General features: G+C 61.4%; 54 protein-coding genes, 2 tRNA genes and 3 pseudogenes (1 of these 59 only partly in view). 34 read left to right on the plus strand and 25 right to left on the minus strand.

Going from position 1 to position 56571, the window contains the following annotated elements:
- Positions 1-99 (plus strand): annotated as a pseudogene (locus KBI52_RS29440) (amino acid ABC transporter ATP-binding protein); the annotation flags it as partial.
- Positions 100-162: 63 nt separating this feature from the next.
- Here KBI52_RS29440 and sseA read toward each other — a convergent pair.
- From sseA to KBI52_RS29460, 4 genes are all read right to left on the minus strand, one after another.
- Entirely contained in the window at positions 163-1017 is an 855-nt protein-coding gene (gene sseA, locus KBI52_RS29445) for a 3-mercaptopyruvate sulfurtransferase (RefSeq protein ID WP_210812563.1), read from the minus strand.
- 24 nt (positions 1018-1041) lie between these two features.
- Positions 1042-1764, minus strand: coding sequence for an alanyl-tRNA editing protein (locus KBI52_RS29450; protein ID WP_210812638.1), 723 nt, complete (start codon positions 1762-1764; stop codon positions 1042-1044).
- Between the two features lie 98 nt (positions 1765-1862).
- Entirely contained in the window at positions 1863-3341 is a 1479-nt protein-coding gene (locus KBI52_RS29455) for a deoxyribodipyrimidine photo-lyase (RefSeq protein WP_210812564.1), read from the minus strand.
- A gap of 88 nt (positions 3342-3429) precedes the next feature.
- Positions 3430-3504, minus strand: a tRNA-Asn gene (locus KBI52_RS29460).
- A gap of 212 nt (positions 3505-3716) precedes the next feature.
- Here KBI52_RS29460 and KBI52_RS29465 point away from each other — a divergent pair.
- The 5 genes from KBI52_RS29465 to KBI52_RS29485 all read left to right on the plus strand — a co-directional run bounded on the left by KBI52_RS29465 (position 3717) and on the right by KBI52_RS29485 (position 9642).
- A tRNA-Cys gene (locus KBI52_RS29465) sits at positions 3717-3790 on the plus strand.
- A gap of 22 nt (positions 3791-3812) precedes the next feature.
- The gene (locus KBI52_RS29470; RefSeq protein WP_210812565.1) at positions 3813-4475 is read left to right on the plus strand and encodes a protein-L-isoaspartate O-methyltransferase; all 663 of its coding nucleotides are present in this window, start codon (positions 3813-3815) and stop codon (positions 4473-4475) included.
- A 133-nt stretch (positions 4476-4608) separates the two neighbouring features.
- On the plus strand, positions 4609-6078 hold the full coding sequence (locus tag KBI52_RS29475; RefSeq protein ID WP_210812566.1) for a TolC family outer membrane protein: 1470 nt from the start codon (positions 4609-4611) through the stop codon (positions 6076-6078).
- Between the two features lie 156 nt (positions 6079-6234).
- Complete coding sequence (locus KBI52_RS29480; RefSeq protein ID WP_210812567.1) at positions 6235-6792, plus strand: DUF2497 domain-containing protein; 558 nt, start codon at positions 6235-6237, stop codon at positions 6790-6792.
- Between the two features lie 141 nt (positions 6793-6933).
- Positions 6934-9642 carry a valine--tRNA ligase gene (locus KBI52_RS29485; protein ID WP_210812568.1) on the plus strand — a complete coding sequence of 903 codons (2709 nt, stop codon included), beginning with the start codon at positions 6934-6936 and terminating at the stop codon, positions 9640-9642.
- 197 nt (positions 9643-9839) lie between these two features.
- On the opposite strand, the gene KBI52_RS29490 is transcribed toward KBI52_RS29485, so the two are convergent.
- The gene (locus tag KBI52_RS29490) at positions 9840-11186 is read right to left on the minus strand and encodes an Nramp family divalent metal transporter (protein ID WP_173950360.1); all 1347 of its coding nucleotides are present in this window, start codon (positions 11184-11186) and stop codon (positions 9840-9842) included.
- A 228-nt stretch (positions 11187-11414) separates the two neighbouring features.
- On the opposite strand from KBI52_RS29490, the gene KBI52_RS29495 reads away from it, so the two are divergent.
- The 5 genes from KBI52_RS29495 to KBI52_RS29515 all read left to right on the plus strand — a co-directional run bounded on the left by KBI52_RS29495 (position 11415) and on the right by KBI52_RS29515 (position 16199).
- Positions 11415-13391: an acetyl/propionyl/methylcrotonyl-CoA carboxylase subunit alpha gene (locus KBI52_RS29495; RefSeq protein WP_173950361.1), complete on the plus strand. Its 1977-nt coding sequence runs from the start codon at positions 11415-11417 to the stop codon at positions 13389-13391.
- Positions 13392-13444: 53 nt separating this feature from the next.
- A complete protein-coding gene (locus tag KBI52_RS29500; protein WP_210812569.1) occupies positions 13445-13882 on the plus strand; it encodes a DUF1489 family protein in 438 nt (145 codons plus the stop codon).
- Positions 13883-14250: 368 nt separating this feature from the next.
- Positions 14251-14607, plus strand: coding sequence for a hypothetical protein (locus KBI52_RS29505; RefSeq protein ID WP_173950363.1), 357 nt, complete (start codon positions 14251-14253; stop codon positions 14605-14607).
- A gap of 93 nt (positions 14608-14700) precedes the next feature.
- On the plus strand, positions 14701-15408 hold the full coding sequence (locus KBI52_RS29510) for a glutathione S-transferase N-terminal domain-containing protein (RefSeq protein WP_210812570.1): 708 nt from the start codon (positions 14701-14703) through the stop codon (positions 15406-15408).
- A gap of 83 nt (positions 15409-15491) precedes the next feature.
- Positions 15492-16199 (plus strand): DnaJ domain-containing protein, encoded by a 708-nt coding sequence (locus tag KBI52_RS29515; protein ID WP_173950365.1) that lies wholly within the window; start codon positions 15492-15494, stop codon positions 16197-16199.
- A gap of 79 nt (positions 16200-16278) precedes the next feature.
- On the opposite strand, the gene KBI52_RS29520 is transcribed toward KBI52_RS29515, so the two are convergent.
- Positions 16279-17865 (minus strand): SPOR domain-containing protein, encoded by a 1587-nt coding sequence (locus KBI52_RS29520; protein ID WP_173950366.1) that lies wholly within the window; start codon positions 17863-17865, stop codon positions 16279-16281.
- Between the two features lie 255 nt (positions 17866-18120).
- Here KBI52_RS29520 and KBI52_RS29525 point away from each other — a divergent pair, with 255 nt between their 5' ends.
- The 4 genes from KBI52_RS29525 (at position 18121) to KBI52_RS29540 (ending at position 21868) form a co-directional block, all read left to right on the plus strand.
- The gene (locus KBI52_RS29525) at positions 18121-18456 is read left to right on the plus strand and encodes a phasin family protein (RefSeq protein ID WP_173950367.1); all 336 of its coding nucleotides are present in this window, start codon (positions 18121-18123) and stop codon (positions 18454-18456) included.
- A gap of 276 nt (positions 18457-18732) precedes the next feature.
- Positions 18733-19125 carry an ATP-dependent Clp protease adapter ClpS gene (gene clpS, locus KBI52_RS29530; RefSeq protein WP_247654722.1) on the plus strand — a complete coding sequence of 131 codons (393 nt, stop codon included), beginning with the start codon at positions 18733-18735 and terminating at the stop codon, positions 19123-19125.
- 29 nt (positions 19126-19154) lie between these two features.
- Positions 19155-21620, plus strand: coding sequence for an ATP-dependent Clp protease ATP-binding subunit ClpA (gene clpA / locus KBI52_RS29535; protein WP_173950368.1), 2466 nt, complete (start codon positions 19155-19157; stop codon positions 21618-21620).
- Complete coding sequence (locus KBI52_RS29540; RefSeq protein ID WP_173950369.1) at positions 21617-21868, plus strand: hypothetical protein; 252 nt, start codon at positions 21617-21619, stop codon at positions 21866-21868. The genes clpA and KBI52_RS29540 overlap by 4 nt, the downstream gene beginning before the upstream one ends.
- A gap of 72 nt (positions 21869-21940) precedes the next feature.
- Here the strand turns inward: KBI52_RS29540 and KBI52_RS29545 are convergent, their stop codons facing one another.
- The gene (locus KBI52_RS29545) at positions 21941-23902 is read right to left on the minus strand and encodes a PAS domain-containing sensor histidine kinase (protein WP_210812571.1); all 1962 of its coding nucleotides are present in this window, start codon (positions 23900-23902) and stop codon (positions 21941-21943) included.
- 268 nt (positions 23903-24170) lie between these two features.
- Between KBI52_RS29545 and KBI52_RS29550 the strand changes: the two genes are divergently transcribed.
- Positions 24171-24743 carry an NADPH-dependent FMN reductase gene (locus KBI52_RS29550; protein WP_173950371.1) on the plus strand — a complete coding sequence of 191 codons (573 nt, stop codon included), beginning with the start codon at positions 24171-24173 and terminating at the stop codon, positions 24741-24743.
- An 8-nt stretch (positions 24744-24751) separates the two neighbouring features.
- Here the strand turns inward: KBI52_RS29550 and KBI52_RS29555 are convergent, their stop codons facing one another.
- The 3 genes from KBI52_RS29555 to KBI52_RS29565 form a co-directional block, all read right to left on the minus strand.
- Positions 24752-25927: a GNAT family N-acetyltransferase gene (locus KBI52_RS29555; RefSeq protein ID WP_210812572.1), complete on the minus strand. Its 1176-nt coding sequence runs from the start codon at positions 25925-25927 to the stop codon at positions 24752-24754.
- A 76-nt stretch (positions 25928-26003) separates the two neighbouring features.
- On the minus strand, positions 26004-26756 hold the full coding sequence (locus KBI52_RS29560) for a glycerophosphodiester phosphodiesterase family protein (RefSeq protein ID WP_210812573.1): 753 nt from the start codon (positions 26754-26756) through the stop codon (positions 26004-26006).
- The gene (locus tag KBI52_RS29565; protein ID WP_210812574.1) at positions 26753-27223 is read right to left on the minus strand and encodes a RidA family protein; all 471 of its coding nucleotides are present in this window, start codon (positions 27221-27223) and stop codon (positions 26753-26755) included. The genes KBI52_RS29560 and KBI52_RS29565 overlap by 4 nt, the downstream gene beginning before the upstream one ends.
- 125 nt (positions 27224-27348) lie before the next feature.
- On the opposite strand from KBI52_RS29565, the gene KBI52_RS29570 reads away from it, so the two are divergent.
- Positions 27349-28188 carry a cell envelope integrity EipB family protein gene (locus KBI52_RS29570; protein WP_210812575.1) on the plus strand — a complete coding sequence of 280 codons (840 nt, stop codon included), beginning with the start codon at positions 27349-27351 and terminating at the stop codon, positions 28186-28188.
- A 147-nt stretch (positions 28189-28335) separates the two neighbouring features.
- On the opposite strand, the gene KBI52_RS29575 is transcribed toward KBI52_RS29570, so the two are convergent.
- Both KBI52_RS29575 and KBI52_RS29580 read right to left on the minus strand, forming a co-directional pair.
- Positions 28336-29604: a DNA polymerase IV gene (locus KBI52_RS29575; RefSeq protein ID WP_210812576.1), complete on the minus strand. Its 1269-nt coding sequence runs from the start codon at positions 29602-29604 to the stop codon at positions 28336-28338.
- Between the two features lie 12 nt (positions 29605-29616).
- Positions 29617-29907, minus strand: a complete 291-nt coding sequence (locus tag KBI52_RS29580) for a DUF3572 domain-containing protein (RefSeq protein WP_173950377.1) — start codon at positions 29905-29907, stop codon at positions 29617-29619.
- A 100-nt stretch (positions 29908-30007) separates the two neighbouring features.
- Between KBI52_RS29580 and KBI52_RS29585 the strand changes: the two genes are divergently transcribed.
- On the plus strand, positions 30008-30391 hold the full coding sequence (locus KBI52_RS29585) for a response regulator (protein WP_173950378.1): 384 nt from the start codon (positions 30008-30010) through the stop codon (positions 30389-30391).
- A gap of 592 nt (positions 30392-30983) precedes the next feature.
- Positions 30984-32825, plus strand: coding sequence for an adenine deaminase (locus KBI52_RS29590; protein ID WP_210812577.1), 1842 nt, complete (start codon positions 30984-30986; stop codon positions 32823-32825).
- Positions 32826-32904: 79 nt separating this feature from the next.
- Here the strand turns inward: KBI52_RS29590 and KBI52_RS29595 are convergent, their stop codons facing one another.
- From KBI52_RS29595 to KBI52_RS29605, 3 genes are all read right to left on the minus strand, one after another.
- Positions 32905-34026 (minus strand): FUSC family protein, encoded by a 1122-nt coding sequence (locus KBI52_RS29595; protein WP_210812578.1) that lies wholly within the window; start codon positions 34024-34026, stop codon positions 32905-32907.
- 67 nt (positions 34027-34093) lie between these two features.
- Positions 34094-34276 (minus strand): hypothetical protein, encoded by a 183-nt coding sequence (locus KBI52_RS29600; RefSeq protein ID WP_173950381.1) that lies wholly within the window; start codon positions 34274-34276, stop codon positions 34094-34096.
- 69 nt (positions 34277-34345) lie between these two features.
- Entirely contained in the window at positions 34346-34720 is a 375-nt protein-coding gene (locus KBI52_RS29605; RefSeq protein WP_210812579.1) for an SPW repeat protein, read from the minus strand.
- Between the two features lie 138 nt (positions 34721-34858).
- Between KBI52_RS29605 and KBI52_RS29610 the strand changes: the two genes are divergently transcribed.
- The 15 genes from KBI52_RS29610 (at position 34859) to KBI52_RS29675 (ending at position 46802) form a co-directional block, all read left to right on the plus strand.
- On the plus strand, positions 34859-35122 hold the full coding sequence (locus KBI52_RS29610) for a hypothetical protein (protein WP_173950383.1): 264 nt from the start codon (positions 34859-34861) through the stop codon (positions 35120-35122).
- 126 nt (positions 35123-35248) lie between these two features.
- Complete coding sequence (locus tag KBI52_RS29615; protein ID WP_210812580.1) at positions 35249-35884, plus strand: SGNH/GDSL hydrolase family protein; 636 nt, start codon at positions 35249-35251, stop codon at positions 35882-35884.
- A 452-nt stretch (positions 35885-36336) separates the two neighbouring features.
- A complete protein-coding gene (locus KBI52_RS34315; RefSeq protein ID WP_315974850.1) occupies positions 36337-36984 on the plus strand; it encodes a hypothetical protein in 648 nt (215 codons plus the stop codon).
- Between the two features lie 239 nt (positions 36985-37223).
- On the plus strand, positions 37224-38315 hold the full coding sequence (locus tag KBI52_RS29625) for an ABC transporter ATP-binding protein (protein ID WP_210812581.1): 1092 nt from the start codon (positions 37224-37226) through the stop codon (positions 38313-38315).
- The gene (locus KBI52_RS29630) at positions 38308-39441 is read left to right on the plus strand and encodes an extracellular solute-binding protein (RefSeq protein WP_210812582.1); all 1134 of its coding nucleotides are present in this window, start codon (positions 38308-38310) and stop codon (positions 39439-39441) included. The genes KBI52_RS29625 and KBI52_RS29630 overlap by 8 nt, the downstream gene beginning before the upstream one ends.
- Before the next feature lie 90 nt (positions 39442-39531).
- The gene (locus KBI52_RS29635; RefSeq protein WP_210812583.1) at positions 39532-40365 is read left to right on the plus strand and encodes an ABC transporter permease; all 834 of its coding nucleotides are present in this window, start codon (positions 39532-39534) and stop codon (positions 40363-40365) included.
- A complete protein-coding gene (locus KBI52_RS29640) occupies positions 40362-41243 on the plus strand; it encodes an ABC transporter permease (RefSeq protein WP_210812584.1) in 882 nt (293 codons plus the stop codon). The genes KBI52_RS29635 and KBI52_RS29640 overlap by 4 nt, the downstream gene beginning before the upstream one ends.
- 14 nt (positions 41244-41257) lie before the next feature.
- A complete protein-coding gene (locus tag KBI52_RS29645) occupies positions 41258-42100 on the plus strand; it encodes an endonuclease/exonuclease/phosphatase family protein (RefSeq protein ID WP_210812585.1) in 843 nt (280 codons plus the stop codon).
- 611 nt (positions 42101-42711) lie between these two features.
- Entirely contained in the window at positions 42712-43932 is a 1221-nt protein-coding gene (locus tag KBI52_RS29650) for a site-specific integrase (protein ID WP_210812586.1), read from the plus strand.
- Positions 43929-44588, plus strand: coding sequence for a hypothetical protein (locus KBI52_RS29655; protein ID WP_210812587.1), 660 nt, complete (start codon positions 43929-43931; stop codon positions 44586-44588). The genes KBI52_RS29650 and KBI52_RS29655 overlap by 4 nt, the downstream gene beginning before the upstream one ends.
- Positions 44589-44660: 72 nt before the next feature.
- A complete protein-coding gene (locus tag KBI52_RS34320) occupies positions 44661-44867 on the plus strand; it encodes an AlpA family phage regulatory protein (protein ID WP_210812588.1) in 207 nt (68 codons plus the stop codon).
- A complete protein-coding gene (locus KBI52_RS29665; RefSeq protein ID WP_210812589.1) occupies positions 44860-45366 on the plus strand; it encodes a hypothetical protein in 507 nt (168 codons plus the stop codon). Before KBI52_RS34320 ends, KBI52_RS29665 begins: the two co-directional genes overlap by 8 nt.
- Positions 45338-45823, plus strand: a complete 486-nt coding sequence (locus KBI52_RS29670; protein ID WP_210812590.1) for a hypothetical protein — start codon at positions 45338-45340, stop codon at positions 45821-45823. The genes KBI52_RS29665 and KBI52_RS29670 overlap by 29 nt, the downstream gene beginning before the upstream one ends.
- Before the next feature lie 209 nt (positions 45824-46032).
- Positions 46033-46278: a DUF6074 family protein gene (locus KBI52_RS34325; RefSeq protein ID WP_371823227.1), complete on the plus strand. Its 246-nt coding sequence runs from the start codon at positions 46033-46035 to the stop codon at positions 46276-46278.
- The gene (locus KBI52_RS29675; RefSeq protein ID WP_210812591.1) at positions 46275-46802 is read left to right on the plus strand and encodes a GntR family transcriptional regulator; all 528 of its coding nucleotides are present in this window, start codon (positions 46275-46277) and stop codon (positions 46800-46802) included. The genes KBI52_RS34325 and KBI52_RS29675 overlap by 4 nt, the downstream gene beginning before the upstream one ends.
- A 1080-nt stretch (positions 46803-47882) precedes the next feature.
- Here the strand turns inward: KBI52_RS29675 and KBI52_RS29680 are convergent.
- From KBI52_RS29680 to rnr, 10 genes and pseudogenes are all read right to left on the minus strand, one after another.
- Positions 47883-48296: pseudogene (locus tag KBI52_RS29680) on the minus strand (transposase); the annotation flags it as partial.
- A gap of 158 nt (positions 48297-48454) precedes the next feature.
- Complete coding sequence (locus tag KBI52_RS29685) at positions 48455-49636, minus strand: hypothetical protein (protein ID WP_210812592.1); 1182 nt, start codon at positions 49634-49636, stop codon at positions 48455-48457.
- Complete coding sequence (locus KBI52_RS29690) at positions 49633-49974, minus strand: hypothetical protein (protein ID WP_210812593.1); 342 nt, start codon at positions 49972-49974, stop codon at positions 49633-49635. Before KBI52_RS29690 ends, KBI52_RS29685 begins: the two co-directional genes overlap by 4 nt.
- A gap of 267 nt (positions 49975-50241) precedes the next feature.
- Positions 50242-50937 (minus strand): annotated as a pseudogene (locus tag KBI52_RS33195) (IS3 family transposase); the annotation flags it as partial.
- Between the two features lie 92 nt (positions 50938-51029).
- Positions 51030-51689, minus strand: coding sequence for a DUF2290 domain-containing protein (locus tag KBI52_RS29700; RefSeq protein WP_210812595.1), 660 nt, complete (start codon positions 51687-51689; stop codon positions 51030-51032).
- Positions 51690-51694: 5 nt separating this feature from the next.
- Positions 51695-53812, minus strand: a complete 2118-nt coding sequence (locus KBI52_RS29705; RefSeq protein ID WP_210812596.1) for a DEAD/DEAH box helicase — start codon at positions 53810-53812, stop codon at positions 51695-51697.
- 433 nt (positions 53813-54245) lie between these two features.
- Positions 54246-54413 (minus strand): 50S ribosomal protein L33, encoded by a 168-nt coding sequence (gene rpmG / locus KBI52_RS29710; protein WP_173950390.1) that lies wholly within the window; start codon positions 54411-54413, stop codon positions 54246-54248.
- A 205-nt stretch (positions 54414-54618) separates the two neighbouring features.
- Positions 54619-55344: an NUDIX hydrolase gene (locus tag KBI52_RS29715; protein ID WP_247654724.1), complete on the minus strand. Its 726-nt coding sequence runs from the start codon at positions 55342-55344 to the stop codon at positions 54619-54621.
- Positions 55322-55804: a DUF983 domain-containing protein gene (locus KBI52_RS29720; protein WP_210812598.1), complete on the minus strand. Its 483-nt coding sequence runs from the start codon at positions 55802-55804 to the stop codon at positions 55322-55324. Before KBI52_RS29720 ends, KBI52_RS29715 begins: the two co-directional genes overlap by 23 nt.
- 15 nt (positions 55805-55819) lie before the next feature.
- A protein-coding gene (gene rnr, locus KBI52_RS29725) for a ribonuclease R (protein WP_210812599.1) crosses the window boundary here: on the minus strand, positions 55820-56571 show its final stretch. Its footprint extends 1582 nt past the window's final position; the window shows 752 of its 2334 coding nt (coding positions 1583-2334); the start codon falls outside the window, past its right edge; the stop codon is at positions 55820-55822.

The following is a 56571-nucleotide window of genomic DNA, read 5'->3' on the forward strand; positions in this document are numbered from 1 at the left end:
GATTACGGACAGATCGTCGAGATGAACACACCCGACGAGTTCTTCAGAAATCCGCAGCACGAGCGGACCAAGCTCTTCCTGTCACAGATCCTGCACTGAGCGGATCGTGCAAAACGAAAAGGCCCCGGCAATCTCCGGGGCCTTTTTTCTGCGCTGGCCGGTTCAGGCTTTCGTTCCCGGGCCCGTCGCGATCGGCAGGTCGTCCCGTGCACCCCACTCGGACCAGGAGCCGTCGTAGATGGCATCAGCGGGGCGCCCCAGGGTTTCGAAGGCAACCGAGAGAATGGCGGCCGAAACGCCTGAGCCGCAGCTCGCGATGATCGGGCGTTGCAGATCCAGGCCGGCGTTACGGACGGCCTGTTCGATGCTTGCGCTGTCCTTCAAGCGACCGTTGTCGACGATGTCGCTCCAGGGGAGGTTCGCGCTGCCCGGAATGTGTCCTGCCTTGAGACCTGGACGAGGCTCCGGCGCCTCTCCTCTGAAGCGATCCGCCGCGCGGGCATCGACGACCTGCGCCGAGCCGGACTGAATGGCGTCCTGCACTCTCGCGACATCCGCGACGGCCGAACCCGCGACGGAAGGCGTGAAGGTTTTTGGCGAGCGCGGCGCCTCCGGGCCCGTCTCGATCGCTCGTCCTTCCGCTATCCAGGCAGGGAAACCGCCATCGAGAATCGAAACATCACGGGCGCCGAAAACCTGGAACATCCAGCGGACCCGCGGGGCCGAGAAGAGACCCAGGCCGTCATAGACCACGATGGTCATGTCCTGGCTGATGCCCATGGCGCCGACAGCCTTGGCGAAGTCCTCCGGCGAAGGGAGCATGTGGGGCAGGGCAGAGCGCATGTCCTTGACCGTGTCGATGTCGAAGCGCACGGCTCCCGGAATATGGCCGGCGAGGTACTCGGACTGGGGATCGCGGTTCTGGTTCGGAAGGTACCACGAGGCGTCGACGACCACGAGATTCGGATCGTTCAGGTGCTCCTGCAGCCAGGAGGTCGAAACGAAAGGCTGGGACATGACAAAGCTCCTTGTCATACGAAATCAATCGACCAGGGACATGCGAACGCGGCGGTTCTGCTTGCCCTTCTTCTCGATGTCGGTGACCGCGACCGTACCGATCTCGCCGGTGCGGCGCACATGGGTGCCGCCGCAGGGCTGGAGGTCGATTCCTTCGATCTCGACCAGACGGACGCGGCCGGATCCACGCGGCGGCTTGACCGACATGGTCTTCACGAGTCCCGGATTGGCATCGAGTTCCTCATCCGTGATCCACCGCTCGGTGACCGGCGCGTCCCGAGCGATAAGGGCGTTCAGCTTTTCCGTGATCTCGGCCTTGTCGAGGCCGGCATCCGGGATGTCGAAGTCGAGCCGCCCGTCGCCGTCGCCGATCGCACCGCCCGTCACCGGATAGGGAAGAACCACGCTGAGCAGGTGCAGGGCCGTGTGGACGCGCATGCGCTTGAGGCGACGTGGCCAGTCGAGCTGCAGCTGGACGGTCTCACCCTCGGCAAACCGGGCGGCCGCATCCTGTCCGACGAGATGCACAACCTGCGACCGATCCGGGCCATAGACCGTGTTCGTGATCGGGAAACCGTCGCCGTTGGCGCTCACGATGGCGCCGACGTCTCCCGGCTGCCCGCCGCCTTGAGCATAGAACACCGTGCGATCGAGGATGACGCCACCCTCGGGTGTCGTCCCGAGGACCTGGGCCTCGCAGGAGGTGGCATAGGCGTCGTCGCGGTAGAGGAGCTCGGTCGCAGTCATGTTCGTCTCGGGTTTGACGGGCCGGATCGTCCCGTTCGAAAAAGCGACCGGGATGCTGACGTCAAGGAGCATGTCGGGTCAAGCTCCCTTGGCGAAGGTTACGAAGGCAGATCGGCCACACTGCGAAGGCTGCGAAACGCCTGCAAGGCTCTTTCGCGCGCCGGGCCGTGGGGGACGATCGGATCAGGGTAGGTCTCACCCCGCCTGACTCCGGCCGCATGCAGAACAGCGGGGGGCGCGTCCCAGGGCTTGTGGATGAAGCCCGAGGGCAGCTCGGCGATCTCAGGGACGAAAGAGCGGATGTAGTCGCCGCCCGGGTCGAATTTCTCGCCTTGGGCGACCGGGTTGAAAATCCGGTGAAAGGGCGCCGAATCGGGTCCCGATCCCGCAATCCATTGCCAGCTGAAGGCATTGTTGGCGGGGTCGGCGTCGACCAGGGTGTCCCAGAACCAGGCCTCGCCCCGGCGCCAGTCGGTCAGGAGGTGCTTCACCAAAAACGAGGCAGCGATCATGCGCACCCGGTTGTGCATCCAACCCGTCTGCCAGAGTTGGCGCATTCCGGCATCGACGATCGGATAGCCTGTCCGACCCTTCTGCCAAGCCCTGACGGCTTTCGCATCTTCGCTCCATGGAAAGCGGTCGAACCGGCTGCTGTGCGGCCGATCAGGCATGTGAGGGTAATAGTGAAGCATCTGGTGGCTGAAGTCGCGCCAGATGATTTCACTCAGATATTTCTCCGCATCACGTGCTAGGCTGGGCTCGCGGGCGGCTTCTGCCGTCACGCCATGCCAGATCTGCCTGGGGCTGATCTCACCGAAGCGCAGATGAGGGGAAAGACGCGACGTGCCCTGAACCGACGGGTGGTCCCGATTGTCCGCATAGCCTCTCAGGCTCTCCCGGCAGAAGCGCTCGAATCCTTCCTGACCGGCCCGTTCGCCCCGGCGCCACTCGGCACGCATGCCGTCGGCCCAGTCGGGGGATGAGGGTTCGAGGCCTAGTGCGCCGACAGGGATGGCGGCATCCAGGAGCGCTGACGGCCACGTTCCTCCGGGGATCCGCTTCGGAGGAGGCAGCGCAGCGGCAACGGGCCGGGCCATGACGGCCCTCAGATAGGGGGTGAAAACCTGAAACGGCTTTCCGGCCTGGTTGGCAATCGTCCAAGGTTCGTGCAGGAGCCGTCCGTTGAAGCTGTGGGCTCGGATGCCCAAATCGGTCAGGTGCTTCTTGATCGCCCTGTCGACGGCGATCTCGGCCGCGCTATAGCGCCGGTTCCAGAAGATCGCGGAGGCACCCGCTTCGATCGCGATTCTGCCGACAATCGAAAGCGCCGACCCTTTGAACACGAGAAGCCCGGATCCGGTCTGCTGGAGCGCATCATCAAGAGCTTCGAGAGAGCCGTGGAGCCACCATCGCGCCGCGCCGCCGAGTGGGCGCAGCCCGTCCGAGTCGTCATCCAGGACCGCGAAGCATAGAACCCGCGATCCCGTCGAGACGGCCGCAGCGAGGGCAGGGTGATCGGAAAGGCGATGATCGTCGCGAAACCAGACCAGGACGGGAGACTGTGAATCGGTGCTCATGGCAGCGGATCATAGCCAAGGTTCCATCCCGCGAAAGGCCGAGGCGAAACCGTGCGGATCGAGGTCGAATGCGGGGAGACGAGAAGGTTGGCTCCGGCGGTAGGATTCGAACCTACGACCAACGGATTAACAGTCCGCTGCGCTACCGCTGCGCCACGCCGGAATAAGCCATACCTTTCCAAGAAGCCTTATCGCTCAGCTTCTTGAGCGCCGCGGAGGTCCGTGGGACATGTCCGCCGGCGAGGTGGGAGGCATATAGCACGGGTTTCGACGGTTGCAAGCGCATTGTTGTCGAGCAAGCGTGAAAAGGGGCTGTTGCTCTTTGGGGGGATGGTTGCTATGGAGCACCCGTCGCGTTCGCGGCACGCCCCGGATGGCCTCGTGGCGGAGTGGTTACGCAGAGGACTGCAAATCCTTGCACCCCGGTTCGATTCCGGGCGAGGCCTCCAACGAATTCTGAAGGCACTATCCATGGTCGATTTCACCCAAGCGCGCCGCATGATGGTTGATGGCCAGCTGCGCACTTTCGACGTGAACGACATGCCTCTCCTCGATGCTATGGACAGCGTTCCGAGAGAGCTTTTCGTGCTCCCGGGCCGCGAGAGCCTTGCCTACATCGACCAGGACATCCTCGTGAGCAACGGCGGCGAGAGCCGCTACATGCTTTCTCCGATGATCCTGGGTCGCATGATCCAGGCTCTCGAGATCGACGCAGGCGACAATGTTCTCGATGTCGCCGGCGGCCGCGGCTACGCTTCTGCGGTCCTTCGCAGGCTGGGTGCTCGGGTGACCTTCCTTGAATCGGACGAAGCGCTTGCTACTTCCGCCAAGCAGTGCCTCGGCGCAGCCGGATGTGACGACGTTGCCGTCGCGGCCGGTGCGCTCGAACAGGGCTATGCCGCGAATGCTCCCTTCGACGCCATTCTCGTGAACGGCTCGGTCGAGGTTCGCCCGCAAGCGCTCCTCCAGCAGCTCGGCGAGGGTGGCCGTCTGGTGTGCGTCAAGGGGCGCGGGCGCGCCGCCCGGGCGACCCTCTTTGTCCGCACCGGAGACGCGATCGGTGAGCGGAGTCTCTTCGAAGCCGCCGCGCCCCTTCTGGCCCCGTTCGTTCAGCCGGCCGGTTTCACGTTCTAATTCCTTCCAGATCCTTAATTTCCCCTGTCCGGCAGTGTCGCTTTTTTGCGCCACTCCCAAGCTAAAATCGAGCCGGCCCCAACGCGTTGTTGCCGACTCCGTTCCCTTGGGTATTGTTGCGCTTTGAGTCGCAGTGGTTTCTGAAATCGGCGTCTCTTGCGGATATTCCGTTCGGGTCGCTAGGCAGGTGCGCGTGAAGAATAAGCATTCCAAGAAGACGTATCGCTGGCTCTGTGGGGTGATGACCTCGGTGTTCGTGCTGATGGGCCCGGCTGGGGTGTCAGCCGAGACCTTGGAAGGCGCTTTGTCCCGCGCTTACGGGAACAATCCGGACCTGAATGCTCAGCGTGCGAACGTCCGCGCGACGGATGAAACAGTGGCCCAGGCGAAATCCGGCTACCGACCGGTCATCAACGGAACGGCCGATGTCGGCCGCAGCTGGGCCTCGGTCGAGCAGCCCTCGTCCCGGTTTTCGCCCAATACGACGACCCAGAGCGCTCTCAACCCGCGTGGGTTCGGCGTCGAGGTTAACCAGACGATCTTCGATGGCTACCGGACCCAGAACCGGGTCCGTGCAGCGGAATCTTCGGTCCTCGGCTCCCGCGAAACCCTGAACAGCACCGAGCAGAGCACCCTGCTCGACGCCGCGACGGCCTATATGGACGTCCTGCGGGATACGGCCATTCTCGATCTGCAGCGCAACAACGTCGAAGTCATCGACGAGCAGCTGCGCCAGACCCAGGACCGCTTCAACGTCGGCGAAGTGACCCGAACCGACGTCGCCCAGGCCGAAGCCCGCCTGGCGGCCGCACGGTCCGAGGCCAGCCTGGCCGAGGCCACGCTGCGCAACAGCATTGCGGTCTACCGGCAGGTCGTGGGCGTCGAGCCCGCGCAGCTCGCGCCCGGGCGCCCCCTGGACCGGCTGACCCCGCGCACGGTCGATGCGGCTCTCAAGATCGGGCTGAACGAGCATCCTGCCATCAAGGCGCGCCAGCATGCGGTCGACGTGGCCGAACTGCAGGTCAAGATCGAGGAGGGCGCCCTTGCTCCACAGCTGGGCGTCGTCGGCGCGATCGACCAGCGCTACGACCGGCAGACGGGAGGCGATGCGTCTTTGTCGGGCTCCGTGGTCGCACGGCTCACCGTGCCGATCTATGAGGGCGGTCAGGTTTATGCCGCGACGCGTCAAGCCAAGGAAGTGGCCGGGCAGCGCCGGCTCGAGGCGGATTCGGTCCGCGATCAGGTCCGTGCCGCCGTCAGTTCCTCCTGGGGGCGGCTGGAAGCGGCCCGCGCCCAGATCGTCGCCGCGCAGGCTCAGATCGACGCTGCCGAGACGGCCCTGAGCGGCGTGCGCGAGGAGGCCCGCGTCGGCCAGCGCACGACCCTGGACGTGTTGAACGCGCAACAGGAACTGCTGAACGCCCGCGTCAACCTCATCACGGCCCAGCGCGACCGGGTGGTGGCCTCCTATAGCCTGGTCAACGCCATGGGACGCCTCAACTCACGGGCGCTCGGGCTCAAGGTCAATCATTACAGCCCGAAGATCCATTACGATCAGGTCAAGGATCTTTGGGTCGGCACAAGTACGCCCGACGGTCGTTGATAAGTTTCGGGGCCAGAACCAAAAAGTTCTGGCCCCGCTTGTTTTCTTTAAGGTTGCGTAAAATACTTCATTTGCATTCTTTCGAATGTGATTCTTGCGTATTTTGATTTGGATGCGGCAATGGGTTCTACGAGCCTGAAAGTTAACGAGCCATCGATGGAAGAAATTCTGGCTTCCATCCGGCGCATCATCTCCGACGATGAGGCGCTGCAATCCCCCGAGCCGGAGCAGCCGGCGTCCTCGCCGCTGAAGAACGTCCTCGACATTGCCGAGATGCATATGTCGCCGCTGATCGCGCCGGGCCCCAACGAGTCGGTGCTCGGCCCCTGGAGCCGCGGTGAGGCTATGCTGGACGAGCGGCCCACGGATGAGGGCTCAGAGCATTTCCACGATGGTCGCGAACCCAGGCAGCCCACCCTGGCCCTGGCCCAGATTGCGGCCTCGGAGGCTGCCACTCGGGCAGCCGCACCCATCACGCTGCCCCAGCCTGCAACCGCCGACCTTCTCCTCTCCAAGGAGGCCAGTGCCGCGGTTTCCGGTGCGTTCGACCGTCTCAGCGTTTCCGTGAAGCCAAGTCAGCCTCAGACCGTCGAGGATCTCATGAAGGAGATGCTGCGGCCCATGCTGAAGGCATGGCTCGATGACAATCTTCCTTCCATGGTCGAGCGCCTGGTGCGCGGCGAGATCGAGCGCGTAACCCGCTCCCGGAGTTAGAACCGAGCCCTGGCCTGAAAACCGGGGCAGTTTTCGGTGCGGCGGGTCCAGATTGCCGCGCCTCTGTTGACTTCGTCCCATCCGTCCGGTTTGTAGCCGTCTTGCTCGCGCGTTGTTCGCGCCCACAGGCCGGTACTCATCATGATGGACAAGACGTTCGATCCTACCTCCGTCGAAGCACGCATTTCCTCCCGTTGGGAGGAGGCTGGCGCTTTCAAGGCCGGCCGCGCGGATCGCCAGGACGCGGTACCCTACACGATCGTCATTCCGCCGCCCAACGTGACCGGCTCGCTCCACATGGGGCATGCCCTCAACAACACGATCCAGGATATCCTGTGCCGTTTCGAGCGCATGCGGGGCAAAGACGTGCTCTGGCAGCCCGGCATGGATCATGCGGGCATCGCCACGCAGATGGTCGTCGAGCGTCGACTGGCTGAGCGCCAGATCCAGCGTCGCGACCTCGGCCGTGACGAGTTCGTCAAGCGCGTCTGGGAGTGGAAGGAGGAATCCGGCGGCACTATCGTTCGCCAGCTCAAGCGCCTCGGCGCCTCCTGCGACTGGTCGCGCGAGCGCTTTACCATGGACGAGGGGCTGTCCCGCGCCGTGCTGAAGGTCTTCGTCGATCTCTATCGGCAGGGCTTGATCTACAAAGACAAGCGCCTCGTGAACTGGGATCCCAAGTTCCAGACCGCAATCTCGGACCTGGAGGTCCAGCAGGTCGAGGTGAAGGGTCATCTCTGGCACATCCGCTATGCCGTGGAGGGAATGCCGGATCGCTCCATCACGGTCGCCACCACGCGCCCGGAAACCATGCTCGGCGACGTGGCCGTTGCCGTTCATCCCGAGGACGAGCGCTACAAGGACCTCGTGGGCAAGTTCGCCGTCCTGCCGCTGGTCGGTCGGCGTATCCCGATCGTGGCTGACGAGTACTCCGACCCCGAGAAAGGCACCGGCGCGGTGAAGATCACGCCTGCGCACGATTTCAACGACTTCGAAGTGGGCAAGCGCCACAAGCTGCCGCTGATCAACATCTTCGGCACCGAGGCTCAGCTTGCCGTCGCCGGGAACGACGCTTTCCTGGAAGGCGTCGAGCGGACCGACGATCTGAACGCTGTGCTGGCTCTCGACGGTCTTGATCGCTTCGAGGCACGCAAGCGGATCGTCGCCATGCTGGAGGAGCGCGAGCTTCTGGTCCTGATCGAGCCGCATGCCCATACTGTGCCGCACGGCGACCGTTCCAATGTGGTGATCGAGCCCTACCTCACCGACCAGTGGTACGTGAACGTGAAACCTCTGGCCGACAGGGCGCTCGATGCCGTGCGCAAGGGCCAGACCAAGTTCGTGCCCGAAACCTGGGATAAGACCTATTTCCAGTGGCTCGAGAACATCGAGCCCTGGTGCGTTTCGCGTCAGCTCTGGTGGGGCCACCAGATTCCGGCCTGGTATGACGATCAGGGCAATGTCTACGTCACCATGAGCGAGGAGGAGGCGAAGGCCGAGGCACGCGCAAAGAACGGCCGCGATGTGCCGCTAAGGCGCGACGAGGACGTGCTCGACACCTGGTTCTCTTCGGCCCTGTGGCCGTTCTCGACCCTGGGCTGGCCAGACGATGCACCGGAGCTGAAGCGCTACTACCCGACGAATACCCTCGTCACCGGCTTCGACATCATTTTCTTCTGGGTCGCCCGGATGATGATGATGGGCCTGCACTTCATGGAAGAGGTTCCCTTCGACACGGTCTATATTCATGCCCTCGTCCGCGACGAGAAGGGTGCGAAAATGTCGAAGTCGAAAGGCAACGTCATCGATCCGCTGAATGTGGTGGAGCAGTACGGGGCCGATGCGCTGCGCATGACGCTCACGTCCATGGCCGCGCAGGGGCGCGACATCAAGCTGTCGGTTCAGCGGGTCGAGAACTACCGCAATTTCGCGACCAAGATCTGGAACGCGGCGCGTTTCGCCGAGATGAACGAGTGCAAACGCGTTACCGGCTTCGATCCGAAGTCCGTGAAGGAGACGCTCAACAAATGGGCGCTCAGCGAGTGCGCCAAAGCAATCAATGAGGTTGCCACGGGCATCCAGAGCTACAAGTTCAACGAAGCGGCAGGTGCGGCCTACCGCTTCGTCTGGAACGTATTCTGCGACTGGACGCTCGAACTGTCCAAACCCGTGCTCCAGGGCGCGGATTCGCCCGCCAAGGACGAGACGCGCGCCACGATCGCGTACATCCTGGACGAGATCTGCAAGCTTCTCCACCCCATCATGCCGTTCCTCACGGAGGAGCTGTGGGAGGTGAAAGGGCAGGAGGGGCCGAAGCGCGACACAATTCTGGCTTTGGCTCCCTGGTCGAACCTCGATCACCTGATCGATCCGCAGGCTGAAGCCGAGATCGGCTGGGTGGTGGACCTCGTGACGGAGATCCGCTCCGCCCGTTCGGAGACGAACGTGCCGGCCGGTGCGCAGATCCCCCTGGTCCTCGTGGCGTCGTCGGACGACGTGAGGGCTCGCGCCGGGCGCTGGGGCGACATCGTCAAGCGGCTTGCCCGGATCTCCGAGATCTCGTTCGCCGACGCGGCTCCGAAGAGCTCGATCCAACTCCTCATCCGCGGTGAGGCCGCGGCTCTGCCGCTGGAGGGCGTGATCGATCTCGATGCCGAGCGCGCGCGCCTCGCCAAGGAAATCCAGAAGCTCGACGTGGAGATCGGCAAGATCGATGCAAAGCTCGGGAATGCGGATTTCATCAAGCGCGCGCCGGAGGAGGTCGTCGAAGAACAGCGCGAGCGCCGCGACGAGGCTGTGATGCGCAAGGCCAAAATGGAAGAGGCACTGAGACGTCTCAAGGACGCTTGAGGCAGTCTCCTTTCCAAGTACCCGTCATCGCCGGCCCTGTTCCGGTGATCCCGATCGGTCAAGCGCCACGCCCACCGATCGGGATGGACGGGACGAGCCCGGCCATGAACCCAAGGCAGCTCACACCCCAAGAGAAGGCAAGGGAACCGCGATGAGCCGACGCGGAGCCATGGATTTCCTTCCGCCGCTTCTGCGCCTCACCCGGTCGCGAAATCCACCAAGAGCTTCACGTTGAGGGCCACGATGACAGCGGCGATGAAGCCCGCAATCGCGGTGAGCCACCGCGGCGTGACGAGGGCGCCCATCTTGGCCCGTGAGGCCGTCATCGTCACGAGCGGGATGACCGCGAACGGAAGCTGAAGGCTCAGGATCACCTGGCTCAGGATCAGCAGTTTCGCCGTGCCCCCCTCTCCGTATGCGATGGTAACGCCCGCCGCGGGGATGATGGCGATGCCGCGGGTGATCAGGCGGCGCATCCAGGGCGCCATCTTGAAGCTGATGAAACCCTCCATGACGATCTGTCCTGCCATGGTGGCGGTCACCGTCGAATTTAGGCCGCAGCAGAGCAGCGACAGACCGAAGAGCATCGGCGCGATCGCACTGCCGAGAATCGGCTTGAGCAGGGTATGGGCCTCGCCGAGTTCTGCGATCTCGGAGCGGCCGGTGTGATGGAAGGCAGCCGCGGCGAGGATGAGCAGAGACGCATTGATGGTCAGAGCGAACATCAGCGCGATGGTCGAGTCGAGGGTTGCGAAGCGCAGAGCCTCGCGTCGCTCGGACAGGGTGTCGCCGTAGGCGCGGGTCTGCACGATGCCTGAATGCAGGTAGAGGTTGTGCGGCATGACCGTGGCGCCCAGAATGCCGAGGGCGAGATAGAGCATGTCGGGATTGGTGACGATTTCCGTCGTTGGAGCAAATCCGGTGATGACGCCCGCCCAGTCCGGATCGGCCATGGCGATCTGGATCCCGAAGCAGATTGCGATCACGCCGAGCAGCGTGATGATGAAGGCCTCGACCCATCGGAAGCCGAGATTCTGCAGATACAGGATCAGGAATACGTCAAGCGCCGTGATGATGACGCCGATTTCGAGCGGGATTCCGAAAAGGAGATTGAGGCCGATCGCCGTGCCGATCACCTCCGCAAGATCCGTTGCACAGATGGCAAGCTCCGCCAGAACCCATAGGATCCAGGCGACCGGCCTCGGATAGGCGTCACGGCACGCCTGAGCGAGGTCACGGCCGGTCGCAACCGCCAGCCTGGCGCAAAGGGACTGCAGGATGATCGCCATGATGTTGGAGATCAGCGCCACCGACAGAAGGGCGTAGCCGTATTTCGAGCCGCCGGCGATCGAGGTCGCCCAGTTGCCTGGATCCATGTAGCCCACGGCCACCAGATAGCCTGGCCCCAGGAACGCGGCTGCGCGACGCCATACCGATCCCGGCCTCACGGCGATTGAACGGTTTACCTCCGGCAGGGAGGCAAGGTCCGACGATCGCCGCCATGCGGCCTTTTGCACGAGGGACACGGGAGCGGACTGATCCATGGCGTCTTTCTGCAGTTGCAAACCATTTGCAAGAAGAATCTAGCGTGTGTCCTCGGTTGCGGCAAGAGGAGAAATGCACAAAGTTGCATCAGGAGGTCTGTCATATCCCGAAGGGGACGCCTACCCGGTGGGCTCCGGTCGCGCTCATGCGTTTCGGGCGTGACAACGCCCGCGAGGTTTGCTCTAGGTCTTGCAAAACCAGACGGGTCAGCTGGAACAGGGATCGAAATGCTCGAAAGTGTCCTGATCGCCAATCGCGGCGAGATCGCGTGCCGCATCATTCGCACCGCCAAGCGCCTGGGGATGCGGACCATCGCGGTCTATTCGGAAGCCGATGCGGAATCGCTCTTCGTCCAGATGGCGGACGAGGCCCATCTGATCGGACCAGCCCCCGCGCGCGAGAGCTATCTCCGCATTGACAAAATCATTGACGTCGCCAAGCGCACCCGGGCCGCCTCCATCCATCCCGGATACGGATTCCTGTCCGAGAGGGCCGAATTTGCCGAGGCCTGTGCGGCGAACGGCATCGTGTTCGTCGGACCGCCAGCCTCCGCGATCAAGGCGATGGGGCTCAAGGACGCCGCCAAGGCGCTGGTCCAGCAGGCTGGCGTACCCGTCGTTCCGGGCTATCACGGCTCGAAGCAGGATCCGGATTTCCTGCGTCAGAAAGCATATGAGATCGGGTATCCGGTCCTGATCAAGGCGGTCGCCGGCGGCGGCGGCAAGGGGATGCGGCGTGTCGAGAAGGCGGCCGATTTCGACGCGGCGCTGGAGAGCGCCCAGCGTGAGGCACAGAATGCCTTCGGTGATCCACGGGTACTGGTGGAGAAGTACATCCTCTCGCCGCGCCACATCGAGATCCAGGTCTTTGCCGACGGGCATGGCAATGTGGTGCATCTTTTCGAGCGCGACTGCTCGCTCCAGCGCCGCCACCAGAAGGTGATCGAAGAGGCCCCGGCGCCCGGGATGACGTCGGAAATGCGCCAGGCCATGGGACAGGCAGCCGTCGAGGCCGCCCGGGCCGTCGGCTATGTAGGGGCCGGAACCGTGGAGTTCATCGCCGATGGTCGCGAGGGTCTGCGGCCCGACCGCTTTTATTTCATGGAGATGAACACCCGCCTTCAGGTGGAGCATCCGGTCACGGAAGCAATCACCGGGCTTGATCTCGTCGACCTGCAGTTTCGCGCCGCGTCGGGCGAGGTCCTGCCATTCTCGCAGGACGACCTCGCCATCGACGGCCATGCGGTCGAGGCGCGTCTGTATGCGGAGGATCCGGAAAAGGAATTCCTGCCCTCCACAGGAAAACTTTGGGCATTGGAGTTCCCGGACCGGGAGGGTGTCCGCATCGACACAGGGGTCGAGGCCGGTGCCGAGGTGACGCCGTACTACGATCCCATGATTGCGAAGGTCATCGCCCATGGAGCGAGCCGCCTCGAAGCCTTGGATAAGCTGGCGGAAGCGCTCGGACGAACGATCGTGGCGGGCCCGAAGACGAATGCGGCGTTCCTGAAGCGTCTCTGCGAGGCTGAGGGCTTCAGGGCAGGCCAATTCGACACCGGGTTCATCGACCGTAACCTCGACAGCCTCGGGGTCGGGCCGCAGCCCGTCGACGAAGTTGCCGTGTCGTTCGGTGCGTCGGCGCTGATCTCCCGGGAGATCGAACGGTTGCGCATGGCCGAGCTCCAGAAGAGCGACGAGCCGTCGTCGTCGTGGTCCATGCCGGATGGTTTTCAGCTTCTCGGACTTCGCAACGTCGGCGTGCCACTTCGGGTCGACGGGGAGCGCGTCGAAGCGCGCGAGGTGTTCAGCCAAGAGCATCGGGGTGCGAGCACCGTCGCATTCGGTGGGAGCGATCCCTGGGCGGTCGAGGAGATTGACCAGGAAGTGGACGCGCCGCACGGCGTCTACATCATCCGCAACGGACGCCAGACCCTGGTTCAGCCCTATGATCCCTTCGACGTCGATCTCGAGCACATGGATGAGGGTGGCACCGTCAAGGCGCCGATGCATGGCAAGCTCATCGCCGTCTTCGTGCAGCCTGGCGATCGGGTCGAGAAGGGACAGCGCCTCGCCATCGTGGAAGCGATGAAGATGGAGCATGTGCTGGTGGCGCCTTCGGATGCGGAGGTGGCGGAGATTGCCGCCGACCCGGGGGCACAGGTGGCCGAAGGGGCGCGCCTGATCGTGCTGAAGACGGAGGAATAGCCTGCGTCGCATCGTCGGATGACAAACCGACTGGTGCATGGTTGAAAAAGGACATGGCACTTCACCTGATCAAACTCTGCGTCGGTTGTGACTCGATTACGGATCTCGAAGAGTGGATCGAGGAAAACCGTGCGCTGCACCGGCGGCTCGGGCGCGAGTACGAGCAGACGCACACGACGCGGATGGTGCCCAAGCGGGTCGACGAACTGCTGGATGGCGGTTCCCTGTACTGGGTGATCAAAGGGCAGGTCGCGGCTCGTCAGCAGCTTCTGGATGTCCGACCTTTCACGGACGCGGACGGGATTGGCCGCTGCCGTCTTGTGCTGGACCAAGCGGTGATTGCCGTCGAACCGCGTCCCTTCAGACCGTTTCAGGGCTGGCGCTATCTTGTCACTACGGACGCCCCGCGTGACATCGACCTGAAAGCCGGCGACCTCGCCAGGATGCCGGAGGACATGCGGCGCGAACTCGTTGAACTCGGGCTTCTCTAACTTATGTGAATCTGTGGGGATGGTTTGATGAGGTTCCGCTCCGTCGCTGCTGTCATTCTGATCGCCACGGGCAGTCCTGCCCTTGCGAAAGAGTGCCGCATGCCCGATCCGGCGCCGGGCGTTCGCCCGGAGCTGCCTCCCAGCTGCAGGGCGCGGCTTGAAGGGCGGGAGGCGAGGGCCGAGCGGCCCGATTCCCTCAATGGAAACCAGGGGTTCGTCAATCTAGGAAACGGAACTCAGGTGCGGATCGGCGGTCGCGTTCGGACGGAAGTCATGGGCCGTCGTTAAACTTTTTTGCTGGGGATCTTCTTGGAACCGCGCTGGCTCGAACAGCATTGGCTCAGCAGTACAGTTGAGTGGAGGTTCCGATGCTGATGTGTGCATCCGAAGGCCGGCACTGGCGCTACGAAGTCTGCGAGCACGATGACGGCTACCTGGTCCAGATGCGCGACCTTGCCACCGGCGAGCTCGACGAGGAATTCTCCACCATCTTTCGCACCTTGCCCGTCGCTTTCGCCTATGCCGAGATGTCGGCCGCCTATGAGCGCTACGCGGCCTCGGAACTCGAGCAGGCGGAAGACGAGCAGATCGAGATCGATGTCGAAGCGACCGAGCGTCATTTCATCGATCTGAGCGATCGTTTGCACGATTCGGGCATCAACGGCATCGTGGTTCAGGCCTGGGAGCGGGAGAGCCAGCGCAGTCGGGCCGGCCTGCTGCACTGAATGTTGATTGGGATAAGGCCTGGCCGCGTTTGCAAGCCGGGCCGCTCCCTCTAGCATCGCTCCATCACGACTCACGCCGACGATGGAGTTCCTATGGCAGATCTTTCCTCATTTCCGATTGCGACCCGCTGGCCTGCCCAGCATTCCGACCGGATCCAGCTTTATTCCACACCGACGCCGAACGGGGTCAAGGTCTCGATCATGCTGGAGGAGACCGGCCTGCCGTACGAGCCTCACTTCATCAATATCGGGCAGAACGAAACCTGGACCCCCGAATTCCTGTCCCTGAACGCCAACGGCAAAATCCCTTCGATCATCGACCCCGACGGACCCGGTGGCCGGCCGCTTGCCCTGTTCGAGTCCGGTGCGATCCTCCTCTACCTGGCAGAGAAGACCGGCAAGTTCCTGCCGTCGGATCCGGCGAGGCGGTATGAAACGATCCAGTGGGTGTTCTTCCAGATGGCGGCTGTTGGGCCGATGTTCGGTCAGCTTGGCTTCTTCCATAAGTTCGCCGGCCGGGAGATCGAGGACAAGCGTCCGCTCGAACGGTATCGCAACGAATCGAAGCGCCTGCTCGGTGTCCTCGAAACGAGGCTCGAAGGGCGTGACTGGATCATGGGCGACGATTACACGATCGCCGATATCTCCCTGCTCGGCTGGGTCCGGAACCTGGTCGGGTTCTACGGCGCAGGGGAACTCGTGGAGTTTGACAGCCTGAAGCGCGTGCCATCCTGGCTCGAACGTGGCTTGGCTCGACCGGCCGTCCAGCGCGGCCTGGACATCCCCAAGCGGCCTGAATAGCCCTTCGCCGCAGGGCCCATTCCCTGAACGGCAATTTACATCTGTCCCATCCCGGCCCACATGTTGGGGTGGGGAAGAAAACGATGATGCTGCTTCTTGGAATATTGGCGGTCGCGCTTCTGTGGTGGCTCGCCAAGTCTTATACCCTGACCGACCCGAAGTCCTTGGCCAAGGGTCTCAAAGCCGTGGCCGGCATCGCGGCGCTCGGTGCCGCCGTGCTCCTGGGGGTCAAGGGACGCTTCGACATGGCGCTCCTCCTCGGCGGCTTCGCCGCCTGGGCTTTAGGCTGGAGCGCTCTGAATTTGCCAGGACCTTGGCGCAACTTCCAGCAGGCGCGGGGCCGTTTTTCACGAATTCGGTCAGCCATGATCGAGATGGAAATCGACCACGCCACCGGGGCCGTCGAGGGCACCATTCTGGTGGGAGCTTTTGCAGGGCGCCGGCTCTCGAGCCTCGACCCGGAGAGCCTCCGCCGTCTCTACGATGAATGCTCTGCCCACGATCCGCAGGGCGTGCCGCTCCTAGAGGCGTATTTTGATCGCCGGTTTGCCGGCTGGCGTGAAAACGCTCAGGGAGATCGTGACACGCGGACGCGCACCCAGGCGCATTCGGGCGTAATGACGAAAGAGGAAGCCTATCAGATCCTGGGCCTTCAGCCGGGTGCGAGCCTCGACGAGATCCGAAAAGCGCACCGGACGCTGATGAAGAAACTCCATCCCGACCAGGGAGGAACGGCGTACCTCGCGGCTCGCGTGAACGAGGCGAGAGAAGTGCTGAGCCGACATCGCTGATACTCCACGCGCGATCCGGTGTGTCTGGAAGCCACGACGGCGCAAAAACACGCGCCGTCGCAGTGTTCGCTAAAGTCGGTTAGCCACGTGCGGCGAAGCAGTTGACGCCGCCTTTCTTGAGCTGCTTGCAGGCGTTGGCAGCATCGTTCGACTCCGAGAACCCCGAGAACCGTGCCCGGTACAGGGTGCTCCCGTCGACCGTCACCTTCTCGGTGAAGGGGGAAGCCTTGCCCAGAACCTTGCCGAACCGGCTGCGGGCCGAGTCGAGCATGGCCTTGGCCTTGTCTTCATCGTCCGTCGCACCGAGCTGAACGACCCAGCCCGTCACGGCCTTCTTGGGCTCGGACGCCTCCGTCTTGGGAGCGTCAGCCTTGAGGGAGGCTGTCTTGGTCGCCGCGGGAATGTTCGCGGACGGGGCAGGCTCGGAGGCCTTTGCCTCGATCTTGGCCTGCAGGGCAGCCTTCTGGGAAGCCGGGATCGGCGCGGAGGTCTGAAGGGCTGCATAGGCCTGGGCATTCAGCGGCAGGGGTTCCTGACCCTTTTGCCACCGGACCGAGGAGGGCGTGGTGGTCGAGCTGGCGCCGGCAGCCGAGGCCACGACCGGCCGCAGGGTATTCAAGTCGAGCGGCTTGCGGTCGGGGCCGGCCTGAGGCGTCGAGGCCTGTGCAACAGGAGCCTGGGCGATGGCCGAGGCCACTTTGACGGGTGCCGCGATGGGTGCCGGGTCGACCGGGCGCGGAGCCGGAGCCTCTGCCACCATGGCCGGCTGATTCTCGACCACGGAAGGCGCGGTCCGGGTGCCCGCATAGGCCCGCGGCAGATGGCTCTCGATGAGACCCGCCATTCTCTGGTCGCGGGACGCGCCGGAGCGGCCACCGAGCACAACGGCCACGATGCTGCGGGTGTCGGTGTTGACCGAGGTCAGCAGATTGAAGCCGGACAGACGGGTGTAGCCGGTCTTGATCCCGTCCACGCCCTCGATCTTGCCGAGCAGCCTGTTATGGCCGCGGATGGTTCGCCTTCCATACTGGAAGGATTGGGTCTGGAAATAGGCGAAGTACCGTGGGAACCGGTCCTGAATCGCGCGGCCGAGGATCGACAGGTCACGGGCGGTCGTGATGTTCGGCGGCTCATGCGGCAGGCCGTGGGGATTGTAGAAGGCCGACGAGCTCATGCCGAGCTCCCGCGCCTTGCGGGTCATCATCTGCGCGAAAGCGTCCTCCGAACCTGCGATGTTCTCGGCCACCACAACGGAAACGTCGTTGGCCGAGAGGGTCACCATCGCCTTGATGGCATCGTCGACCTCGATGGTCGAGCCGGGGCGTAGGCCGAGCTTGGTCGGCGGCTGGCTGGCGGCATAGGCGGAGACGGTGAGGGGCGTGTCGGCGCGCATGCGCCCGCGCTCGAGCTGCTCGAACAGGAGGTAAAGGCTCATCACCTTCGTAAGGGATGCGGGAATGCGCGGTTCGTCGACATTCTCACCCTGGAGAATCTTGCCGGTCTTGGCGTCGACCACGATGGAGGCAGAGAGGGGGCTATAACCGCCGCCGGCCTGCTTGGCCTTGCGCCGTGCCGCATCCGCCGGAGAGGCGACCGCGACGGCAAATGACGCAACGATACCAACAAGAGCCCATGTCTTTCGGCGTCCCATCCAAACCGAATTCATGCTGCAACAATCCCTGTTTCGTTTGGTTCTAGGCCCTTGCGCCCGGTTCTCTCGGAGGAACCGTTGCCGGCGCAACACATACCCTGACGGTAAGAGATTGCGGTTACGGGCCCGTTAACGGAGGAAAGGAGAACAATCTGATTTTTGTGCATTGCACAATAAAACTTGACAGAATTTTGTGCGCTGCACATATTGACTTCGTTGGCTATCCACCCGCGCCAGCCGCCATTTAACGCCTTATTGCCGAGGTTCACAATGCTTCAGCCGTTTACCCACATTCAGAAATTCGGCCAGGACAACCTGGATGCCACCGTGAAGGCGCTTGGAGCCTTCTCAAGCAACAGCCAGGCCATCGCGGCCGAGACGGCGGACTTCGCTCGCAAGTCGTTCGAGCAGACCTCTTCCACGGTCGAAAAGCTCCTTGGCGTTCAGACCCTCGACAAGGCTGTCGAAATCCAAACCGCCTTCGTCAAAGGCGCCTATGACAGCCTCGTGAGCCAGACGGCCAAGATGAGCGCACTCTATTCGGCGCTCGCGGCGGAGACGATGAAGCCTTATGAGGGTCTCCTCTCCAAGGCGTCAGCCGCATAACGAGCCGATCCGAAGGTCTTCTGCCATGAAGCGCCCGGGCTTGTCCCGGGCGTTTTGCGTTGATCCTGCCATGCATTCAGGGCTTGGCCTGCCGCCCGGGCTGGTGGCGCGGGCATGGCCAAGATGTCGCTCTTTTCATCACGGCTGCGACCACCCATCTGGTTGATCTGGCAAACCGAATGGAGCGACTATACATTTGGCTGGATGCCGATGGCCCGGAACAGGACGGGCGAGAGGCCGAGGGCCAAAAACAGAAGAAGGGGCGGTCGTCCGAATATGCTGCGGTTAGCACAAGGTAGTTTGACCCTGTCGGAGACCCGTCCGGTATCCGCTGCCGGCGGGGCGCAGCCGCCTGGCGGCGATGACGGCGGTCGCTCGAACACGGCTATCATCACGAAAACCAAACCGCGCACGAAACGGCCGAACCTTTACCGCGTTCTTCTCTTGAACGACGATTACACCCCGATGGAGTTCGTGGTGCACGTGCTAGAACGGTTCTTCAACAAGAACCGCGAGGATGCGACCCGGATCATGTTGCACGTCCATCAGAACGGCGTCGGGGAGTGTGGAGTTTTTACGTACGAAGTTGCCGAGACGAAGGTGACCCAGGTGATGGATTTCGCCCGGAAACATCAGCACCCTCTGCAATGTGTCATGGAAAAGAATTAGCCGAGCCCCGTCTCACAAAGGACAAGCCGTTGCCGAGCTTTTCTCGCAGTCTTGAACAAGCCCTTCACCGCGCTCTCGCTCTCGCAGGAGAGCGCCGACATGAATACGCAACCCTCGAACACCTCCTCCTGGCCCTGATCGACGACCAGGATGCTGCGGCCGTCATGCGGGCCTGCAATGTCGATCTCGATGTTCTCCGGCGCAACCTGGTCGATTATGTCGACAGCGAACTGGCCAATCTGGTGGCCGACGGGCGTCAGGACTCTAAGCCGACCGCCGGTTTCCAGCGCGTGATCCAACGGGCCGTGATCCATGTCCAGTCGTCCGGCCGCGACGAGGTGACCGGCGCCAACGTGCTGGTCGCCATTTTCGCGGAGCGCGAGAGCCACGCCGCCTACTTCCTGCAGGAGCAGGACATGACCCGCTACGACGCGGTCAACTATATCAGCCACGGCATCGCCAAGCGCCCCGGCCTCACGGAGAGCCGATCTCCGCGCGGGTCCGAGGAGGAATCTTCGAGCGAGCGGCCGACGCAGGAGGAGGGTGACGCGCGCCAGAAGAAAAAGGGTGATGCTCTCGACGCTTACTGCGTCAATCTCAACAAGAAGGCGAAGGAAGGACGGATCGACCCGCTGATCGGCCGCGAATCCGAGGTCCAGCGGACCATCCAGGTCCTGTGCCGTCGCCAGAAGAACAATCCGCTCCTGGTGGGCGACCCCGGCGTGGGCAAGACCGCCATCGCGGAAGGCCTCGCGCGCAAGATCGTTCAGGGCGAGGTCCCGGAGGTTCTGAAGGGAGCCACCGTGTTCGCCCTCGACATGGGCACCCTCCTGGCCGGCACCCGCTATCGTGGCGATTTCGAAGAGCGCCTGAAGCAGGTCATGAAGGAGATCGAGGCTCATCCGAACGCCATCATGTTCATCGACGAGATTCATACGGTGATCGGCGCCGGCGCCACGTCCGGCGGCGCTATGGATGCCTCGAACCTCCTGAAGCCCGCGCTGGCTCAGGGCAGCCTCCGCTGCATCGGCTCGACCACCTACAAGGAGTACCGCCAGTATTTCGAGAAGGACCGGGCCCTTGTCCGCCGCTTCCAGAAGATCGACGTCAACGAGCCGTCCGTGCCCGATGCCATCGAGATCGTGAAAGGTCTGAAGCCCTATTTCGAGGATTTCCACAAGCTCAAGTACACCAACGACGCCGTGAAGGCGGCGGTGGAGCTGTCGGCCCGCTACATCAACGACCGCAAGCTGCCGGACAAGGCGATCGATGTGATCGACGAGACCGGCGCGTCCCAGATGCTCCTGCCCGAAGGTCGCCGCAAGAAGACCATCGGCATCAAGGAAATCGAGGCCACCATCGCCACCATGGCGCGGATTCCACCCAAGACCGTATCGAAGGACGACGCCGAGGTGCTCGCTCACCTGCAGGATACCCTGAAGCGGGTCGTCTACGGTCAGGACAAGGCCATCGAGGCTCTCTCCTCGGCAATCAAGCTGGCTCGGGCCGGTCTCCGCGACGCGGAGAAGCCCATCGGCTCGTACCTGTTCGCCGGACCCACGGGCGTCGGCAAGACCGAAGTCGCCAAGCAGCTGGCTGCTTCCCTCGGGGTCGAACTCCTGCGCTTCGACATGTCGGAGTACATGGAGCGCCACACTGTCAGCCGCCTCATCGGGGCGCCTCCGGGCTATGTGGGTTTCGACCAGGGTGGTCTGCTGACCGACGGCGTCGACCAGCACCCGCATTGCGTGCTCCTGCTCGACGAGATCGAGAAGGCGCACCCGGATCTGTTCAACATCCTGCTCCAGGTCATGGATCACGGAAAGCTGACGGATCACAACGGCAAGCAGGTCGATTTCCGTAACGTGATCATCATCATGACCACGAACGCAGGCGCCGCCGACATGGCCCGGCCGGCCTATGGCTTCACCCGCACCAAGCGTGAGGGTGACGATACGGAAGCGATCAACAAGCTGTTCACGCCCGAGTTCCGCAACCGCCTCGATGCCGTCATTTCTTTCGCCCACCTGCCGAAGGAAGTGGTCCAGAAGGTGGTCGAGAAGTTCGTCATGCAGCTCGATGCCCAGCTCGCCGATCGAAATGTCTCGATCGAGCTCACCGACGAGGCCCGCGATTGGCTGGTCGAGCATGGCTACGATGAGGCCATGGGTGCTCGTCCGATGGGACGCTTGATCCAGTCGACGATCAAGACACCGCTCGCGGACGAGGTTCTGTTCGGACGCCTCAAGAACGGCGGAGCCGTTCGCGTGGTGGTCAAGACGGACGAAATCGGCCTCCAGAACCTCGGCTTCGAGTATGTCGAGGGTCCGGTGAAGCCGAAGCCCGAGAAGGATGTGACCAACGCGGCCAAGAAGAAGCCCAAGGCCAAGTCGGCTTCTTCTAAGACGAAAAAGGCCGTGAAACCGAAGGGATCCGATGGTAATGGAGGCGGAGGCGTCCGCACTGTTCCGAAAGTTCCGTTGGTTAGAGCATGACGAGTGAGATTCACGAGGGACCGCTTGAGGCGTCCCGAACCTTCGACGCTCCGGCGAAGCTGTCCTGGCGCGAGAAGCGCTACCAGCGTCGGCGCCGGCGCGTCTGGTTCGAGGAAGTCCTGGGTTGGGTCCTCGTGCCTGTGATCCTGCTCGGCTGCTATTGGCTGCTGAACCTTGGCCTGAACGCGGTCGGCACATCGCCGGCTGCGATCATGGAAGGGATCGACGCAATCATCTCCAGTTTGTGAGACCGGTCATTTGGGACTTCTTCCCCAGGAAGCCGCAGCGGCCCACAGCCGGTGCGGCTTTTCCTTTGGCGCTCACGCGAAGGCGGCGTCGACCGTGCAGATGATCCCGGTCGGAGCGAACGTGATATGGGCCTCGCCGTTGAGATCCTGAGCCAGGCTCCGCTCGATCAGGCGCGTGCCGAAGCCGCGCCGCCGTGGAGCCTTCACCGGAGGGCCGCCTGTCTCGGTCCAGCTGAAGCGCAGGCGTTTCTCACCCTTCTGCTCGACCACCCATGCCACCCGCACCTCGCCCGAGGCATTGGAGAGAGCGCCATATTTCACGGCGTTGGTCGCTAGTTCCTGCAGGGCCATCGCGATGGCGAGCGCCATCCGGGGCGAGAGGCGCACATCCGGGCCCTCCACATGCAGCCGGTTCTCGCGGTCGTGGCGATAGGGGGCTAGCGCCTCCCTGGCGATCTCGACCAGTCCGGCCCCCTCCCAATTTTCGCGCGTGAGCACATCGTGGGCGCGGGAGAGCGCCAGCAGGCGAGCCTCCATGGCCGAGCGGGCCGCTTCTGTGGTTTCCGCATTGCGCAGGCTCTGAGAGGCGATGGATTGTACGGTCGCCAGGGTGTTCTTTACCCTGTGATTCAGCTCGTTGATGAGAAGCTCCCGGTGTTCCTCGGCTCTCTTTCTCTCGGTGATGTCGACGCAGACGCCGGGAAACCGGACCGGCTGCCCAGCTGCCCGGTAGCAGCGTCCCTGGGCGAAAACCCAGTGGACCTGTCCGGATCCGTCGATCGTGCGGTACTCCGCGGCCAGAGTGCGCCCCGTGTCCAACGCTTCCCGAATCAGGTCCTCGATCCGGGCGCGGTCGCTCGGATGAACGCCTTTCAGGAAGCCGGCGATGGGCGCTCCCGTCGCGGCTCGTGCGGGGTCGACCCCGTACAACGTGGCGAAACGCTCGTCCGCATAAACCAGATCGGACTGGATGTCCCAGTCCCAGGTTCCCACAACGCTCGACGCCTCGAGGGCGAGCTGAAGGCGCTCCTCGCTCTTGCGAAGGGCCGCCTCCGATCGGATGCGCTCGATGGCATCCCAGGTCCGCTCGGCGACGTCCTCGATGAGTTTGACTTCGCTCTCGCTCCAGAGGCGCGGCTCCCGGTTGTGAACGTAGAGGGCCGCGACCATGCGCCCGTGTTTGATCAGACTGACGGTGACAACGGAGGAGAACTCGAGGAAGGCGAAGGCAGCCAGGTGCTCGGGAGAATTGGTCCGCGGGTCGGCGGCAGCGTCATGCACGATCAGGGTTTCACCGCGTTTGAGGGCGCCATGAATCTCCGGACCGAATGCCGCCAGGTCGTGCGTCCCGGTCCGGTGCTCGACCGTTCCGTCCGTCCAGTTCCGCTCCGTAGTGAAGTAGCGGGCCGTCTCCTCGACCTCTCCGTAGCCGACGCGGCTCGCTTTGAGGTGCTCGCCCAGCATCGCCTGGGCAGCCGTGATGACCTCAAGCGGTTCGTTCAAACTGCGCAGGCGGTCGCTCAGGCGGACCAGAAACCCGAGCCGCCGTTCGCCGTGAACCTTCGCGGTCGTGTCGTGTACGATACAGAGAATGCCGCCGACGCCGCCGGTCTCATCGTGGATCGGGCTGTAGGAAAACGTCCACCATGTCTGCTCGGGATATCCATTGCGCTCGATGGTGATCGGCAGATCTTCGAAGTAGCTTGCCTCGCCCAGAAGGGCTCGTTCAGCGATCGGGCCGACCGTGCCCCATGCCTCCGCCCAGACATCCCGGAATGAGCGCCCAAGTGCCTCAGGCTTCGATCCGAGCATCGGAGCGTAGGCATCGTTGTAGAAGCTCGTCAGCTCATTGCCCCACGCCATGAAGGTCGGAAACTTGGAATGCAGCATCATGCTGACGGCGGTTCGCAGGGACTGCGGCCATGTCTCGATCGGTCCAACCGCTGTGGTCGACCACTCGTGGCGGCGGATGCGCTCGCCCATGGCCCCGCCGTTGGCGGGGAAGACATGTGGAGGTTTCACAAGCTCCTGCATCAGGGATGCTCGCGGATGACGCAGGCGGAACAGGTGCTCATGAATGTCTGAGAGTGCAGCGGAAAGTCGTGTGGTCCATAGTCCACATATGAACTGATGTCCTGCTTTTTCTAGAGTGGCGGTCGAGACCGGGTGACGCAACTTCGGACGTGATTGCGGGCCCAGCCGCAGTTTGACTTGCCAGATCCGGAATCTTAGCGTCTCGGGCGCGGCTCTCGGTGAGCGGCCCGACTCCCGGGCGCAGAGCCCGACGGCGAAAGAGGTCGATGTGGCGAAACTGATCGGCATTTCGGGTAGCCTGCGCGAAGCTTCGTACAATTCCGCCTTGCTGCGGAATGCCGCCAGCCTGATGCCCAAAGGCGCGGAACTGGTCGTCGAGACCATCCGAGGGATCCCGCTCTACGACGGCGATGTCGAAACGCAGGAAGGTATTCCGGCGCGGGTGACGGAGTTGAAAGAGACCATCGCGGCTGCGGACGGCCTTCTTCTCGTCACGCCCGAATACAACAACTCCATCCCCGGAGTGTTCAAGAACGCCATCGACTGGCTCTCAAGACCGGACTCGGACATCAAGCGCGTCTTCGGTGGGAAGCCGGTCGCGGTCATCGGAGCATCGCCGGGCGGGTTCGGCACGATTCTCTCTCAGGACGCGTGGCTTCCGGTCCTGCGGACGCTCAGAGCGGATTTCTGGGCCGGGGGACGTCTGATGGTGTCGCGGGCCCAAACCGTCTTCAACCAGGATGGCACCATTGCCGATCAGAAGGTCGAGGAGCAGCTGCGCAAATTCCTCGAGGGTTTCACCGCGTACGTCGCCGCAGGGCGGAACACCAGGATGCCTTGAGCCGGGTACTAATCCTCTTCACGGTGCCGGAACGGTGTAGCGGCTGCCAGTTCGCCGGCAGCCTCGGAGACGTAGAGACGCTCCTGATCAAGATAGGCTTGAACTGCCCGGCGCAGGGAGGGGTCCGCGATGTCGTGCGCCGAGGAGGTGATGACGGGCCTGTAGCCTCGGGCGAGCTTGTGGTCTCCCTGGGCTCCGGCTTCGACTCGATCCAGCCCGTGCGCAATGGCGAACTCGATGGCCTGATAGTAGCAGACCTCGAAATGCAGGAAGGGATGGTCCTCGATGCAGCCCCAGTTGCGTCCGTAGAGTCGCTTGTCGCCGACGAAGTTAATCGCCCCGGCGATGTGGCGACCGCTGCGCTTGGCCATGACGAGGAGAATGCGCTCGGCCATCCGTTCGCCGATCAGCGAGAAGAAGCGGCGGTTGAGATAGGGGCGGCCCCATTTGCGGGAACCGGTATCCATGTAGAACGCGAAGAAGGCGTCCCAGTGCGCCTCGGTGATGTCCTTGCCCAAGACCCACTCGACTGAGATGCCGTTCGCGAGGGCGTCGCGCCTCTCGCGCCGGATCGCCTTGCGCTTGCGGGAGGCAAGGGCTCCGAGAAAATCCTCGAAGCGGCCGTAACCCTCATTGAACCAGTGGAACTGCTGGTCGTCCCGTCGGAGAAACTTTTCCGATGTGAGTGCCTGGAGATCCGCTTCCTGCAGGAAGGTTGCGTGTATGGAGGATGCGCCGGTCTGATCGCGCAGGGCCCTCAAGCCGGCAATCAGAGCGGAGCGGATCTCCGCCGAGCGCGGTCCGTCCGGAACGAGCAGGCGAGGGCCTGTGACCGGCGTGAACGGAACGGCCACCTGGAGCTTCGGGTAGTACCGTCCGCCGGCCCGCGTATAGGCATCGGCCCAGGAATGGTCGAAGACGTACTCGCCCATGGAATGGGACTTGAGGTAGCAGGGAGCAGCACCAAGCAGCTTATCGGCCTCGTCCTCGATGAGCACATGAACCGGCGCCCACCCGGACCTTCCGCCGACGCAGCCGGAATCCTCCAGGGCGGACAGGAAGGCGTGGGACAAGAACGGGTTGAACGGGTCGTCGTGGCCGGAACCCGTATCGAGCGCACATGCGTCCCAGTCGGCGGCCGGGACAAGTTTCAGGCCTTGTGCGATTTTGGCTTGGAATGTCACTGGGTCGAAGGATCCCGCCGTTAGGCATCAAGAGCTAATGGCTCGGCGGGATCCTTGCAACCGTTGCGGCAGGACCTTAGGGCAGGAAGCCCTCGAAGACCATCTGGTCGGCGTGCTTTTCGGCACGGGCGCGATCCTCCGGCGTCCGTACCGTCCAGGTCATCACGGGCAGGTTGCCCAGGACTCGGCTGAGATGGGTCGAAGCACAGGGGATGTCCTTCACGCGCCATGACAGGAAGTGCGGCTGCGTGTCCGAGAAGTGCAGAAGATTGGCCATCCGGTGCTTCATCTCGGGCGTCAGGAAACTGTCAGCCTTCGAGCCATATTCCAGCTCGCCGATGAATCCGCGCGTGATGTTCGGAGCATTCGCCCGCAAATGGGCCACGATATCCGGATCGAACGACTTCACCACGAACGGGCCGCTGTAATCCGCTAGGATCTCGATGACCCGCTTGGTCAATCGCAGGTCGCCGTTGAACTTGCTCTTGATCTCAATCACCAGCGGCGTACGCCCGGCAATCGTGGCGAGATAGTCGGTCAACGCCGGGATCCTGTCTCCGCCCGTGGCGCCGACGATCTCAATTTTGCTCAGGTCGGAGAGTTTGCGCTCTGCGACGAGCCCCGTCTCACCAGTCAGGCGGTTGAGCTCGAAATCGTGGAAGACGATGGCCTCGTTGTCGGCGGTCAGCTGAACGTCGAGCTCGATGGGAAAACCACGTGCAATGGCCGCTTCAGCAGCCGAGACGGTGTTCTCGATGACGCCTTCCCCCTTGTTGTGGAGGCCGCGATGGGCGATGGGCTTCGCGACGAGCCAGCTTGGGGTGCTCATTGGACTTCAAACATCCCTTCAACTTCGACACAGGCGTCAAGCGGCAGCTCGGCGACCCCGATGGTGGAGCGGGCATGTCGGCCTGCATCGCCCAGAACCTCGACCATCAGGTCCGAGGCGCCGTTCATCACGGGAGCGAGGGCCGCAAAGGTCGGCACCGCATTGATGAAGCCGCCGAGGCGGACGCAGCGCGTGACCCTGTCGAGGTCGCCGACGGCGGCCTTGAGCTGCGCGAGCAGGTTGATCGCGCAGAGCCGCGCCGCCTCCTGGCCGATCTCAGGAGAGATCTCGGCACCGAGCTTGCCCTTGTGCGCATCGGCCAGCTTCCCGTCCACCCCGAGGCAGAGCTGCCCGGAGATGACGACCAGGTTCCCGGTCCTGACGAATGGGACATAATTCGCGACCGGCGCGGCCGGCATCGGAAGTGTAATTCCCAGTTCCTGAAGTTTCTTGTCGACTGCACTCATGGGAGCCTCGTTTTGTGACATCATCCGGACGGAGTAGTGGCGGATGAGCCGTAAGGACGCAAGCGGGAACATTGCCCTGTCCGCGCGAGGACCCTATCCTGCCTGGCATCGGATCGGGAGAAGATATGCGTTTCCTCGTTGCGGCCTGCGGCCTGTCCATCGCCTTGCTTGCTCCTGCCTCTGCCCAAACGGCAAGGCCTTCGGTCAAATTGGTTCCTCACAGGGCGGTTTATGACCTGTCCCTGTTGAGAGCCGGCGGGTCCAATGGCGTCGATCACGCGACGGGGCGGATCGCCATGGAATTCGGGGGCGATGCCTGCGAGGGCTACACCCTCAAGTACCGCCAGGTGACGATCCTCAACAGCAGCGAGTCCGGCTCCAACACGCTCGACATCCAAACCGCCACGTATGAGGCGGGCGACGGCCGATCCATGCATTTCAAGTCCAGCTCGTTCCGGCAGGGCATGATCAAGGATGGCGAGGTGGACGGCGACGCCAAACTCACGCCGCAGGGCAATCTCAATGTCGACCTGAAGCAGCCCAAGAGAAAAGCGTTCGGGGCGCCGGGCGAGACCGTGTTTCCGACCGAGCACCTGAAGCGGCTAATCGAGGCGGGACGCCGGGGGGACACCACCCTGTCCGTGAAGGTCTATGACGGTTCCAACAAGGGCGACAAGGTCTATGAGACCCTCGGACTGATCGGCCGGAAAATCGAGGCGGGCGCCGCTTCGGCCTCGCTCGAGGACGTCGCACAGGGCGAAAAGCTCGCCTCCGTCGCGCGCTGGCCCATCACCATCAGCTACTTCGAGGAAGGCAAGGCGGATCGCACGCCTGTCTACACGATCTCGTTCCAGCTTTACGAGAACGGCGTCAGCCGGGACCTGAAGCTCGATTATGGGGACTTTGCTCTGAAAGGAGAGCTGAAAAGTCTCGACCTGCAGGCGTCCAGTTCCTGCAGCCATTAACGCATCGTGCGGACCCGGTGGGCCGCGTCAGCGACCCGGAAAGCCACGTCCGTGAAAAATGGATCCGGTTCTCCGCTCGAACGGCGCGCTCTTCGAAGAGGCAGGAACATCGGACCCAAAAGTAGGTCCGCGTTTGGGTCCGATGCTCTACCGTTTGCGCAGCACGATGCCCTTCTGAACGGCATTCGCTCCGAACTTGTCGCGCAGTTTGTCGATCGCAGCTTCCATATGGGCTTGGCGGACGACACTCTGATCCGCGAGATCACCCTTGTCCGCGTCGGCAGGGTCGCAGAGATCGGCTGCCCCGATGCCGATGAGGCGGAAGGCGGTACCGTCGCAGGCCGCTTTCAGGAGCTGCCGGGCCGGATCGAACAGGCGGGCGGCAAGCTGCGTCGGTGCCAAGCCCGACCGGGTCCGGGTCAGAAGCCGGAAATCCTTGTCCTTCAGCTTCAAGGTCACGCTCTGACCGGCAAGGCCGGCCATCTTCAGGCGGCGTGAGACCTTCTCCGAGAGACGCCACAGGATCGGTTCGAGATCCTCGAAGGATTTCAGATCCGTTTCGAAAGTCGTTTCCGCCGAGATGCTTTTCGTCTCCCGCTCCGGGGTGACGGGCCGCCTGTCCTCGCCCCAGGCGAGACGGGACAGGCGCTGCGAATCCCGGCCGAGGGCCTCGAACAGAATTTTCAACGGTACCTCACGCAGGTGGGAGATCCGGGATACTCCCACCTTGGCAAGCCTGCTCTGGGCCGATGCTCCGATCCCGGGAATGATCCCGACCGGCTTGTCGGCGAGGAACGCTGCCGCCTCGTCGCGTCCGATGATCGAGAAACCTCGCGGCTTCTCCAGGTCCGAGGCGACCTTGGCCAGAAACTTGTTGTACGAGAGGCCGACCGAGATGCTGATTCCGATCTCCCGCTCCACCTTACGGGCGAAACGGGCGAGGGTCAGGGCAGGGCTGCCATGGTGCAGCCTTTCCGTCCCGGTCAGATCCAGAAAGGCCTCGTCGATGGAGACGGGCTCCACCAGGGGGGTCAATTCCCGCATGAGCTCGCGCACCTCGCGGCCCGCCTTGCTGTATTTCTCTCCGTTCGGCTTGATCACGATTGCCTCGGGGCAAAGCTTGAGCGCCTGGAACATGGGCATGGCTGAGCGGACCCCGTACGTCCGGGCCACATAGCAGGCCGTCGAGACGACGCCCCGCTTTCCGCCGCCGATGATGACCGGTTTGTCCGCAAGGCTCGGGTCATCCCGCTTCTCGACGGCGGCAAAGAAGGCATCGCAATCCACATGCGCGATCGAGAGGCTGTCCCGCTCCATATGCCGCAGGAGGCGGGGAGACCCGCAAGCCGCGCATCGTCCGGCCGATCGATCGGTGGAAAGCGTCAGGCAGTCGCGGCAGAAGGGGGCTTCGCTCATCGGCGGATGGGATTATTCGAACTCGGATGGCGAGAGGGTCCAATGAGCCTGCATGATGTGCTCCGGCTTGGTGTTCAGTTCTTTGGCAAGCGCGATCAGCAGCGGCTCGTCGGAGACAACGTAATCCAGGATACCGGCAAAGAAACCGGGCGACGAGGCCGCCGACCGGATGGTGTCCGGTTGCAGCCCGGAGACGGCCATGAAACGGCCGAGGCGCTCCTCATCGGCGGTCAGGAAGGAAAACGCCTCAAGTGCGACATTTTCGGCCTCCTGCCGTGTAACTCTTTTTAAGGGAGTGTTCATGCTGTCAATTTGCATTTCATCAATAGGTTGGGACCTAACTATATCATCAAATGAACCATTGGGCCGGTGAAGTACATCTGGAGCCCCGGGGAAAGCGGCCATGAAGAAGACTGTGCTCATCGTTGAGGACAACGAACTCAACATGAAGCTCTTCAACGATCTCCTCGAGGCTCACGGCTATGCGACCTTGAAGACCAGCCACGGCATTGAGGCCATGGAGCTGGCCCGCGCCCACAAGCCGGACCTGATCCTTATGGACATCCAGCTGCCCGAGGTGTCGGGCCTCGAGGTGACCCGCTGGCTTAAGGCCGATGAGGAGCTGAAGTCGATCCCAGTCATCGCCATCACGGCTTTCGCCATGAAGGGGGACGAGGAACGCATCCGGGAAGGGGGCTGCGAAGCCTATATGTCGAAGCCGATCTCAGTGTCCAAGTTCATCGCAACGGTGAAGACCTACCTTGAGGCGGACAGCAAGTCGCCATAAGTAGGCCGAATCCATGGCAGGGTCCAACTCGAAGCTTCAAAACAGGGATTCATCTCCTTGAGATGACTTGGCTTTAAGTTTTTTTGGGAAATGCCGCTTTTTGGCCACACGGGCGCTTGCATCGTTCCATGTTTCCTATACGTTCAGCGCAAGTCTCCGCCTTAGCGCATCGTGCGGGCCTAGAGGGCCGCGCCGGCGAATAGTGGTTCCGGTCCCTCGATTCCACGATGCTCTTCAGCGGAAGTCATGCCCTACGGATGCTCAGGTCCGCCGCATCTCCTGGGAGTTCGGGGGCTCGGCCAGCCTGGGGGCAGATCGTTGCCTCCTCAACGCTGTCCCCGGCTGGCCACCAACTTCATTATCCTGCATTCAGGCGCCGCAAGGCGCCTTTTTTGTTTCGACCCAGGCTCGTCCTGTCCCTTCGTAAGGGACAGTTTTTCATATCCGTTCGGCGGGAGCCTGACTTCGTGGGGCAAGCGGCGGCCAAGCGTGTCCCACTCGGGGAAGTTCCGGAACGCGGCCTGATCCGAGATGCGATTCCTGCCTCGTCCTGCTACGTTGCGGCAACGACGTTCAAACGGGATGAGGGATCATGGATCATCGCACACCTTCGCTGCCGCCCAGGACGGCCCTAACCCGGTTCTCCGTGGCTCCCCTGTCGACCATGACCCGCCGGCTCGCCGACGTGGCTTCGGGCCGGGCACCCGCCGACTTGGTGATTACGGGCGCCCGGGTGCTGTCGACCTACAGCGAGCGGATCGCGCCGGAGCGCGAGGTCTGGATTGCCGGAGGGCGGATCGCGGCCGTGAAGCCTGCCGGCGCCCACCGCCAGGTCAATGGAGCGCCGGGCCGGGTCTACGATGCGAGGGGCGGAATCGTCGCGCCGGGACTCGTGGATCCACATATCCATATCGAGAGCAGCATGATCACGGCCTGCGCCTATGCGGAAGCGGCGCTGCTCAACGGGACCACGACGATCTTCTGCGACAGTCACGAGATCGGCAACGTCATGGACGCTGCCGGGATCGAGATGATGCTGGAAGACGCGCGCCATGCGCCGCTCTCCATCTTCCTCACGGTGCCGAGCACCGTACCGGCCACCTCGCCGGACCTGGAAACGGCGGGTGGCGACCTGACTCCCGACAAGATTGCGGCCCTGTTCGACCGCTGGCCGGAGGCGGCGGCGCTCGGCGAGAAGATGGATTTCGTGCCCATCACCATGGGCGACGAGAGGAGCCACGCGATCCTCGCGGCGGCCCTGGAGCGCGGCAAGCCGGTCTCGGGCCACATCTACGGCCGCGATTTCGTGGCCGCCTACGCGGCCAGCGGCGTGACGGACACGCATGAAGCCATCGACCGGGACATCGCCGACGACCTGCTCGATGCCGGTGTCTGGATCTTCCTGCGGGGCGGACCGCCGACTACGCCGTGGCACTCGCTTCCCGAGGCCATCAAGACCGTCACGGAGCTCGGCTCCTCTCACAAGCGCATCTGCGTGTGTACCGATGACCGTGACGCCGACGATCTGATGTTGTTCGGCATGGACTGGGTCACGCGTGAGGCGCGCCGGGCCGGCATCGGGCGCGAGCAGGCATGGAGCATGGGCGCCCTGCACCCGGCCACGCGCTTCGGCATGGAGGGCGAGATCGGCGGCCTCGGCGGCGGACGCCGCGCCGATGTGGTGCTGCTCAACGACGATCTCGAGGTGCAGAACACCTGGTATGGGGGCGAGCTCGTCGTCGAGAGCAGAAGGATTACGCCCGTGCTCGATGCGGCGCTCTCCAATCGCTATCGCTATCCTCCCGAGGCGTACCGGACGGTTCACGTTGCGAAGCGGCCGAAGCTGATCCCGGAACTTCCCGTTGAGGCCTGCGAGGCCAATGTGATCCGCGTCGCCCTGCCGGGCATCGTCCTCTTCCATGACAGAGTCCGGCTCCAGCCTGAACGGGATTGGGATGCGCTGCTTGCCAAGAACGATCTCACCTTCGTATCCGTCATCGAGCGCCACGGCCGCACCGGCGGCGCCGGAATCGCCCACGGGCTGCTCAAGGATTTCGGGCTGAAGAGCGGGGCCGTCGCGAGCAGCGTCGGGCACGATTCCCATAACCTGATCGTTGCAGGAACGAATGAAGGCGACATGCAGGTGGCGCTCGACGCCATCATCGAAGCGCAAGGCGGCGTCTGCGTGGTCGATCAGGGCAAGGTCGTCGCCATGGTGCCGCTTCCAATCGCAGGCCTTCTCTCCGACAAGCGCGTGACCGAGGTGGCCGAGGAGACCCGGACCCTGAAGGCCGCCTGGGAGAAGGCGGGCTGCAGGATTCCCTATATGGGCTTCAATCTCATCCCGCTCTCGGTGATTCCGGAGATCCGCATCACCGACAAGGGGCTGGTGCTCGTGCCGCAGATGGAACTCGTGCCACTCTACGAGCGCTAAGCGTTCGTCGCGGAGCAGCAGCCCGGAGCGAGGCTGTCGAACCCGGGGAGGGCAAACCCTGACATTCCCGCCGCGCGCTTCACCTTTCGTCAGGGTGGGCCGTGCGGTCCAAGGCCAAATCCCCGGTTCGGAGAAGAAGATCGCCAAGGTCCTGCCTGAACTGTTCGAGCGCAAAGCCAAGGGCGACGACCTGTCCGAAGGCTTTTCCCGGCAGCTCCCGCATGAGGGAAGGAGACCGGAGCGCTTCCGCTTCGACAGTAAAGGCGTTCAAGGCTTCCTCGAAGGCGGCCGCTCCTTGGGGTGTCCTGCGATTATAGAGGGCTTGCGCAAGATCCAAAAGGAGCCTGCGGGTGGCTTCGTGCAGGGCATTGAGGGAGGGGCTGAGCCGCTCCCGAATGAGGGGCGGCAGAGGGCCGGAAGCCGCGCGGCCGATCATCACGAGGTCGTGGCGCACCCGATACAGGGTACGGATGAGAGGCTCCGGGTCGGGCGCTTCCGTGAGACGGCTCTTTCTCTCCCGCGTCGCCTCCTCGGCTGCAGCCTCCGCCTTCTTCAGAGCGGAGCGGATCTGCGGATGAAGCGTCTGAAGCGCGGAGCGGCCCTTCGGACCGTCGGTGAGCTCTTCGATGAAGATGGAGAACAGGTCCGCGTTCAGGGACACGACCTTCGCGGCCGCCTCCGCCATCAGTGTATGCGCCCGCGCCGGCAGGACGAACAGGGAGACCAGGACACCGACGATATTGCCGAGGGTGATCTCCAGCACCCGGTCGAAGGCCGAGGCGATGGGGCCGATCGCCTGGCCGGTGGGGGGCAGAAGCATGATGAGAGAGGTGATCGGCGCGACCCGGAATGCTGGCTTGACCGCCGCTAGAAGCGCCAGCGGAAACAACGCCACCACGATGGCCAGTCCCAAGCTCAAGGGCGAGGTGTGAGGAACGAAGCCGGCGACCAGGCCGCCATAGACGGCCCCGGCCAGGGTACCGCTGAACCGCTCGACGGCAGCCTTGAGCGAGCCGCCGACGCTTGCCTGCATCACCACCACGGCCGTGATGACGGCCCAATATCCTTGCGGAAGGTCGAAGAGCTTCGTGACGGCATAGGCGAGGGCGCCAGCGATGGTGACGCGAAACGCCAGCTTCAACTCCGCAGGGCGCACTCCGATGAGGCTGCCTAACCGTTCGATCCACCCGGACGATGCCATGCGATTCTCCGCCCGCAGAGCATAGAGCGTGCGACCGGACGCAGGCCACGGGAAAGACGGTTTGATCTCATTCAACAGGCAGCACGACCAGGCTCGATCCGCAATCCTCGCAGATGCCGAGAGCCGGGGAGGCGATCATCTGCGTCGTCCGGCACTCGGGGCAGCCTTTCAACGCCATGTGGAGCGATCCCTGCATCTGATGCGCGCTTTGGCGGAACGCCTCACTCACTTGGACGGCCTGCTCGAACATGGGCGCCTCCCTTGAGGGCCCTGATGCTGCGCCTCCCTGTGGCCTCCGTCAATCGAGCATTTGGGGCGGTCACGCAGGTTCCCGGCGCCCTGTCGGCAGGACCGGCTCCAGGTATGTGTTCAGGCTTGCGGCCACGGAGAAGAGGCCGAAGAGAACGTGCGGCCAGTAAACCCGATCGGCGAACCCGAACAGGAAGGGCGACGCTGCGAGGGCGAGCCCGGCGACCCCGTCGAGGATGAGGTGCAGGGGCATCGGCAGGAGCTTGAGTAGCCCGACCTCATAGGCGGTAATGGCCGAATACAGAATCGCTCCAAGGCCGAACGCGACGGCCGTCCATGTCGCAGCCGAATTGTCCGCAAAGCCGAAGAGCCATGGCGCGGACAGAAGCGCCAAGCCCCAAAGGTAGTCGATCATCCCATGCACTTTAGTCGGAAGAAAACGCATGTCAGGATCCCTCGTGCCGCACCGCGTCTGCTCCAACGTTCCTTTATGAATCGCGTTCCTTGCCCGCACGGCTGCGGCTTGTGGGAGGGAGGGAACGCGCTAATTGGCAGAATGCTTCAGAGAACGGCAGAAGGGTCGATGAGCAGGATACGGTGGCAGCAGGATCAGGTCGCGGGAGTGCCGCTCAACCGTCATGTCGGCTTCGTGGGCCCGGTCGAGGTCGGGAGCGTGGCTTACGATGGGAGCAATCGGTTCTGGATCTGGTCGACGCCCCTGCAGGAGGACGCGTGGGGCTATGGGCCGACAGAGCACGCCGCCAAGGCTGCTCTGGAAGCCTGGCTCGCCTCCTGGCTTGGCCATTTCGCGCCGTTCTTCCAACCGGACAGCGGCCCACAAGCTTGATCGACGGGAGAACCGGAGGTCAGAAGGTGGTTGTGCCTCGCGAACGTTCGTGGCGCACCTGCCGCATCAAATCGGACAGGAACAAGGGTGTGTCCCAGGAGGTTGTCGCGCGACGGGAGGGGTCCGATGAGCCACGTCATCCTGCTCGGTGACAGCATTTTCGATAACGGTGCGTATGTGCGTCGCGGCGAACCCGACGTGGCGGCGCAGGTTCAGGCCAGGCTGCCGCAGGGCTGGAAGGCGACCCTCTGCGCGGTCGACGGTGCCGTCACTACCGGGGTCCAACAGCAGCTCGACCGCGTTCCGACGGATGCGAGCCATCTCATCGTCAGCGCCGGCGGCAACGATGCCTTGCGCAACAGCGGAGTTCTGCGCGAACGTGCGGTCTCCGTCGCCGAAGTGATGACGAAGCTGGCGGATGTCAGGGACGAGTTTGCCCATAATTACCGGACCATGCTGGACGCCGTCCTCGAGAGGCGCCTGCCGACCGCCCTCTGCACGATCTACGACGCCCGATTCCCTGATCCGCAGGAGCAGCGTCTGGTCGTCACGGCGCTGGCGATCTTCAACGATGTCATTATGCGTGAGGCCTTTTCGCGACGGCTTCATCTCATCGACCTGCGCCTGATCTGCGACGAGCCTGATGATTATGCGAACCCCATCGAACCTTCGGCCAGGGGTGGCGACAAGATCGCTTCGGTCATTGCCCAAGTGGTGGCGGGGAACACAATCTTCCCGAGATCGCAGATCTACGCGCAGTAGCGGGTTTCCCGCCCCCAGCGTCGCAACGCCCGCACGTCGGCCCAGGAACTTCCCGCTGCCTGCCTCATTATGTCGGTCCTTTCGGAATTCGTCGTCGATGAGGGTAAAGTTCCGTCATGACTGAAGCGTATTGCATCTCGCAACACATCGAAGACCTCGCCGTTTTTCTCGATCCCGTCGCGTTCGATCGTCGACACGACATCTCCCTGGCCAAGCGACGTGAGGCAGCCTGGCGGAAGGCAGCCAATCGGATAGGATTGTCGAAACCGCAACACTAGCCGCGGTCGATCGGAACGGATCCCCATAATTGCAACCAATTATGAACAGAATGTCAGAAATCATTGTTCCAATTGAACAAATCCGATGAATTCGGCGGCCAAGCTTTGAACCAAAATCCCGCGGTTGAATTGTTGTTGCGAGGAATGCTCTTCGTCACTTCTTGAGAGGTCACCATGAGGAAGTTTGCTTTATTGGCTGGCATTACCCTCGTCACCGTCGCGAGCATCGGCACGGCGGATGCTCAGCACTGGCGCGGTGGTGGCTGGCGCGGTGGCGGCTGGCATGGCGGCGGTGGGTGGAATGGTGGTTACTATCCCCGGTACTATCGGGGCGGCGGATGGGGCAATGGCGGGGCCGTCGCGGCGGGGCTAATCGGCGGTGCGGTGCTCGGCGGCCTTCTGACCGCAGCCGCCACTCCGGCCTATGCCTATCCGGGCTATGGCTATCCTTATGGATACCCGGCGAATGGATACGGCTACAGCTATGGCTATCCTGCCGCCTACAACTATCCCGCTTACAGCGCCCCCGCCTATGGGTACTACTCGGCGCCGGTGACGCGGGTGGTCTACCAGCCGGCCCCCGTGTACCGAACCCGCGTGGTCTATCGCCAGCCCGTCTATGGCAACCGCGTGATCTACCGTCAGCCGGTCTACGGCAGCCGCGTTGTCTACCGGCAACCCCGGACGGTGACGCGCGTCGTCTACAGGGACCGCCAACGCGCGGGGTTCGTACGCTCGGTCAGACGCGATGTGGTGACGACGGGCTCGATCAACCGGCGCGACGTTCAACGGATCCGCCGGATCGACGGTGTCTACCGCTGATAGACGGTGCCCGCACGGACGGGATCGTCCATTGTCAACGCCAATGCCGAAACCGCCCCGATCGGGGCGGTTTCATTTGGAAGGCTACCGATATGGAAGCAGCGCCCGTTCCCACACGGGCCTGATAGCCCTTTTGGAGCCGTGGCGCTGACGTTCGGTTACTCTTTCCACTGACATTTAAATGTGATCTTCTCCTCCAATAAGAGACGCGAAAAGCGCACTCGGGAGGATACTCAGACGTGGACAGCCCTGTCTCTGCCGCCATCGATGTCGATCATCTTCAGGTCAGCTATGGCAGCCAGCGCGTGCTTCATGGGGTCAGCCTCACGGTCTCACCCGGAGAGTTCATCGCCATCCTCGGCTCGTCCGGTTGCGGGAAGACGACCCTGTTGCGCACCATCGCGGGATTTCAGAAGGCCGCCGGCGGTGCCATCCGGTTGTTTGGCCGGGATGTGGTGAACACGCCGCCGGAGAAGCGCGGCATGGCGATGATGTTCCAGTCCTATGCGCTCTGGCCGCACATGACCGTTCTCGGCAATGTCGGCTACGGCCTTCGCCTCCGCGGCATGCGGAAGGACGAGATCCGCTCCCGAGTCGCTGCCGTTCTGAAGATGCTGAACCTTTCCGGTCTGGAGGACCGGAAAGTGACGAACCTCTCGGGTGGTCAGCGCCAGCGCGTCGCCCTGGGGCGGGCGCTGGCGATCGAGCCGCAAATCCTTCTTCTCGACGAGCCCCTGTCCAATCTGGACGCCAAGGTGCGGATTCAGCTCCGGTCCGAAATCAAGGCTCTTCAGGGCCGCCTCGGCTTCACGGCGATCCACGTCACGCACGACCGCGAGGAAGCCATGACGATGGCCGACCGGATCGTCGTGATGGATGCTGGACGGATCGCGCAGGTCGGAGCCCCGAAAGAGGTCTACGACCATCCGAACTCGCCTTTCGTGGCCAGCTTCATGGGGGCTGAGAACACCCTCGACCTCGACGTCCGCGCTGCCGGAACCGGCGTAGAGGTGAGGGTCGACGACGGCAGCACCGCGAACTATGGCGGCCAAGTGCCCGTGGGTCCCGTCACGGCTTATTTTCGCGACGATATCGCTTCCCTCGACGATCCGCACGCGCGGATCGACGGGGCGATCGTCCTGCCCGGAAGAATTACGCAGAGAACGTATCCGGGAGGACACTACAGGTACGTGATCGCGGTCGGTGACCGTCACTTCACTGTGACGGACGACCGCTATCACGAGCTCGACCGCCCGGTAGGCCTGCGCCTCCCGCTGGCGTCGTTGCACCTGTTTCCCCAAACCCAGACTTCGGGAGGATCCCATGCGTAAACGCCTATTGGCTGCGGGTCTCGCAGCCTTTTTCTTGAGCAGTGCGGCCAGTGCGCAGACGCTCAATGTCGCGACGGCCGGCGACCAGAACATGGTCGATTACATCAAGGACTATCTCGGGCCGCTCTTTGAGAAGAGCCATCCGGGCGTGAAGGTCGTGGCCGTCGGCACCGGGCCGGGAGACGGCGGATCCCAGAAGATCTTCGAGAAGCTCGATGCGCAGAAGCAGGCTGCCGCCGCATCCGACTTCGACGTGGTGGTCATCCACCAGAAGGCCGCCGGCACGATGGTGCAGGGGGATCTGCTCAAGAAGTACCGGGACTCGCTTCCCACCGGCAAGCTCGTGACCCGCGACACCGCGACAAACTCGCTCGGCACCGACGTTTCCGGCTACGTCATGCCCATGTTCCACTCGCAAACGGCGATCGCCTACAATCCGGACCTGATCAAGAGTCCGCCCAACAACTATGCCGAGCTGCGCGAGTGGGTGAAGAAAAATCCGAAGCAGTTCGGCTACAACGGCATCAAGGGCGGCATGTCGGGCGTCGCCTTCGTGACCGGGTGGATCTCGGCCTTCGGCGGCGATCCGGCGAAGCTCGAGAAGGGGCCTTACGATGCCGCCACGAAGGCGAGCTGGGACAAGGCCATGGCCGATCTGAAGGAGTTCAACCAGAACGTCGTCATCACGCCCGGCAATGCCGGCACGCTCGACATGCTTAACCGCGGCGAAATCGCCATGGGGCCGGTCTGGGTTGACATGTTCTACACGTGGAAGGCCGACGGCAAGCTTCCGCCGAACATGCGCCTGAAGCTGGTGTCGCCTGGCATGCCCGGCCAGCCCATGTATTACGCGATTCCCTCGAAGACGGCGCAGGAGAAGCTCGCCGCCGAGTTCATCGCCCTGGCGACGAGCCCGGACGTGCAGGCTGAGGGCATCGTGAAGCGGTTCAACTGGTACCCGGGAATCGACGCCAAGAACCTGGAAGGGAAGCTCGATCAGGCGGCCTGGAACCAGCTCTTCGCCGACATTCCGCCGGACACGCTCGCGGCCAACGGCAAGGCGTTCCCGATCGGTCCGTACTTCAACGACATCCTCGAGACCTACGAGAAGAAGGTCGCTAACTAAGGCGATCAGCCACGGCAGGCGGCCCGAAGGACGGGCTGCCTGCACGACACCATGTCCGATACTCCATCGTGACCGGAACAGTCCCACATCATGGCGAAACCGTCACTCCTCGGCCTCCTGCTCGTCGCGCCGGCACTCGCGATGATCGGCGCGCTGTTTCTCTACCCGCTCGGCTTCTCGCTCGCGGCAGCCTTCACGGAGCCGGGAAGGGGCCTGTCGCTCGCGCACTTCCAGAAGGCCTACGAGCTCTATTCGACGGACATTCTCTTCACGCTCTTCATCGTGGTCGTCTCGACCCTTCTGACCGCTCTGGTCTCCATCGCGATAGCGGGCATCCTCACGCTCGGTGAGACGCCCTGGCTCGTTGCGGCTTTGCGAGCCCTCTATCGCTGGCCGCTCTTCATCCCGTTCATCGTGGCGGCCCAGTGCATGCGGACCTTCCTCGCCAAGAACGGCCTCATGAACAATTCCTTCGTGGCGCTCGGGCTGATGGAGCCGCTTCAGGCCACGAGCCTTCTCGATTGGCGCGGCATCATCATCACGTTCGTGTGGAAGCAGGTTCCGTTCGTGACGCTGATGCTGGCTGGAGCCATGGCGTCGATCGACCGCGCCACCATCGAGGCGGGACGGAATCTCGGGGCCTCGCGGATCCGGGTTCTCGTCGAACTCGTCCTGCCGCAGGTGGCTCAGACGCTCCTCGTCGGCCTCGTCCTCTCCTTCGTCACCATGCTGTCGGTCCTGTCGGTTCCGATGATGGTCGCGGGCTCGCAGCCCACCATGCTCACCGTCGACATGGCGTTCCGCATCAATTCCTACGGCGATTACGCGACCGCCAACGCACTCGGCGTGATCTCCTATGCCATCGCGGGCACGGTCGCGTGGATTTATCTCCGCCACAGCGTGAAGCGCGAGGTGCAGACATGAGCGGCAAGATCCAGGCTTCGTCCGCCCTCCCGCTCGCCGAGGCAGGTGCCCGCCCTGGGTCCGAAAGAAAGTTTTGGGCGTTCGGATCCACCGTCCTGAAGGTTGCGGGGCTTGCAGCGTTCGCTTTCCTGCTGTTCGGCCCTCTCGCCAATCTCGTCCTCTGGTCCGTGGCGGAGCGGTGGTACACGCCGTTCAAGCTGCCTGTTTCCTACGGTCTCCGCTACTGGGAGGTCGTCTTTCGTCCGACCGGCGACGCCATGACGTCGCTGATGACGAGCGTCGGCATCGCCTGCCTGACGGTCATGGTGGCACTCGCCGTCTCGGTCCCGGCAGGCTATGCACTGGCCCGCCTCAAGCTGCCGTGGCGGACGGCCCTGATGATCCTGTTCCTGCTGCCTCAGGCGTTTCCGTCGGTGGCAATCTACATCAACGTCGCTCGGGTCTTCTACAGCATCGGGCTCACCGGAACGATCACCGGCGTCGTGCTGGTGCATGCGGCTCACGGCCTGGTCTATTCGGTATGGATCGCAGCTGCGGCCTTTGCGGCCGTCGATCGCGACCTCGAACTTGCGGCGCGCAATATCGGCGCCTCGCCGCTACGGACGTTCTTCACCGTGACCCTGCCTCTCGCGGCACCTGGCATCATGGCGAGCGCGATCTTCGTTTTTCTCGAATCGCTCGACGAGTTCACCGGGACCTTCTTCGTCGGTGTCCCTCAGGTGACGACGCTCCCGTTGCTTCTCTACAATGCGAGTATGGGCGGCAACTACCAGATCGCGTCCATCACGGCTCTCATCCTGCTCGTTCCCTCAGTGGTCTTCATGCTCGTCATTGAGCGCTTCCTGAAAGCCGACGTGCTGAGTAAGGTCGGTCAGTAGGGAAGCGGCGCGGCATGCTCAGAATCATCACCTGGAACATTCAATGGGGCCTGGGTATCGACGGGAACGTCGATCTGCGAAGGCTGGTGGACGAGGCGCGCGCCACTGCGGACTTCGACGTGCTCTGCCTCCAGGAGGTCTCGGACAACTTTTCCGATCTCAAGGGCAATGATGGAGGAAACCAGTTCGCCGAACTGGCGGGGCTTCTTCCGAACTACACGGCCGTGGAGGGTGTGGCGCTCGATATTCCGGACGGGGCAGGGCGCCGGCGTCGCTTCGGCAACATGATCCTGTCCCGCCAGCCGGTTGGGCAGGTGCTGCGCCATACCCTGCCGTGGGAGGCCGCCCCGACCCGCAACATGCCGCGTCTCCTTCTGGAAGCGACAGTCGAGACGCCGTCCGGGCCTCTTCGCGTGATGACGACGCATCTGGAATACTCCTCCGACATGCTGCGGCGGGCGCAGGTCGAGGGTATCCGCGAGGCCCATCGCTGTGCCTGCGAGCGCGTCGCCACCCCGCGCGAGGACGGGCCCGGCACCTATGCGCGTCTCCCCACTTCGGCATCCGCCGTCCTGACCGGCGACTTCAACATGCGTCCGCCGGATCCGGTGAAGCAGCGGATCTCGGAGCCTTTCGCCCATGAGGTGCCTGCCCTTCTCGATGCGTGGCAGGTGGCCCATGGAGCCCAACCGCACCCGACTTCGTTCTGCCTTTTCGAACAGTCGAACGGGCCGCCCCATTGCTGCGATTTCGTGTTCGTGACCGACGACATTGCTCCTCGGGTCAGACGCATCTCCTACGACCAGGAGACTCAGGCCTCCGATCATCAGCCTGTCTTGCTGGAGCTCGATCTCTAGCAGACCGGCCGCAACGATGGCGGCCTCCGGCGGGAGCATCCCATCCCAAGCGCCGCTGCCTACGGCCGCAATGCCTCAGACATGATGACTCAGCCTGAACCTCCATGTGCCACCGGGCACATCTCTGTGCTCCATTCGGTCCTATCGTTCGCTGCGTTCAAACGGGGCTGACGCGCTTCAGCGGCCCCAAGGGTACAAGGGGGCCTGCCATGGACCAGATCAAAACAGCGGCACATTCGAACAGGCTGACAGCCGCAGAGTGGATGATCGTTGCCACGTCTCTCGCATTCATCACGCTCTGGCTCGGGATATCCTTCTCCTAAGCGGCGGTTTCGCGAGCCCGGCGAATCTCGCCCGTCCAAATCCGCCTTGAGCGCTGCCGAAAACGAAAAAACCGCCCGGCGTGGGGCGGTTCTTCGGACGGTTCGGAAGCTTGACGTCAGCCGATCACTTAATCTTGGCAACCATGAAATCTGGTTTCAGACGTTTTCTTATTGTCGCATAATCCTTATTCTACCGTCACTTAGTGTTCCAACCGGTTGCGCATTTATTCACACAGTGTCACTCTTTTGTGACCCCGGTGTGACCCGCATTCACGAGTGTTTGGACCCATGCCTGCTCGCGCCCTCACCGATGTCGAAATCCGATCCCTCCGTGCCGCACCCGGCCAGCGCCTGATCGTCTATGACGCGAAGGCGAAGGGACTCTGCCTTCGCGTCACCTCCGGCGCGAAATCTTGGAGCTTCATCTACCGACCAAAGGGCACCCCACGGCAGCGGCGATACACAATTGGAGATTACCCGGCTTGGTCACTGTCTGCGGCTCGAGAGAAAGCTTTGGCCCTGCGGCGGCTGGTTCAGGATGGGCAGGATCCTATAGCTGGCGTCAAGGCCGCCCGGGAGGCGCTCACAGTTGCTGGCCTGGTCGACCATTTCCTGACCCGCTACGCGAAGGTCAAGCTCCGGTCGTGGCGTGACTATGAGGCGGTGCTTCAGCGTGATGTCATTCCTGTGTTGGGCGATCGCCCTGCTGAGGGGGTGCACCGAACTGACGTCGCGAACCTACTCGACAAGGTGGCTGCTCGCGCCCCGGTTTTGGCCAATCGGCTCCAGAACACGATCTCCTCTGTCTTTTCCTGGGGCATGTCCGAGGGGCTGGTCACGGCGAACCCGGTGACTGGGCTGCGGAAGCGAACCATTGAAGTCGCAAAGGATCGGGTGCTGACCGATGAGGAAATCCGAAGCTTCTGGCAGATGACGGAGCAGGCCGCTCCCGCCTTCCGCGACACGCTTCGGCTAATTCTTTTGACAGGCCAGCGTCCTGGCGAGTGCGCGGGCATTCGCGCTGAAGAAATCGATCTCGGGTCTGGTGTGTGGACCATTCCGGCGAGCCGAGCCAAGAACAAAATCGAGCATAAGGTTCCGCTCGTCGGACAGGCGCTGGAGATCGTGACCCAGATCGCTAAAATTAAAGGTACAGCCGGACCTCTGATCGTCACCCCCCGCGGTAAATCACTCACCTCTCAGAACCTGGCCAAGGCTATGGAGGCGCTACGGGCTGGGTTGTTCACGGAGGTGGTGACACCGCATGACCTGCGCAGGACCGCCGCCACGCTGATGGGGCGGCTCGAAATCGATCAGATGACGATCGGCCGGGTGCTCAACCATGCCAGCACCACGAAAGCGACGATTACTGGCAGCGTCTATGACCGGCACAACTACCTGGCGCAGAAGCGTCGTGCATTGGAGGCCCTAGACCGGGAGTTGCAAGCGATCCTGATCGGCTCACCTACTTCAGCAAACGTCATTCGGCTTGGGGGACAAACGCTTTGAACTTCGACATCTTTACCGACGAAGAATGGGTGCGTCTTCTGTCGATTGCCGATCGATCCCGCGATCCGTCGAGCAAAGAGTCCTTATGGATCCGTTTGAAGGTCGGGTTTATTGTATACGGAGCATATGCCTCATATCGCAACAAGAAGGACGGACACAGCAAGAAAACATTAGAGGATGCAGCGCAGGCAGGCGAGCTTTTTATCCAAGGAATGCGAGCGCTCGACGCTTTAATACAAAATCTACGATTTACTGTGCTTCACTTTGATCCGATGGCCTTCAGCGCAAACCCAAGCAGTGTCTCCAAGTCATTTGTCGATGAAGAACTTGCAAATAGAATTCAAAAGTACTGCGAGTTTTTCCGGGTGATGGAAACATTCCAGCGAAATGTAGAGGAACCTGACCTAAGAGGGGGGCCAAACAAGAAAGAATGGCTCCATATCGCAGTACACCAACTGCACGATGTCTGGCAGGACGAGCTTGATCAGGGCACCAGGCCTAAGAAGGACTTTCTTGCTTTTGCGTACGCGGTTCTCCAGCCGCTGAGGTTCGGTGTGACTGAGAACAGCGTCCTCGAGAGCTTCGATCGTCACGTCAAGCACGGAATACACCTCAGGCGCAGGGTCATGCGGGCGGGGCAGTTGAGCGACGATTGAGGCTCAAATGCCTTTTGATGTCATGAAACAGTCTGCATAATGTTGATGTCGCCCTAAACTTGGAGCGACGTCATGCACAAAGCAGACCGAATAGTCCGCTGGCCTGAAGTTAGGCAGCAGATTGGACTGAGCCGCACTACTGTGTGGCGAAAGATCAGAGAACAAGATTTTCCGGCACCAGTGCGGCTGACGAACCACTCGATCGGCTGGCGTCAATCCGACCTAGACGGTTGGCTTGCCTCTCGGCAGAAGACAGCCTGCGGAGGTGACAATGACTGAACTCGGAACACAGGTAGCCGACCTCATCCGGTCCATTCCACCCCATTGCATGGCACCATCTGATGCGGTGAAAGCCTCCCAATTTCGAAGGACAACCAATGAGGTGAAAACACCCAATAGTTCAATGAAGGGGAAACCTCCCTCCAAGCGCATCAAGAGGGGTGAAAACGCCGCGTATAAAAAGGTGAGAACTCAGCCAATAGACCTTCAATCCCCCAGAGACACTCTATCAGTGAAAGGTAGAGCCTCAACGCAGGCACATGACGAACACGTACCCGCGTATGACCGTTGGGGCGAGTTCAACGAGGTGGCAGGCGGTCTTGAATACGAGGATGAGTTTCTGCGCGGGGAGGCCGAGCACTGTGCTCGCATTCTGTGTGGCTTCGACGACGACGACATGGATGGTCGGCAGGGCGCTGGAACCGCCCTACCGACCGTGGCCAAACGCAATCTCGACGAAGGAACCCCAGATGACCAAGACCATCTATATCACGGCTGATGAAAGTACGTCATGCAACCATAGGCTCGCGCCTGAAGGCGACCTCACGACGGTTGCAGACCCGGCAGAGGTGGGAAACTCCAACTTGGCTCCGGCTACGACTGCACGGCCGACCATCGAGCGCACCACTTCGCCGAAAGAAACCATCAGCATTATTGTCTCCTCAGTCGGTCGGGGGCGCTTTGCTGCCTTTCTTGACGGCCACATGCTTTGTGTCAGTGAGACGCCGCTCCTCGCAGCCGCTCGCGTACTGCAGGCCCAGGGAGTATCGGCCACGACAAGGCTGGAAATGGCCCATGAGGGATCGGCAACTGTTGCAATGCATTCGACGGTCGGAGCCGCCGCCGGGTACCGCGTGAGCGAAACCGGAAGCATGCCACGCTTCGTGCCGTGGCGACCTGATAGGCTCCCCTGCAACAGCGGTTTCCCTTGTACCGTTGACGAGCCTGACGGCTAAACCGCCCCACCCGGGTACCTGCCTACCTTGGAGCCTAAGGTCAGCCCTAGAGGAGCCACAACAATAGGCGGGTGTGATGGCATCGATGGGGAGTAGCCCCAGAAGCACATGCGGTGGAGAGGAGGTTGTTTGATCTGAAACTGTTCAGCCCGAGACAATGAAGAAAAACAGATCCAAGCCTGTATCAAACGTCAAGAAAGAGGCGCATTGTGTGCATTATCCCATTCCCCCGGTCCAAGCATCGGCCGTTTGTTCTCAAGCATGCCGCACGCATGGCAAAGTTGCCTACCATAACGGCGGAGAAACACCTTGCCTATCAGCTAGAGGTGCAGGCTCAAACAATGGCGAGGAGGGGGATACCACCCGAGATCATTCAGGACGAGATCTGGTCCCTCGAGCGCGCCATTCGTGCTGAGATAGGAAACGTGTTTGTGTCTGGCGGAGGCGTAGCATGAGCACGAAGAGCAGAGTCAACAAGTTCGGGCGCTCGGACAAGGCTGCGCAACATGTCCGGCTCTATCGCTGGCTCCGAGAGACTGCCGCTTGGAAGAGCCTCGAAGTAGTGGACCGCGCCTTGTACATCGAACTGCTGGGCCGCTACTGTGGTCCCAGTACCAACAACGGTCGTATTCCCTATTCTGTGCGAGAAGCAGCGGAAGCCCTGCACGTCGGCAAATCTACCGCTGCCGAGGCCTTTCGACGACTGCAGGAGCGAGGCTTCATTGTTTCGGCTCAGAAAGGTGGATTCACATGTAAGATCAGGCACTCCACAGAGTGGCTTTTGACCGAGTTCAACAGCGATGTGGAGATACCTGACCTCGGCATCAAGGCTGGGGATCTCGCGAGGAAAGACTTCACCCGCTGGCAGCCTGAGAAACAGAAACCGGTTCCATTAGCGGACCGTACGATATCTGACGGCGGACAATACGATACCTCAGATAGGACCGAGCTTCCTAGAGAGGTCGCTTACGGTACCTGAGACAGGACCGTGAGCCTGCGTTTCGGCATCCTTACGATACCTGAGGCCGGACACTAATTAGTTTACCATACGATGGGCCTCAGAAGACGTACGCTGAGGATGCCGGCCACACTCGCTTGATCCATGCATTCTATTAGGGTCGGACACGGGATCGGCGAACCAAGGTTCAGGGATGCTCTACTTCCTCTCAAGATTCTGTGACCTCTGCGTGACTCATGCGTCGTATTCTTGTGCCGTAGAGCCGACAGCTTTTCTCAATGATTCACTCGCTGCCCTACGGTGTCGTGCGGAGTAGTTGCGGTCCGCACGACGCTTGGCGCAAGGCTTGGAGCAGTACGTCACTCCAGCGCGCCAAGATGTGAACACCTTCTCACAGTCGGGACACGCCTGGATGGAAGAGACTGCCGACTTACGCCTCAGGATGTTCTTAAGCTGCTGTCGGCAGTCGGGCGAGCAAAACTTTCGGGCGCGACCGTCGATTGTCTGTTCGCATCTGGCGCACCTCTGAGCCGTGTAGACGAGACGCCGCCGTTCCTTATCTGATTGTCGGCGGCACCCATCAGAGCAAAATCGCGCTGCATCCCGCTCGGGCCAGAACTCCGTCCTGCAGTGTTCGCAGTACCTCGGCAATGGATGCGCGGCAGCAATCCGGAAGAGAGCGCAGGTTTCACAGGTCAGCCGTGGACGACCTTGGCGTTTCTCTACAGGAATTTCACACCGGCACACTCTGCATCGAGTTGGGCTGCGCGGCGATAGCGCCTTCTGCCGCGCCTCCTCAACGAGATCCTGGATACGCATACGCTAAGTCCTCGCTCAACGAGAACAACGCCACCTCGTCGGTATGGTTCGGCAACAATCGCGCGGCAGGAATTTAATTCTGCTGTGCGCCAAAAATGACCCACCTTGCGGTCGCCGTCCTGCGCGATCAATGCTATTAACACGCACCCCTACCCCTGAACCTCCTACAATTTCCTGCCTCTATGGCAGACACACTTAGGCAGGATAAGCGGCTTGGAAGAACACGCCTGATCGCAACCTTGGATGCAAGCGCGTAGCTGATGCCGTTTAGGACTGATATTTTCACGACATGAGGATCTCGACCTCGCGATCGGGCCATCTGTTGGCGATGCGCTCAAGCGTTTGCGTCAGCCAGGTGTGGAGATCGACGTTGTTCATTTTGGAGGTGGCCAGAAGGCGAGCAATCGCAGCCTATATGCGCCTGCCACCATCAGAGCCGGCAAGGAGCGAGTTCTTGCGGATGATCGTCTGGGGCCGGATGACGCGTTCAAACGTATTGAAGTCAAATTCAACGCGTCCATCCGACGTAAATCGTTCCAGAGAGGCACGCCGCGTGAGAGCATAGCGGCTCGCCTCAGCCAACTTCGACTTGCGCGACAGCTTGGGCAGTTTCTGTTCCCACAGCGCGAGGAGCACGCTCACGACAGCAGGCGCTTCCGCTTGGCAGGTTTTCATGCGCGTCATCGCGGGCTTACCGCTTACGTAAAACTTGAGAGGTGACGCATTGACATCATCAACGATGAGCCACCTTAGGTGTGGCATTGCAGAAATATGGCGTTGAGGGTCGCGCCCGTTCTCGAAGGGAAAGCGAAAACGCAACGTTTTCACGAATGCGAGTTTCAGTTGGACAGCCTCTATTTTGGCCTCTCCGACTTCGGCCAATTTGCCGGCGCTCGGTTCATCCACACTGGGTGAAGCGTCATATCCTTATCTCGACAATGCTCGAGGCTACGTCTAGCGCCAATAAGCAATCGATGTGCAATTCGCCGGAGAATCTCCGACTCGCGCATCGCGACGTTTAGGTCAGACTCGGAATGCATGCGCCCGAAGTCGGACAGGATCGCGGCGCGTCGAGTTAAAAGCGAGGGATGAGTTGACGTAGCGCGAGCAGCATAGAGCCACCGCTTGTCAAATACCGCAGCAGCTTCGAAGCAAATCTGTGCCGCTAAGAAGAAAAGATCGATGCCAACGACGGCGTCAGCGGGTGTTATAGGATCGCGGTATGCAACACCAAATTGGGGTTTGGCAGTGATACTAAGCGTCATGTCAAGTGCAAATCGATCTGCCTCAAGCTCTTGTTGCTGCTTAGTGGTAGTGATATGCCCAGAATGTAAAACGCAGTGCCCATATTCATGACTCACCACAAATATTTGCATTGCATTCACAAGTGACTCTACTCGCTCCCTAGTATGCGGAGAGTCGAAGTAAACGGCTTCATGTGGATCTCCCCTGACTAGCGTCGCAATCAGGAGGTCTGAAAGCCTTTCAGAGTATCTCTGATCCTTGTGATCGAAAGGAAATTCGCTGTTGTATTTCGCAGGATCCTGAACAATTTTTAGTTCACCGATTCCTATATGAAGGCGTGTTAGTAGAATTTTGGTTAGAATGTGAGAGAAAGTAAAAATACCATCGTAAATAGTGATTGCTCGAAAGCCTTCTGAAGCCTTGAGAGCGTAACCTTCAAAGGAACCTATTGGCCAGTTTGCGATCAAAACACGTACTGGCAACGCAATACGCTTCTGCGACAGGATTTTTTCGACGCGCTTGGCAATATCATTTAGGAAATAAGAAAGTATTGGATCATCATATGGCGATACCGAATACATTCTTGCTCGTATTACAGTAAACGTCCATAGCACTCTCAGCGCTAATACCATCACAGGATTTCGCTCGAATGCGCTAAAACGACTGCCATAAGAAATTACATTTCGCACATGGCGCAAGCGCCACTCAGTGAGGCCAAGTGCTTTGAGCCTCGTCTCATGTTCACGAATAATCTTTGCGGCAATCTTACGTCGCGCGCTCCACGCAATCATTCTCGTACAACCTTAACCTCTAAGGTCGCTCTTGCGCCTAATTGCGCTCGGGTGAGTGAAAATAAGGAAACCTGCCCATTACCATCAATAGTTAGGCTGATTTTCAATTCGGAAACTTTCCACCCAGTATTAGTAAGACCGCCGTCACTGACGGCTTTCGTCGTTTTTTGAATCACAGAGTGGATGTTCGCCTGTACTGTTTCAAGTCCGAGTTCGACGACGTGTGGAACAGAATTGCTCGCAATTTCTCGTAGATCGGGGAGAATGCCTGACGGGTCGGGGTTTTCTAAAACCTCTTGATTTGGTCCATCAGTGAGCACTGGGATCATATCAGACATCTTGCTTCTCCTCTAGTTCGAGAGGCATCAAGATTCTCATCTATAGGTGATGCTGTATATACCTCAGACGGAGCTTCGATCGAGGATCGATTGCCGCCTCCCAGCGTAACCTTCTTTCGTGAATTTGAATCAATAATGGTACATGTTTGCGGACACAAATCGTGTCGGTGCGGGGCAGGATCTCAGTCACGGCCCCATGGTAAACCCCACCTTACGTTTTGCCGAATTGTATCTATGGTCCTGCCCCCAGATGTGATCCACGGGGTATGCAACTTTCCGGGCTAGGTAAGTTTGTTGGACGAAAGCGTTTGGGATTAAGCCGCCGAGCGCTGTATGGGGCCTGACCTCATTGTAACCTCTCCTCCAGCCTTCAATCCGCTCCCGGGCATCGGCCATGGAGAGGAACCACGAGGCATTCAGGCACTCCGTTCGCAGGCGGCTGTTGAACGCCTCGATATAAGCATTACCCGTTGGCGTTCCGGGCCGGGAGAAGTCGATCCTCATTCGGTTCAGAAAGGCCCGTTTATCCAAGGCTCGACCGGCAAATTCCCGGCCATTGTCCACCTGCAGGCTCTTGCCGGCCGCGGCTCCGGGCGGTCTTACCGAGCGCCTACACCACATGGTAGGCTCAGAAATTCACTTGCGGCATGATCGCCAGTGACTCTCGCGTATGGCAGTCCACCAGCGTCAGAATCCGGAACGGACGGCCGTCGAAGAACTGATCGGCTATGAAGTCCATCGCCCACACCCCGTCGGGGCGTCGACCTCCGGACGACTCCGCCGTTAGCGCCAGGCGCGCTTGCGCTTGGGTGCTTTGGGCCGGATCGACAATCCATCTTCACGATAGAGCCGGTAGGTACGTTTTTAGTTCACCGGCCAGCGCTCCCGCCGCAGCAGAATGTGCAGCCAGCGGTAGCCGTAGCGCACCCGGGCGGCCACGAACTCCTTGAGGGTGTTTCGTAGGTCAGTTTTCAGAGAGAAGGGTCGCTTTGAATCCTAGAACAATAAGCTGCACCAGAACGCCGGTCCACATTGTCGATCTGTTCCCAAACTCATCATCCAATCAAATGTGCTATTGTTCGCTCGTTGTCTGTGATCGTGCTTGGGAAACTCGTTAGGGAAGCAAGATCATCGATATCCACTCTCGCATAAGCAGGATTATAGAAGTTCCTGAGGACAAATCTCATGAACCGGCTGGGAGTTAGTGGACCATCCACGGGAATCCTGCACCCCTCATATTGACCCAAAGTAAGATGCGATTTTGGGTGGTCTATATCGATGTGTTCATCATCACTGCTTGCATAGTCAAATCTGATTGGGAACTTGACGGAGAATCTTCCGACCACCTCCGCGTAAAGCTGATCACTTTCATAAGCCGATACCGCACTCTCGTACGGCATCAAGAACGGGGCGGGAAACAAAGCCAGGCGATGAGACTCTACGATGTCATCTTTGAAAGTATAGGCCATCTGTATAAGTGATCCATCGATCATCTTGATGTTGTACGCCTTAGCCTTTTCTAAGTTGTCATAAATTAGTGGATACGGAACGTCCTTCAAACTAAAAGAAAGATCCGGTGACCCAGAAATATAAATCTCTCCCCGTCCTTCCCCGACAGCCTTGAAGGCCGGATAATTTTGTTGATCCGACAGGCCAGCCTCGATCACTCGCGTCATCACGTCTTGGATGTTTCGTACCACTTGCTGAGGATTCATGGGACTCAGCTGAAGAGCGAACGTAAGCGCTCGCGCATTTCGATTGGCAGATCCTCGGGCTGAACCTCACCGCGCTCCAATGCGTCCAAGACCCCAGAAAGGTCGGAAAGCTTTTTAGATACCTGCGAACGCTCAGCTTTTGTCATTTCGCGGTTGATGACACGTAATTCCTTGCGGCGCTTCTCATCCGGGTAAACAAAGTTAAGGGCGAAGTCGTTTTCTTTGATGCGAGAGTACTCTGCTGTAAGGGCATCCATTTTTGGTCCTACCCCAAGCACACGCACCCAAGCCTTCGATCGTGTAATCGCAGTGAAAAGTCTGTTCCTCGTGCGCGCAAGAAGGGCAGGAAAGAACGCATTATAGCAATCGTGTGAGTTGATAATGTAGACCATCGCAGCTTCGTTGCCCTTGGCTCGGAAGATGCCTGTGAAGGTAACTACATCATCCTCGAAGAAGATATCTGGCGAACCAGAGACGCCGGCGATGGACGAGTTGATCCCAGCCTTGAACAGTTTAGCTCGAGCGGCAGCTACAGCGGTCCGTGTGGTGAGTGGGTTGGGATTGATGACGATGATATCTTCTGGAGATAACTCCTCTTCCTGAATGTTCTTTATGATCTGCTCGACCAACCAATCATCCTGCTTGTCTGCATTCTCGAAGCTCTGAAAGTGGATGATGTCGTCGATAGGGGAATGGTCTTCGAGAAAAGGTGGACTAGTGGCAGGTGTTCGTTGCAACGATACCGGCTGTCCATCCTCTAATCTTCCATCCTTCACAGCATACCCGACATCCAGCCACAATTCTTTCCTGTCAAAAATCTGAATCAGACCTCCAGGCTCTCGGTAGATGCCGAAGCCTAGTGCATGCGCCGTGGCGAGAATCGGGCGAGAGTTTCGGTAGCAGCGCTCAAGGATAATATCTTGCCTCGGCCGCCCAGGAACGGCCTCTTCGAAACTTACAAGAGGGCGCCCGTTGATATCCTCGCCAAAAAGATTCTCTGGAGCTTCAACAGAGATATTCGTGAGAGTCTGGAGTTCATCATATGCGTAGATCAACCTCTTTGGTACTCGCAGAAATTTGTAGCACAAACGGAGGAACGATGCGGGAAGGTCCTGTGCCTCATCGACGAGGATCACGTCATACTTTTCTTTCGATGTGTCGCCGGTAGAAGCTATCGCTTCGAGACACGCACCATCGAACTCTTTATCTGCACCAAACTGTGCTTGAGCAGCCCCAAAGTCATAATAGGTAAGTTCATTAGCTTTGGTATAATTGTAATAGACTCCAGGCATTGCTGGAGATCCCCAAGAGTGAAGAATAGATATCTTTCTCCAATCTGGTTCCTCATTCGTTTGCTCTATGACAAAGGTCGTTACTAGCCGTTCAAATTGTCCCTTTAGAGCGCGCGTGTTGAACGTAACTGCAATCTGCCAATCTGGATTTTGAGCATGCAAATAGGCAACCTTTAGTGCAAGCACGATCGTTTTGCCTGAACCGGCCAAGCCACGGATGCGCTGCACCCCGTTGACTGTCTCAACTACTGCTGCTCCTTGGTCCGCGTCGAGATTCGCGATGCTATCACTGAGACGTTGTAGCTTAGCGCCGCGCGAGGACTCGTTGTTGATGACTTTCTTCCTGCGACCCTTCCTAATAGTCGAAAGAGACTGAATTGCTGAGGCGAGTGCGGGAAAATAGATAGGTTCATCCCATTTGAGAGTTGAGACGAAGGCTGCAACGTCGTTCCCTCTGAAGGTGGGATATTCTTCATCTACTTCATCACCAGTCACGACTGGAGCAAAGGTTGCAACATTAATGATCGGGACCAATTGCCGACGACGCACCAAGGACGGGTACTGCAACAGTTTTGATTGAAGCTTGGCAAACGCGTTGTCCTGGCGGCTCCTGAATTCGCCGATATCGCGTCCCTCGACAATGTCGAAGATCACTACACCATGGGTCGGGCTTAGGAGTACAGCATCGAAGGGGAAAGCTCCGTCGGGCGTCCCAATGACGGGATAACCGATATACAACGTCCCGTCCAAATCTGGATCAGATTCGAGAGCATCCGCCAGCCTACGTGATGAGACTGGCTTATTGGTGCTTCCCCAGATGGTATTTATCATTAGCTGTATCAACCTGCGTTTCCGCTACCCTTAACACAGTCTAGGGGCTTGATCACGGTCACCGAAATGACCTTCACAAGTTTGCAGTTAACTGCGGCGGTGACGCTGAATTTTACTCGGGAAAGCAGCCACAAAGTAACCAGTCCTGCTCAATGTCTGATGGTGCATGCCGCTCAGAGCACCCAGAGGAATGGACCAGCGAGCACTCGCGATACAGGCCGAGTCGCGACCGGAGACATCAAACTCTAGATCCAATAGATGTTGTGCGCAGTGAGATACTACTGATCGGTCGCTGCAGATTGGTTGCCCGAAGGCATCAACAATATACTGCCAGCCTACGACTTTTGTGACCCAGTTGTGACCCCAAAAAGGAAAACCGCCCTGCTGAGAGGGCGGTTTTCTCAATCACATCAGTAATTTAAGCCGAAGGAGGTTATTTAATCTTGGCTTCCTTGAACTCGACGTGCTTCTTCGCGACCGGGTCGTACTTCTTGAAGCTCATCTTCTCGGTCATCGTGCGCGAGTTCTTCTTCGTCACGTAGAAATAGCCCGTGTCGGCGGTGGAGACGAGCTTCACTTTGATCGTTGCGGCTTTGGCCATGGTCGGGACCTCTTGTTCGGTTCGGGCGCTCGGTTGGCCCCACGGCATGGCCGAAACGCAAAGGCCGGGCGAACCCGGCCGGAAAATCGTGTCGTTCCCATGCCTGATTATGGGCGGGCAGTCAAGGGAGAAGGGGACCTTCTCGGTGCTTTCCGGGCCCCTGACGGCGACGTGGCGGCCGAAAACCCTCAGGGAGAGCACCGATTCACAGAAGCTCCCGCACGAAACGGCCGCGCTGCTGGTGGAAGAAGGGGACCGGCAGCTCATGGGTGAAGCCGGCGGCGATTCTGGCCTCCAGTTCACCCAGGATCACGGTCGTGATCGGCGGGAGATCGAGAGCCTTGGCCTGGGCGATGGTCACCCAGGCGAGCTCCACCAGTTCGGCCTCCGGTCCGACCACGCCCTCCACCTCCGCGGCGATGGATGTCCGGTCTGCCGCGAAGAAGCGGGTGTCAAAGCGCCTGACGCGTTTGGGAGGCGTAATCGCCCGGCCGATGAAATGCAGCGACTCGAGATCCGGGAAGACGCCGTGCTCCTGGAAAGCGACCCAGGGGGTTCCGGCGGGCGGGCTCTCGGGTGCACCATAATCCTTCGTCCCGAGGAGAAGGCCGGTCTCCTCGAAGGTTTCGCGAATGGCCGCCAACGCCAGGGCCCGGCTTCGCTGGGCCGACGGGCGTGCGATCCGCCCCATGAGCGCCCGTTCAGCGCGAGGGTGGAGCGCGCCGGCGACCGTCATGGATCGGTCCCCGGCCTCGATCCGTCCGCCCGGGAAGACGAATTTTCCAGGCATGAACTTCAGTCCCTCATGGCGCTTGCCCATGAGGACCTTCGGGCGCTTGCCCTTGCGGTCGATGATGATGAGGGTCGCGGCGTCGACGGGACGGAGCGTCGGGAGCGTGGGGTTGGTCTCAGCGGAAACGAGGCGATCCATCCTCGCCAGGGTCTCGGTGTCCGTCACGGGCATGGTCCTCGTCGGCGTTCGTCTTGGCTCGGGCAGCCCCGAAACCGTGCATCCCTAACGCGTATTGCAGCCCGACGACAGCGCCTTTCACCGGCTGGAGCAGGGCAAGGCACAGGATCAGCGTCAGTGCCGGCCAGGTCGCAAGGTGCACCCACATCGGCATCTCGAGCCTGGTTTCGGTCATGAGGATGCCGTAGCCGATCAGGTGCCCCACGAGGAAGATCACGATGTAGGGCGGCAGGTCGTCGGCCCGGTGATGGTGAAACTCCGTTCCGCAGACCTCGCAATGATCCACGACCTTGAGGAAGCGACCGAAGAGCCGCCCCCCGTTGCAGGCCGGGCAACGACCCATGAACCCGCGCCTCATGGCCGGAATGGCCTTCACCTCATGCCGGCTGGCCGGCGAGGCGGTCTCGATCGTCAACGACATCAGTCGATCCTTCCATCAGCCGCGTTCGCGCCGCTTGACCTTCACGCGCGTCGGGGGGCGCCCTGGAGAGCGTCCCCTCGGGGACGGCCCGGCACCCGCCTTTGCTCCGCGCGAGGGGCGCTTCGCGCCCTTTCGGGACGGGCTGCTCCGGCCGGTGAAGCGTCCCTTCGTGAGGATCTCGAAGCGCAGCGCGCCGGCGACGGGCGCCGCCTCGACCAGCTTCACCTCCACCTTGTCGCCGAGACGATAGGTTTCCCCCGTGTCGTCTCCGCGCATGGAATGGCTCTTCTCGTCATAGCGGTAGTAGTCGTCGCCGATCGTGGCCGCCGGAACGAAGCCGTCCGCGCCGGTCTCGTTCAGCTTGATGAAGAGGCCCGCCTTCGACACCCCCGAGATCTGTCCGGAGAATGTGGCGCCGATCCGGTCGGCAAGGAAGTGCGCGATCAGGCGGTCGATTGTCTCACGCTCCGCCGCCATGGCGCGACGCTCCGCGGCCGAGATCTTGGCGCTGATCTCGATCAGTTCGGCCCGGGTCGTGTCAGGCGGCAATCCATCCCGGCCCAGCTTGTTCGCGGCGATCAGCGCCCGGTGGACGATCAGGTCAGCATACCGGCGGATCGGAGAGGTGAAATGGGCATAGCGCCGGAGGTTCAGGCCGAAATGGCCGTAGTTCTCCGCCGAGTATTCGGCCTGGGACTGGGAGCGGAGCACCACTTCGTTGATGAAGAGCTGGTGCTCCGTGTCCGCGACGCTGCGCAGGATGCGGT

Origin of the sequence: Microvirga sp. HBU67558 (genome assembly GCF_018069605.1) — a bacterium.
In the GTDB taxonomy this organism is placed as follows: Bacteria; Pseudomonadota; Alphaproteobacteria; order Rhizobiales; family Beijerinckiaceae; genus Microvirga; species Microvirga terrae.

What these genes read in the sequence shown, in the direction of transcription:
- KBI52_RS29650 (WP_210812586.1), top strand. Translation starts at nt 42,712, where the DNA reads ATGCCTGCTCGCGCCCTCACCGATGTCGAAATCCGATCCCTCCGTGCC.
- KBI52_RS29640 (WP_210812584.1), top strand. Translation starts at nt 40,362, where the DNA reads ATGAGCGGCAAGATCCAGGCTTCGTCCGCCCTCCCGCTCGCCGAGGCA.
- sseA (WP_210812563.1), bottom strand. Translation starts at nt 1,017, where the DNA reads ATGTCCCAGCCTTTCGTTTCGACCTCCTGGCTGCAGGAGCACCTGAAC.
- KBI52_RS29600 (WP_173950381.1), bottom strand. Translation starts at nt 34,276, where the DNA reads ATGTTCGAGCAGGCCGTCCAAGTGAGTGAGGCGTTCCGCCAAAGCGCG.
- KBI52_RS29605 (WP_210812579.1), bottom strand. Translation starts at nt 34,720, where the DNA reads ATGCGTTTTCTTCCGACTAAAGTGCATGGGATGATCGACTACCTTTGG.
- KBI52_RS29515 (WP_173950365.1), top strand. Translation starts at nt 15,492, where the DNA reads ATGATGCTGCTTCTTGGAATATTGGCGGTCGCGCTTCTGTGGTGGCTC.
- KBI52_RS29615 (WP_210812580.1), top strand. Translation starts at nt 35,249, where the DNA reads ATGAGCCACGTCATCCTGCTCGGTGACAGCATTTTCGATAACGGTGCG.
- KBI52_RS29505 (WP_173950363.1), top strand. Translation starts at nt 14,251, where the DNA reads ATGCTGATGTGTGCATCCGAAGGCCGGCACTGGCGCTACGAAGTCTGC.
- KBI52_RS29455 (WP_210812564.1), bottom strand. Translation starts at nt 3,341, where the DNA reads ATGAGCACCGATTCACAGTCTCCCGTCCTGGTCTGGTTTCGCGACGAT.
- KBI52_RS29715 (WP_247654724.1), bottom strand. Translation starts at nt 55,344, where the DNA reads ATGGATCGCCTCGTTTCCGCTGAGACCAACCCCACGCTCCCGACGCTC.
- KBI52_RS29450 (WP_210812638.1), bottom strand. Translation starts at nt 1,764, where the DNA reads ATGACTGCGACCGAGCTCCTCTACCGCGACGACGCCTATGCCACCTCC.
- KBI52_RS29700 (WP_210812595.1), bottom strand. Translation starts at nt 51,689, where the DNA reads ATGAATCCTCAGCAAGTGGTACGAAACATCCAAGACGTGATGACGCGA.
- KBI52_RS29545 (WP_210812571.1), bottom strand. Translation starts at nt 23,902, where the DNA reads ATGCAGGAGCTTGTGAAACCTCCACATGTCTTCCCCGCCAACGGCGGG.
- KBI52_RS29485 (WP_210812568.1), top strand. Translation starts at nt 6,934, where the DNA reads ATGATGGACAAGACGTTCGATCCTACCTCCGTCGAAGCACGCATTTCC.
- rpmG (WP_173950390.1), bottom strand. Translation starts at nt 54,413, where the DNA reads ATGGCCAAAGCCGCAACGATCAAAGTGAAGCTCGTCTCCACCGCCGAC.
- KBI52_RS29480 (WP_210812567.1), top strand. Translation starts at nt 6,235, where the DNA reads ATGGAAGAAATTCTGGCTTCCATCCGGCGCATCATCTCCGACGATGAG.
- KBI52_RS29570 (WP_210812575.1), top strand. Translation starts at nt 27,349, where the DNA reads ATGCGTTTCCTCGTTGCGGCCTGCGGCCTGTCCATCGCCTTGCTTGCT.
- KBI52_RS29540 (WP_173950369.1), top strand. Translation starts at nt 21,617, where the DNA reads ATGACGAGTGAGATTCACGAGGGACCGCTTGAGGCGTCCCGAACCTTC.
- KBI52_RS29580 (WP_173950377.1), bottom strand. Translation starts at nt 29,907, where the DNA reads ATGAACACTCCCTTAAAAAGAGTTACACGGCAGGAGGCCGAAAATGTC.
- KBI52_RS29685 (WP_210812592.1), bottom strand. Translation starts at nt 49,636, where the DNA reads ATGATTGCGTGGAGCGCGCGACGTAAGATTGCCGCAAAGATTATTCGT.
- KBI52_RS29510 (WP_210812570.1), top strand. Translation starts at nt 14,701, where the DNA reads ATGGCAGATCTTTCCTCATTTCCGATTGCGACCCGCTGGCCTGCCCAG.
- KBI52_RS29720 (WP_210812598.1), bottom strand. Translation starts at nt 55,804, where the DNA reads ATGTCGTTGACGATCGAGACCGCCTCGCCGGCCAGCCGGCATGAGGTG.
- KBI52_RS29590 (WP_210812577.1), top strand. Translation starts at nt 30,984, where the DNA reads ATGGATCATCGCACACCTTCGCTGCCGCCCAGGACGGCCCTAACCCGG.
- KBI52_RS29645 (WP_210812585.1), top strand. Translation starts at nt 41,258, where the DNA reads ATGCTCAGAATCATCACCTGGAACATTCAATGGGGCCTGGGTATCGAC.
- KBI52_RS34315 (WP_315974850.1), top strand. Translation starts at nt 36,337, where the DNA reads ATGAGGAAGTTTGCTTTATTGGCTGGCATTACCCTCGTCACCGTCGCG.
- KBI52_RS29635 (WP_210812583.1), top strand. Translation starts at nt 39,532, where the DNA reads ATGGCGAAACCGTCACTCCTCGGCCTCCTGCTCGTCGCGCCGGCACTC.
- KBI52_RS29525 (WP_173950367.1), top strand. Translation starts at nt 18,121, where the DNA reads ATGCTTCAGCCGTTTACCCACATTCAGAAATTCGGCCAGGACAACCTG.
- KBI52_RS29630 (WP_210812582.1), top strand. Translation starts at nt 38,308, where the DNA reads ATGCGTAAACGCCTATTGGCTGCGGGTCTCGCAGCCTTTTTCTTGAGC.
- KBI52_RS29470 (WP_210812565.1), top strand. Translation starts at nt 3,813, where the DNA reads ATGGTCGATTTCACCCAAGCGCGCCGCATGATGGTTGATGGCCAGCTG.
- KBI52_RS29490 (WP_173950360.1), bottom strand. Translation starts at nt 11,186, where the DNA reads ATGGATCAGTCCGCTCCCGTGTCCCTCGTGCAAAAGGCCGCATGGCGG.
- KBI52_RS29610 (WP_173950383.1), top strand. Translation starts at nt 34,859, where the DNA reads ATGAGCAGGATACGGTGGCAGCAGGATCAGGTCGCGGGAGTGCCGCTC.
- KBI52_RS29560 (WP_210812573.1), bottom strand. Translation starts at nt 26,756, where the DNA reads ATGAGCACCCCAAGCTGGCTCGTCGCGAAGCCCATCGCCCATCGCGGC.
- KBI52_RS29675 (WP_210812591.1), top strand. Translation starts at nt 46,275, where the DNA reads ATGAGCACGAAGAGCAGAGTCAACAAGTTCGGGCGCTCGGACAAGGCT.
- KBI52_RS29575 (WP_210812576.1), bottom strand. Translation starts at nt 29,604, where the DNA reads ATGAGCGAAGCCCCCTTCTGCCGCGACTGCCTGACGCTTTCCACCGAT.
- KBI52_RS29500 (WP_210812569.1), top strand. Translation starts at nt 13,445, where the DNA reads ATGGCACTTCACCTGATCAAACTCTGCGTCGGTTGTGACTCGATTACG.
- KBI52_RS29520 (WP_173950366.1), bottom strand. Translation starts at nt 17,865, where the DNA reads ATGAATTCGGTTTGGATGGGACGCCGAAAGACATGGGCTCTTGTTGGT.
- KBI52_RS29595 (WP_210812578.1), bottom strand. Translation starts at nt 34,026, where the DNA reads ATGGCATCGTCCGGGTGGATCGAACGGTTAGGCAGCCTCATCGGAGTG.
- KBI52_RS34320 (WP_210812588.1), top strand. Translation starts at nt 44,661, where the DNA reads ATGCACAAAGCAGACCGAATAGTCCGCTGGCCTGAAGTTAGGCAGCAG.
- KBI52_RS29665 (WP_210812589.1), top strand. Translation starts at nt 44,860, where the DNA reads ATGACTGAACTCGGAACACAGGTAGCCGACCTCATCCGGTCCATTCCA.
- KBI52_RS29495 (WP_173950361.1), top strand. Translation starts at nt 11,415, where the DNA reads ATGCTCGAAAGTGTCCTGATCGCCAATCGCGGCGAGATCGCGTGCCGC.
- KBI52_RS29690 (WP_210812593.1), bottom strand. Translation starts at nt 49,974, where the DNA reads ATGTCTGATATGATCCCAGTGCTCACTGATGGACCAAATCAAGAGGTT.
- KBI52_RS29585 (WP_173950378.1), top strand. Translation starts at nt 30,008, where the DNA reads ATGAAGAAGACTGTGCTCATCGTTGAGGACAACGAACTCAACATGAAG.
- clpS (WP_247654722.1), top strand. Translation starts at nt 18,733, where the DNA reads ATGCTGCGGTTAGCACAAGGTAGTTTGACCCTGTCGGAGACCCGTCCG.
- KBI52_RS29565 (WP_210812574.1), bottom strand. Translation starts at nt 27,223, where the DNA reads ATGAGTGCAGTCGACAAGAAACTTCAGGAACTGGGAATTACACTTCCG.
- KBI52_RS29670 (WP_210812590.1), top strand. Translation starts at nt 45,338, where the DNA reads ATGACCAAGACCATCTATATCACGGCTGATGAAAGTACGTCATGCAAC.
- KBI52_RS29705 (WP_210812596.1), bottom strand. Translation starts at nt 53,812, where the DNA reads ATGATAAATACCATCTGGGGAAGCACCAATAAGCCAGTCTCATCACGT.